The organism is Rhodococcus sp. NPDC059234 (assembly GCF_042754225.1).
GTDB lineage: Bacteria > Actinomycetota > Actinomycetes > Mycobacteriales > Mycobacteriaceae > Rhodococcus_G.
The window spans coordinates 1-43,550 of sequence record NZ_JBHZAH010000032.1 but is presented as its reverse complement, the minus strand read 5'-3'; the positions used below and the strand labels follow the sequence as shown (position 1 = coordinate 43,550).

Here is a 43,550-nt window from a genome sequence, read left to right as displayed (position 1 = left end):
GTATTGCGGAACGAATGCGGATCCGACCATCGCCAGTATCCCACACGTGCGCGACGGCCCGCGCCAACGGCGCACCGCAGCGGTGAAGCAGGCGCGGCCTCGGCCTCGGGCTGCAGGAACAGCGGCGCCTGGAACACGGGCGCCGTTTCGGCGACGGGAACGTGCGCCTGCGGCTCGTCGGCGCTGGTGAACAGCGTCTTCGCCGGCTCGACGGCAGGTGCCTCGACCGCGGGCGTCTCGACCGCAGGCGTCTCGACCGCCGGGGTCTCGGCGGTCGGGCCGGCGAGCGCCGCGTGCACGCGCTCGGCGAGGGCGCGGTCCACGCTCGACTGGGCACTGCGCAGCTCGGCGCCGAACTCGGCGACCTGGGCGAGCACCTGCTTGCTGGTCAGCCCCAGCATCTTGGCGAGTGCGTGTACCCGGATCTTCTCCGGGAACACGGGTGCCGCGTTCTCTGCGGCGGAATTCTGTGAAGTTTCGGGCGGCGCTTGATCGGCCACGTAAGTCTCCTCGGGCCCCCGGGCGCGTCCACCTTGGCTAACCGGGTGTGACGCGGCCACTCGAGAGCGCTGTTTGTGTGCTCGCACCGGGTAGGCGCGAGTGTGTATGGTCTCGCCCCGCGCGGTTGGAAGTGATCCGTTAGTTCACTGCCAACTCGTACGGCGCCTGGCTGGATGGCTGTATTACGTGGTCCGTGCGCCTGATCATCCAGCGTGCCTCGGGCGAGGGATTTCCTGCATGCCGCGACAGCGATGAGGGCATCGAACCGTGGTGTCATCCGGTCGGGTCCGCACCGAACCTGGGTATTGCGGAACGAATGCGGATCCGACCATCGCCAGTATCCCACACGTGCGCGACGGCCCGCGCCAACGGCGCACCGCAGCGGTGAAGTGGAGCGGCGGAAGTTCGGGTTACGACCGCCCCGGGCTCGCTAGCCGCGAACGAGGTGGGGGAACCACAGCGCGATCTCGCGCTCGGCGGACTCCACCGAGTCCGAGCCGTGCACGAGGTTCTGCTGCCCGTCCAGGGCGAGGTCGCCGCGGATGGTCCCGGGGGCGGCCTTCTCCACCGGGTCGGTGCCGCCGGCGATCTGCCGGAACGCCGCGATCGCGCGCGGGCCCTCGACGACCGCGGCGACCAGCGGACCGGAGGTGATGAACTCGAGGAGTCCGGGATAGAACGACCGCTCGGCGTGCTCGGCATAGTGCGCGCCGGCCACATCGACGTCGGCCGTGCGCATCTCCAACGCGGAAATGGACAGGCCCTTGCGTTCGACTCGCGCAAGAATGTCTCCGACGAATCTGCGGGCGACGCCGTCGGGCTTGATCAGTACAAGGGTGCGCTCAGTCACGGGGGAACAGCCTAAACGTTCAGTCTCGTTGCCCTGGAAGCAGACCCTGTTCGATCCGCTCCTGGATGTCGCGCCGGAGGTAGAGCATGTAGACCCAGACCGCCGCGAAGAGCAGTCCCAGTGCACCGATCACCGGGTGCACCAACCATCCGGCGATCATCGCGACCTGCAGCGCCAGGTCGAAACCGATGGCCCACGACCTGCCCTGGACGCCGCACCCCAGGATCATCAGGCCGCCCAGGACGAGGATGTATGCGACCGCGCCGCCGCTGATGCCGTCGCCAAGCTTCGCGACCGCGGGAATCGCGAGCAGCACGACGATCGCCTCGAGGATCAGGATGCCCGAGCAGACGCCGCGGAACCCCTTCCACGGGTCCGTCGCCGGGGGCTTGAAGCCACCGGACTCGGGGGCCGGTTGATCGGGAGTGCTCACGCGGGGTCCTTTCCGAACAGGGTGCGGGCGACGCCTGCGGTGACCACGGATCCGGTCACCACGACGCCTGCCCCGGAGACGGCTTCGCCGGGCTCGGCGACCTCCTCGGCGAGGCCGATGGCGGTCTCGAGCGCGTCGGGCAGCGTCGGCGCCACCACCACCCGCTCGTCGCCGAACCGCGCGACCGCCAGGTCGGCGAGCTGGTCGACGTCCATGCCGCGCGGGGACCCGTTGTGCGTCACCACGATCTCGTCGAGCACGGGCTCGAGGGCGGCCAGGATGCCGTCGACGTCCTTGTCACCCAGCACGGCGACGACGCCGACGAGCTTGCGAAAGTCGAACTCGGCTGCCAGCGCCGCGGCCAGTGCCCGGGCGCCGTCCGGATTGTGGGCGGCGTCGAGGAACACCGTCGGAGCACTGCGGACCCGTTCGAGCCGGCCGGGATTGGTCAGCGAGGCGAAGGCTTCGCGGACGGCGTCGATCTCGAGCTGGCGGTCCGCGCCTGCTCCGAAGAACGCCTCCACCGCGGCGAGCGCGAGCGAGGCGTTGCGGGCCTGGTGCTCGCCGTGCAGCGGCAGGAAGATGTCGCTGTACACGCCGCCGAGGCCCTGCAGTTCCAGTTGCTGTCCGCCGACCGCGATCTGGCGGCCCAGCACCCGGAACTCGGATCCCTCGCGGGCGACGGCGGCGTCCGCCTCCACCGCGCGACGCAGCAGCACCTCGCTCACCTCGGGGACCTGCTCGGCGAGGATCGCGACGGTGTCGCGGGGCACGAGGGACTCGGGGGCCTTCTTGATGATGCCCGCCTTCTCCTCGGCGATGCCCGCGAGGTCACCGCCGAGGAACTCGACGTGGTCGAGGCTGATCGGGGTGATCACCGCGACCTGCCCGTCGATCACATTCGTTGCGTCCCAACGCCCGCCGAGACCGACCTCGACGACCGCCACGTCCACCGGTGCCTCGGCGAAGGCTGCGAATGCCATCGCGGTGAGCACCTCGAACTTGCTCATCGCGGGACCACCGGCGGCCTCGGACTGGGCGTCGATCATCGCGATGTACGGTGCCAGCTCGTTGTAGGTGTCGACGTACAGCCGCGGGGAGATCGGCTTGCCGTCGATGCTGATCCGCTCGGTGGCCAGCTGCAGGTGCGGGCTGGTCGTGCGGCCGACCCGCCGGTGCAGCCGGGTCAGCAGCGCGTCGATCATCCGGGTGACCGAGGTCTTGCCGTTGGTTCCGGCCACGTGGATCGCGGGGTAGCTGTGCTGGGGCGAACCCAGCAGGTCCATCAGGGCCGCGATTCGCGTCAACGACGGCTCGATCTTCGTCTCCGGCCACCGCTTGTCGAGTTCGGCCTCGACCAGTGCGAGTTCGGCCAGGTCGACCGGCGACGGCTGCGACTCCGAGCTGGGCATGCTCACGCCTGCCCCATGTCCCTGAGCCGGGCGGTGATCCGCGCGACCTCCTCGGCCGCCAACGACTGGCGGGCGCGGATCTTGTCGACCACGTTGTCCGGAGCCTTCGCAAGGAAGGCCTCGTTCGACAACTTGGCGGCCGTTCCGGCGAGCTCCTTCTCCGCGGCCGCGAGGTCCTTCTCGAGCCGCTTGCGCTCGGCGACCAGGTCGACGGTGCCGGAGGTGTCGAGCTCGACCGTGACGGTGCCGCGGCTGAGGCGGATCTCCAGCGACGCGGTCGCGGCGAAGTCCTCGGCCGGGTCGGTCAGCTTGACCAGCGCGGCCACGGCGGCCTGCTTGCCGTCCAGGTCCGCCTCGGCGACGCCGGTCAACCGCGCGGACACCTTCTGCTTGTCGTTGAGCCCCTGGTCGCTGCGGAACCGGCGGATCTCGGTGACCAGGCGCTGCAGGTCGGCGATGCGCGCGGCGGCGACGGCGTCGGTGGCCTCGCCGGCTGCTGCCGGCCACTGGGCGATCACCACGGACTCGCCGCCGGTCAGCACCTTCCACAGCGTCTCGGTGACGAAGGGCATCACCGGGTGCAGCATCCGCAGCAGCGCGTCGAGGACGGTGCCGAGCACCGCCCGGGTGCCCTCGGCCTCCTCGCCCGCGAACTGCACCTTGGCCAGCTCGAGGTACCAGTCGCAGACCTCGTCCCAGGCGAAGTGGTACAGCGCCTCGCAGGCCTTGCCGAACTCGTAGCGGTCGAAGGCGGCGTCGACCTCGCCGCGCACCTGCTCGAGCCGGTCGAGGATCCAGCGGTCCGCGTCGGTGAGCTCGGCCCGGGCGGGCAGCGGGGCCGGGGCCGCACCGTTCATCAGGGCGAACTTGGTGGCGTTGAACAGCTTCGTGGCGAAGCTGCGCGAGGACTTGGCGTGGTCCTCGCCGACCGACAGGTCGCTGCCCGGGTTGGCGCCGCGGGCGAGGGTGAAGCGCAGCGCGTCGGCGCCGAACTCGCGCACCCAGTCCAGCGGGTCGATGCCGTTGCCCTTGGACTTCGACATCTTCTTGCCGAACTCGTCGCGCACCAGACCGTGCAGGAAGACGTCCTCGAACGGCACCTGCGGTCCGCCCTTGGCCCCGCCCCCGGTGATGGCCTCGTCCTCGGACACGAACGTGCCGAACATCATCATCCGCGCCACCCAGAAGAACAGGATGTCGTAGCCGGTGACGAGAACCGAAGTGGGATAGAACTTCTCGAGCTCAGGGGTCTTGTCCGGCCAGCCCATCGTGGAGAAGGGCCACAGGCCGGAGGAGAACCAGGTGTCGAGGACGTCGGGATCTTGCACCCAGCCCTCGGGCGCGGTCTCGTCCGGTCCGACACAACGGACCTCACCCTCGGGGCCGTACCAGATCGGGATGCGGTGGCCCCACCACAGCTGACGCGAGATGCACCAGTCGTGCATGTTGTCTACCCAGCCGAACCAGCGCGGCTCGAGGCTGGCCGGGTGAATCTTGGTGTCCCCGTTACGGACCGCGTCACCAGCGGCCTTCGCGAGCGTCTCGACCTTGACCCACCACTGCAGCGACAGCCGCGGCTCGATGGACTCGCCGCTGCGCTCGGAGTGCCCGACGCTGTGCAGGTACGGCCGCTTCTCGGCGACGACGCGGCCCTGCTCGGCGAGGGCCTCGCGCACCTTGACCCGGGCCTCGAAGCGGTCCATGCCGTCGAACTGCGTTCCGGTGTCGGCGATCTTGCCGGTCTTGTCCATGATGGTGGGCATCGGCAGGCTGTGCCGCAGGCCCATCTCGAAGTCGTTGGGGTCGTGCGCGGGGGTGATCTTCACCGCGCCGGTGCCGAACTCCGGGTCCACGTAGTCGTCGGCGACGATCGGGATCTGGCGCCCCGTGATCGGGTGCTCGAGTGTCGTGCCGACCAGGTGCTTGTACCGCTCGTCCTCGGGGTGCACCGCGACCGCGGTGTCGCCGAGCATGGTCTCGACACGAGTGGTCGCGACAATGACGTGCGGCTCGCTGTCGTCGAGCGAGCCGTAGCGCAGCGAGACCAGCTCGCCTTCGACGTCCTCGAACTTGACCTCGATGTCGGAGATCGCGGTCTGCAGCACCGGCGACCAGTTCACCAGGCGCTCGGCGCGGTAGATCAGGCCGGCGTCGTACATCCGCTTGAAGATGGTCTGCACGGCACGCGAGAGGCCCTCGTCCATCGTGAACCGGTCGCGGCTCCAGTCGACGCCGTCACCGAGGCTGCGCATCTGGGTGCCGATGGTGCCGCCGGACTCGCGCTTCCAGTCCCACACCCGGTCGATGAATGCCTCGCGTCCGAGGTCTTCCTTCTTCTTGCCGTCCGCGGCAAGCTGCTTCTCCACCACGTTCTGGGTGGCGATTCCCGCGTGGTCCATACCCGGCAGCCACAGCACCTCGTAGCCCTGCATCCGCTTGCGGCGGGAGAGCACGTCCATCAGGGTGTGGTCGAGCGCGTGGCCCATGTGCAGGCTGCCGGTCACGTTCGGCGGCGGCAGCACGATCGAGTAACCCGGCTTGTCGCTGGTGGGATCGGCCGTGAAGTAGCCGGCGTCCACCCAGCCCTCGTACAGCTCCTGCTCCACGGCGCTGGGGTCCCAGCTCTTCGGGAGGGCGTCGGCGGGGTTCTTGGGGTCTTGCGGCGCGGCACTGGTCACCGAAGTGATTCTAGAGAACGGGACCTACCGTGGCGCGCGCCACATAGCCCACAGCGTCGGTCCTCCCCCCGGAAGCACGATCTCGCGGGTCACCTCGAAGCCGAACCGCTGGTAGTAGGGCAGGTTGGCTTCCTTGCTGGACTCCAGGTACGCCGGTGCGCGCTCGGCGTCGCAGCGATCGAGCCGCGAAGCCAGCAACGCCTGCCCGTGACCGGCGCCGCGGGCGGACGGCAGCGTCCCGATGGTGCTGAGATACCAGTGCGGCTCCTCGGGGTGCACCTTCTCCACCGTCTCCGAGACCTGTGCACCGACCCGGATCCGGCCACCGAGGGCCCGGAGCAGTCCAGGGAGGGTGCGCACCTGGCTCACCGCCGACTGCCGCCAGTGTCCGGGCGGATCCCACAGCGTCGCCCCGACCATTTCCCCGGACGGTTCCTCGCAGACCTCCACCCCACCGAGTCCGAGGTGATGGTGGCGGGTCACGGTGTCGAACAATCGCGGCAGCCCCGCACGGCGGGCGCTCTCGTCCGGCCACATCCAGGTCATCACCGGATCGTCCGCGAACGCCTCGGCGAGCACGCGCGAGAGCGCGCGAATGTCGGTGCGGACGGCGGGTCGTACGACGGCGGCCATCAGCCGAGGCTACCGGCGTCCCCCGAAATTGGGTGGCGGCCCGAACGATTGCGACGGGAGACTCTGCCGGTGGAACTCTACGAGTACGCGAGCCTCGACGCGGTCGGACTGCGCGCGCTGATCCGGGCAGGCGAGGTGACCGTGACGGAGGTCGAGACGCTGGCACGACGGGCGCTCGCGGCGGCGGACGCAGACCTGAACGCATTGACGCTTCCGCCGTTCGACCCGGCTCTGACGAGCTCGCCGGACGGACCGCTGGCGGGGGTACCACTGGTCGTCAAGGACAGCGGGCCGTTCGCCCGCGGGGTTCCGTTCACGCTCGGCAGCCGCGCCCTCCGCGGCGCGGTCGCCGGCGTCGACCACGAGATGATGTCGCGGTTCCGCACCGCCGGGCTGGTGACGCTCGGGCAGAGCACCGCGCCGGAGTTCGGCCTCAGCTTCGCCACCGAGACGGCGCGGTACGGACCGACCCGGAACCCGTGGGCACTGGACCGCGGTGTCGGCGGCTCGAGCGGCGGGTCCGCGGCACTGGTGGCGGCCGGGGCGGTACCGCTCGCGCACGGTAACGACGGGGCCGGGTCGCTGCGGGTACCGGCCTCGTGTTGCGGGCTGGTCGGTCTCAAACCGAGCCGCGGCCGCACCCCGAGCGGCCCACTCGCCGGCGAGGTGGGATTCGGGCAGGTCTACGAGTTCGGCCTCACCAGGACCGTCCGCGACGCAGCGCACCTGCTGGACGCGGTGTCGGGACCGGTCGTCGGCGAGAAGTACGCCGCCGCTCCCCCGGCCCGCAAATATGCGGACGAGGTCGGTGCCGATCCGGGACGGCTGCGGATCGCGGTGGACACCGGGGCTCCGGTGCCGGTCGACCCGCAGGTCGCGGGCGTGGCGGTGGACGTGGGACGGGTGCTCGAGTGGATCGGGCACGACGTGACGGTGGGGGCCCCGGAGGTCGATCCCGCGGACGTCGTCGAGGCCTGCATGCTCACCGCCGTCTCCACCGGCGCCGCGATGCTGCGTGCTCCGCGCCGGCCCGATCCGAACCTGCTCGAGGCGGTCTCGCGCGCGGTGCTCGCGGAGACGGCGTCGTTCACCGCACTCGACGTCATGGCCGGGATCGACGCGCAGCATCGCGTCAGCAGCCCGATCGGCCGCTTCTTCACTCGGCACGACCTTCTCCTGACGCCCACCCTCGCGCAGCTCCCGCCGCCGCTCGGCGCGCTCGACTACGACAACCCCGAATACACGGTGCGGGACTGGCTGCGGCGAATCTTCGAACTCGGTCCGTTCACAGCGGCTTTCAACGTGTCCGGGCACCCCGCGATCAGCCTGCCGCTCGGGTTGAGCAGGGAGGGGCTGCCGATCGGGGTGCAGCTGGTCGCCGCACACGGTCGCGAGGACCTGTTGCTCCGGGTGGCGGCGCAGCTCGAGGAGGCGGCACCGTGGCGGGACCGGCAGCCGTCGGTGTTCGTGGCCTGACGCGGCGGGATAGGTTGTCCGCCATGACGACCGCGTGGCTGTTCCTGGTGGTGGCGATCGGCGCGGAGGTACTGGGCACGAGCCTGCTGCCGCGCACCGACGGGTTCCGGCGCACGGGACCGACGGTCGCGGTGCTCGGGCTGTACGGCGTGGCGCTGTACTGCCTGTCGCTTGCGTTGCGGGCCCTGGACGTCGGCGTCGCCTATGCGGTGTGGGCGGGCGTCGGCACCGCGGCGATCGCCGCGATCGGCATGCTGATCCTGCACGAGCCGCGGTCAGCGTCGAAGGTGCTCGGCATCGGCTTGGTCGTCGCCGGCGTGGTCGCACTCAACCTCGGCGGCCTGGGATGAGCGAGAGCCGCCGAGCCTGGGCATTTCTCGCGGTCGCGATCTCCTCCGAGATCCTCGCGACGGTGTTCCTCGGGGCCACCGAACAGTTCACCCGCCCGCTGGTCACGATCGCCGTGCTGTGCGGCTACGTGCTCTCGTTCACGTGCATGGCGCAGGCCCTGCGTGCGCTGCCGATCAGCCTGGCGTACGCACTGTGGTCGGGCATCGGGACAGCCGCGGTCGCGGTGATCGGCATCGTCTTCCTCGGCGAAGGGTTGTCCGTCGCGAAGGTCGCGGGACTGCTGCTCATCGTCGCCGGGGTGGTCGTACTGAATCTGCGGCAGGCGGAGCCGGCACCGGAACCCGAGCAAATGCCGGCCGCCGACTAGCTCTTACAGCCCGTGCCTGCGTGCGACCATCCGCTCGACGACCGCCCGCGGCACGAGCCGCCGCAGCGCGAACACGAACGGTGCATTGCTGCCCACCGCGTACAGCTGCTTCGGGCGGTCGGCGTCGATCGCCTTGACGACGGTCGCGGCGACCGTGTCCGCCGAGACGCCGGCGGCCTCGTTGGCGTCGAGCCTGGAGATCATCGTGCGGTACTCGTCGGTGTACGGCGAACCGTCGACGAGATAGTGCGTGCGCCGCAAGCCGATTCCGGTGCTGATCGAGCCCGGCTCCACCGTCGTCACACCGATGCCGTAGGGCGCCACCTCGCGCCGGGCGGCCGTCGCGAAGCCCTTGATCGCCGCCTTGGTCGCCACGTACGACGACCGGTAGGCCAGCGGGAAGCTGGCGAGCATGGAGCCGACCATCACCACCCGTCCGTAGCCGCGCGCCCGCATCCCGGGCAGCACCAACTGGGTCAGCCGCACCGCGCCGAAGACGTTGGTCTGGAACAGCCGCTCGATCGCCACCATGGGCAGCTCCTCGATCGGCCCGCTCTGACTCTCCCCCGCGTTGTTGACGAGCACGTCGACCTCGCCCGCCGCGGCCGCGCAGGCCTCGATGCTCGCGGAGTCGGTGAGGTCCAAGGCGAGGTACTCGACGCCCGGGATCCGGTCCGCGATGGTCGACGGATCGCGACCGGTTCCGTACACCCGCCAGCCGCGTTCCACCAGGGTCTTGGCCACGGCCGCACCGATGCCCGACGAGGCTCCGGTGACCAGCGCGGTGCGAGGGATGCTCACGATTGCAGTCCTTTGTTCGTGTCGGAACGCCCGTGCCGGATCCTGCCACGAGTCCGGCGCGTCGTGCCGCAGTGTCCGGCAGACTGTCGGGTACGAGGCATTACGGGACGGACGACAAGGAACGAGCCGATGAGCAGTCCCCTACCTCCCGCACTGCAGGCCTGGCGGCGCCGCGGCCTCCACCTCACCGTCGGCGCGAACCGCATCTTCGTCGCCGAGCTGGGATCCGGCAACGGGCCGCCGATCGTCGTCGTGCACGGGTTCCCGGGTTCGTCCCACGACTTCGCCGCGGTCGCGCAGCGCCTCGCGTCGTCACGGCGGGTGGTGCTGCTGGACCTGCTGGGATTCGGCTTCTCCGACAAGCCGCCGAAGGCGCGGTACTCGCTGTTCGAGCAGGCCGACCTGGTCGAGTCGACGTTGTCCCAGTTGGGGATCGAGAGTTGCGTGCTGCTCGCGCACGACATGGGCGACACGGTCATCGCCGAGCTGCTGCACCGTCACAACGACGGCGACCTCGGCTTCGTCCCCGAGCGAGTCTTCCTGACCAACGGTTCGATCTTCATCGACCTGGCCCATCTGACGGGTGGACAGCGCGCGATGCTGCGAATGCCGTCGAGGGCGCTGCCGGTGGATCCGCCGGACTGGCTGATCGCCCGCGCGCTCGAACGCAGCTTCGGTCCCCGTTCACCCGCGCCGGACGGCGCGATCGGCACCCTGGTGCGGATGATCCAGCACGACCGGGGCGGGCGGCTGCTTCCTCGGCAGAACCGCTACCTGCTCGAACGACGGAAACACCAGGCGCGATGGACCGCCGGACTCGTCGACTACACCGGTCACCTCACGCTGCTGTGGGGAGCGGACGATCCCATCGCCGTCGTCGACATGCCGGCCCGGTTGTCGGTGCTCCGCCCCCGGACAGAGGTGACAATTCTCCCGGACGTCGGCCATTGGCCGGCCCTCGAAGCACCGGAATTGGTCGCCGAACTCGTCAAGCGGGGCCTCGGTTAGCAACTAGGGTCAAGCCATGCGCGCAGTCGTGATCACCAAGCACGGAGAAGCAGACGTCCTTCAGGTCCAGGAGCGACCGTCCCCGCCACTGCCCGCCGACGGGGTACGCATCGCGGTCCGCGCGGCCGGGGTGAACTTCGCCGACGTGATGGCTCGGCTGGGCCTGTACGCCGACGCTCCCCCGCTGCCCAGCGTGGTGGGGTACGAGGTGTCCGGAGAGGTCGTCGAAACCGGACCGGAAACAACGGATTTCGCGGTCGGCGACCGGGTCTTCGCGGGTACCCGATTCGGCGGCTACGCCGAACAGGTCTGCGTGCGCCAGCGCGATGCGACCGCGCTGCCTGACTCCCTGAGCTACGAACAGGGCGCGGCGATTCCGGTGAACTACGCGACGGCCTGGGCCGGGCTGGTCGGTTACGGCAGCCTGCACGCCGGCGAGCGGGTCCTGATCCACGCGGCGGCGGGCGGCGTGGGAATCGCGGCGACGCAGATCGCCAAGCACTACGGCGCCGAGGTCTACGGCACCGCCTCGCCCGGAAAGCACGACGCCATACGCGGATTCGGCGTCGACGTGGCCATCGACTACCGACAGCGCGGCTGGGACCGGGACCTGCCGCCGATGGACCTCGTCATGGACGCGATCGGCGGCGCCTCCCACGCGCGCAGCTACTCGCTGCTGCGCCCGGGCGGGCGACTGGTGGCGTTCGGAGCCAGCTCGGTGGTCTCCGGCGACAAGCGCAATCTGTTCAAGGCCGCGCCGCAGGCCCTTCGGATGATCCGCGGATTCAATGCCATGAACATGATGACCGAGTCGAAAGCCGTGATCGGCCTGAACATGCTGCGGCTCTGGGACGATCGCGGCACCCTGCAACCGTGGATCACGCCGTTGCGGGCACTGATCGAGGAGTCCGTCGTGCGCCCGGTCGTCTCGGATGTCGTTCCGTTCGACCGGGCGCCCGAGGCACACCGGATCCTCACCGAGCGCCGCAACGTCGGCAAGGTGGTGCTGGTGCCCTGAGGCCGGGGCCTACTTGGTGAGCAGCGGCGTGATCCGCGGCGGGATCTTGTCGAGCGCGTACGGCAGCGACAGCACGGTGCTCCACGTCATGGCCTCGGCCGCCTCGTCCTCGAGGATGATCGTCCGACCCTCCTTGACCGAGCGCAGCTGCTGGTAGACGGGCGTCTTGTCCAGTTCGGCCCGCAGCTTGTCGCCGAAGCCGCCGCCGGCGTACCAGACCAACAGGTCGGCGTCGGCGAGCGAGAGCTGCTCGGTGCTGATCGGCGCGAAGTTGGTGGTGGTGATCTGCTGCGTGACAGTGGGGTTGACGAACCCCAGCTCGGTGAAGAACCTGACCTTCGGATCCTCCGGCCCGTAGACGCCGAACTGGCCGGGGCCCTTCAGCGCGCCGACGATCACCGTCTTGCCCTTGAACGCGGGGTTGGCCGCGGAGACGGAGGTGAACTTGTCCTGCACCGAGGTGACGAGCTCCTCGGCCTTGTCCGACTTGCCGAGCGCCTTGCCGACGATCCGGGTCTGGTCCTGCCACGGCACGCCGTAGTCGGCGAACTCCTTGGGCTGGGTCACCGTCGGCGCGAGCGCGCTGAGCTTGTCGTGCTGGCTCTGCGTCACGCCCGAGTAGGTACCGAGAATCAGGTCCGGGTTGGTGGCCGCGACCTTCTCGACGTCGATGCCGGTGTTCGCGGTTCCGACGATCGCCGGGTTCGCGCCGCCGAGCAGGTCGTGCGCCCACGGCCACGTCGCGTCGGGCTGGTTGCCGTACCAGTCGAACACTCCGACCGGGACCACACCGAGCGCGAGAATCGCGTCCTGGTCGTTGTACCCGACGCTCACCACCCGCTGCGGGTTCGCCCCGACCTGGGTCTGCCCGTACTTGTCGGTGAGCGTGGCGCCCGCCGATCCGGCCGAACCTCCGTCACCGCCGCTGCTGCAGGCCGCCGCCGCGAGCGCGAGCAGCGCACCGGACGTTCCGACCAGAAACCCACGACGCGTGATGCGACCTGCGCCTGCCATCGACTCTCCTCCACGATTCAACAAAAGCTAGGTAAGGCTAGCCGAAATCGTAGGCCATTCGGTGTGGTACGACTTTCGGCAGGTAGCAGACCAGTCCACTATGGACACATGACGCGTAAGGGACCGGACAGCGACATCGACGAATCCCGGCTCGAGGTCACCCACAGCAAGGACCACGCGGCGGGCGTGCCCGCGGTCCTGGTGTCCCTGCAACGGGCGGTCGAGCAGATGGGCACGATGCGCACCGCCAAGACGCTCACCCGGCTCAACCAGCGACACGGCTTCGACTGCCCGGGTTGCGCCTGGCCGGAGACGCCCGGTCACCGCAAGCCCGCCGAGTTCTGCGAGAACGGCGCCAAGGCCGTCGCCGAGGAGGCGACGCTGCGCACCGTCACCCCCGAGTTCTTCGCCGCCCACTCGGTCGCCGAACTCGCCGACCGGACCGACTACTGGCTCGGACAACAGGGCCGGCTGACCCACCCGATGGTGTTGCGCGAGGGCGCGACCCACTACTCGCCGATCGGCTGGGGCGAGGCGTACCGGCTGATCGCCGACGAACTCCGCTCGCTGACCACCCCGGACGAGGCCGTCTTCTACACCTCCGGCCGCACCAGCAACGAGACCGCGTTCCTGTACCAGTTGATGATCCGCAGCTTCGGTACCAACAACCTGCCGGACTGCTCGAACATGTGCCACGAGTCCTCCGGCAGCGCGTTGAGCGAGTCCATCGGCATCGGCAAGGGCTCGGTGACGGTGCCCGACCTCGAGTTCGCCGACCTGATCCTCATCGCCGGGCAGAATCCCGGCACGAACCACCCGAGGATGCTCTCGACGCTCGAGGCCGCGAAGGGCAACGGCGCCAAGATCATCGCGATCAACCCGCTCCCCGAGGCGGGCCTGCTCCGGTTCAAGGACCCGCAGAAGGTCGGCGGGGTGATCGGTCGCGGCGTCGACATTGCCGACGAGTTCCTGCAGATCCGTCTCGGCGGTGACATGGCACTGTTCCAGGGCCTCGGACGGCTGCTGTTCGAGGCGGACGACGCCGCCCCCGGCACCGTGGTCGACCGGGACTTCGTCGAACAGCACTGCGCGGGCTTCGACGACTACGAGCGCCAGGTCCGCGGCGTCGACCTCGACACCGTGCTCGAGGCCACCGGCCTGACCATGACCCAGTTGGTTGACACGGCCGCCGCGCTGGTCCGCTCCGAACGCACGATCGCCTGTTGGGCAATGGGACTGACCCAGCAGGCACACGGCGTGGCCACCATTCAGGAGATCACCAACCTCCTGCTGATGCGCGGGATGATGGGCAAGCCCGGCGCCGGGGTCTGCCCGGTGCGCGGGCACTCGAACGTGCAGGGCGACCGCACCATGGGCATCTGGGAGAAGATGCCCGATCATTTCCTCGACGCCCTCGACCGCGAGTTCTCCATCACCAGTCCCCGCACGCACGGCTGGGACACGGTCGACGCGATCCGCGGCATGCGCGACGGCAAGGCGAGGGTGTTCATGGCGATGGGCGGCAACTTCCTGCGGGCCACCCCGGACACCGAGGCCACCGAGGATGCGTTGCGGCGCTGTTCGCTGACCGTACAGGTGTCCACCAAGCTCAACCGGTCGCACGTGGTGACCGGGCGGACCGCCGTCATCCTGCCGACCCTCGGGCGTACCGACAAGGACGTCCAGGCGAGCGGGAAACAGCTTGTCTCCGTAGAGGACTCGATGTCGATGGTGCACCTGTCCCGCGGCAACCTGACCCCGGTCAGCGAGCACCTGCGCAGCGAGGTCGCGATCGTGTGCGACCTCGCCCAGGAATTGCTCGGCCGCGACCACTCGGTGCCCTGGGCCGCCTTCACAGCCGATTACGACCGGATCCGCGATTCGATCTCGCGGGTGGTACCCGGCTGCGAGAACTACAACGAACGGGTTCGCCAGCCGGACGGGTTCCAGCTGCCGCACCCGCCGCGCGACCGGCGCGAATTCCCCACCCACACCGGCAAGGCCAACTTCGCGGCGAACCCGCTGCAGTGGGTGCCCACTCCCCCCGGCAGGCTGATCCTGCAGACACTGCGCAGCCACGACCAGTACAACACCACGATCTACGGCCTCGACGATCGCTACCGCGGCGTCAAGGGCGGCCGCCGGGTGATCTTCGTGTCCGCCGCCGATCTTGCCGAGCAGGGCCTGACCGACGGCGCCGCGGTGGACATCGTCTCCGAGTGGACCGGCGCCGACGGCTCGCTCGAGGAACGCCGGGTCACCGACTTCCGGGTGGTCGAGTACGACACCCCGCGGGGCAATGCGGCCGCCTACTACCCTGAGACCAATCCGCTGGTCCCACTCGATCACGTTGCGGCGAAGTCGAACACGCCGGTCTCGAAGGCCGTCGTCGTGCGACTGGAGCCAGTCGGGAGCAACTGATGGGACGCGTCACCGCCCGTCGGTCGGTGCTGCGGATCGGCCAGACCGGGACCGTCCGCAGGCCGGACTCCCTCGCGGTCGAGGAACCACTGGAGATCCGGATGGGTGGTCGATCGCTGACCGTCACGATGCGCACCCCCGGCCACGACATCGACCTGGTGCACGGGTTCCTGCTCGGCGAGGGCATCATCGGGTCCGCGCACGACATCTCGGTGATCCGCTACTGCGACGGTGTCGACGACGAGGGCGCGAACACCTACAACGTCCTCGACGTCGCACTGGCGCCGGGCGTGGCGGATCCCGTGATCGCACAGCGCAACTTCCTGACCACCTCCGCCTGCGGGGTGTGCGGCAAGGCCTCCCTCGACGCCGTGCGGGTCCGCGCGCTGTACGAGCTGACCGACTCGCCGCTGACTGTCACGACGTCGGTGCTGGCCGAACTGCCCACCACCATGCGGGCACGGCAACGGGTGTTCGACTCCACCGGAGGCCTGCACGCCGCGGGTCTGTTCACCGCGGACGGCGCACTGTTGGCGCTGCGAGAGGACGTCGGCCGGCACAACGCGGTGGACAAGGTGCTCGGCTGGGCACTGACCGAGGGCCGGGTTCCGCTGTCCGAGTCGATCCTCGCCGTGAGTGGACGCGCCTCCTTCGAACTGGTCCAGAAGGCGGTCGTGGCAGGCGTCCCGATGCTGGCCGCCGTGTCCGCGCCGTCCTCGCTCGCCGTCGATCTCGCCGCGGAGTCCGGCCTGACCCTGGTCGGGTTCCTGCGTGGCGAGACCATGAACGTCTACGCCGGTGAGCAGCGCATCAAGCTGACGTAGCGGGTGCGGTGAGGTCCGTCGTCCGGCCGCGCCCGCCTCGACAGGCACATTGGGGCATCATGGTCGAATGGGGGTTTCTCGGGGTGCGTTCGCGCGTGCGACTGGCGCGGTGGCTGTTGCGACCACAGCAAGTCGCACGACTGGATTCATCCGGACTCTCGCACTGGCGGCTGTGCTCGGTGCAGCGGCGGTCGGCGATGCCTACAACGGCGCGAACAGTATGCCGAACATGGTGTACGAGCTTCTTCTCGGCGGCGTGATGAGCAGCGTCCTCATTCCGGTCCTGGCGCGTGCCCAGCTCCGTGGGCGGGCGTACTCGCGACTGTTCACGCAACGCCTGCTGCTGGCAACGGTTATCGCCGCGAGCGTGGTCACCGTGCTTGCTGTGGCGTGTGCACCGCTGATGGTGTCCACACTTGTCGCCGGCGGGGAGCAGTCGCAGTTGGCGACCGTGCTGGCGTATCTGTTGCTACCTGAGATCTTCTTCTACTCGGTCGCCGCGACCGTGACAGCGGTGTTGAACGTGCGCGACAGCTACACGCCAGCCGCGTGGGCGCCCGTGTTCAACAACGTGATCGTGATCGCAACGGTCGGGATCTTCGCGGTGATGCCAGGCCCGGTGACGTTGGTCCCGGCCTCTATGACCACCGCCCAGATCCTCGTACTCGGGCTCGGCACCACTTCGGGAATCGTGGGACAGGCAGCGTGGTCGGTCCGGGCGTTGCGTTGTACCGGATTTCGGTGGAGTTGGCGAGTTCGGCCGATCCCGTACACGTGGCGCCCGATTCGTGTGGGGACGAAGCTGCTCGGCTGGGTTGTCCTGTACGTCTTGATCAGCCAGGTCGGCGTCGCCGTCATTCTCCGAGTGGCCTTCAGCCACGGCGGGGTTTCGACCTACACCTATGCCGATCTGCTCTTCCAGGTGCCGTACGGCATCCTCGGGGTGTCCTTGCTGACCGTGCTGATGCCGCAGATCGCCCACGCAGCCGCCGTCGGAGACCACGATGCTCTCGTTGCCGACATGGGCCGCGCGGCCCGCTATTCGATGGTCGCTCTCGTCCCTGCCGCCGTCGCGATGACCCTTCTCGGACCGATGCTGACCACGGTGATGTTCATCGGTCGTGTCGATGTCGAATCAGCCCGCCTCATCGGGATCGCGCTAGCACTGTCAGCGTTCGGTCTTCCGCCGTTCGCTCTGGTGATGCTGCAACTACGAGTCTTCTACGCAGGCAACGACATGCGCACCCCGGCACTTGTCAACCTGGCCATGGTGGCCACGAAGATCAGTGTGATCGCACTGAGCGTGACGGCCTTGCCCGATACAGCAATTGCGGTGGCGCTGCCAGTCGCGAGTTCCCTTTCCTACCTCGTCGGCGCCATCGGTGGCCACCTGATCCTCCGCCACCGATACGGCCTACTCGGATTTCACTCAGTGCTCGAGACCTTCGCGCGGGCATTGTGGGCGTCGATAGTTGCCGGTGTGGTCTGCATCCTTGCGGTCGGGGTCACGCACCACCTGCTCGACAACCCCCGCGCGGCCGCTGCGGCGACGCTGACGGCCGTATTCGTTCTCGGAGCACCGACATTCCTCGTTGCATCCCAGAAGATCGGCATCCCGGAAGTCCGCAATGCCAAGGCACTTCTCAGTCGGTGAGCTGGTGCGCCCGCCGGCGGTTGATCGTCGGCTCACGGAGACTGCGCCGCTAGCCGCCTGCCCCACGAGGACGAGGACCTCTTCAGGTTCACGATCTCGCTCTTGACAGTTCATGCACCTCGCGCGGTCCCCGGCACGTCGGCCGAAACCGCCGTGGGGGCCGGCCCTGCAAGATAGACTCGAATGCATGTTCGATTCCGGGGTGGAGCTGAGAGACGGCGGGCCGAAGGTGGCCGTCGCCGAACCCGCCCTGGACGCCGACTCCGCACTCCTGTCGGAGATTGCCGGCAGCTGCCGAACCGAGAACCGGGCCGCGGCACGGAAGGTACTGGCGGCCGGTCGCTTGTGGGATGCGTGGATCGAGCGCGACGCGGAGCTGATGTCGGGGAAGATCACCGACTGTGGCAACGCGGCGATCGCGGAACTGGCCGTCCGCCTTGGGTGTTCGAAGACGGTGGCCGAGTCGTATGCGTCGCTGGGGATGGATCTGCGACTACGACTCCCGTTGACCATGGCCGCGTTCGAGGCCGGAGATCTCGATCTTCCTCGGGCACGTGCGATCTCGCGGGAGACGACGGGGCTGACCGACTCGACGACGGCCGCGCTCGAGCCTCAGATTCTCTCCTCTGCCCGACACCTCTCGCCCGGCCCGCTGGCGAGGGAGATAGAACGACTGGTCGCCGCGTGCAGCCCCGAGGAGGCGGCCGAGCAGCGTGCGGACGCGCAGAAGTTCGAACGCCGGGTCGTCAAGCGCCGCGGCCGAGGATGCGCGACCGTCGAGGTGACCGTCTCACCGGAAGAGGGCGAGGCGTTCATGCAGTTGGTGGCCGAGTTCGCCGGGACCGTCTGCCGCCACGACCGGCGCGGCGCGCAGGAGCGACTGGTCGACTCCGTCCTGGCGCTCGTCCACGGCGAGCCGTATCTGGAGTGCACGTGCGGTCGCCCCGACTGCGCGGCCGCAGGAGTCGACGCGCTGCCTGGTCGCCGAGCACCGCTCACCCAGATCACGATCGATCTGCCGACGCTGCTCGGGTTGTTGTCCGAGCCCGCCTACCTGCACGGCCACGGCCTCGTCGACCCGGCGTTGGCTCGCGAGTTGGCGGCCACCGGCACCTGGCAGGCGATGCTCACCGAGGCCCTCGAACTCGCGGAGGAGCTCGGTCTCGTCGAGCACGAAGTCGAGGACCAGGACCAGGACGACCCACGTTCCGACCCCGCCGACGTCCGCGCGACGAACGCCGACACTGCCGGTACCGATGCGGTGGACACCGACACGGCCGAGACCAGAACAGCGGACACCGATGCGGCTGATTCCGACGCTTCAGTAGCCGGCGCTACGAACACCGACCCGCCGCCGTCACAACCGCCGCGATTCTGTGTCCGCTCGTTCCTGGCTCGCGGCGGTCGACGCAAGGCCGGACCCGTCCCCAGCGCCCCGGGCAGAGCAGCGCCGCGACCGCAGCACTCGCCACCAACCAGTGTCGGCACGCTGGCCGATGCGATCCTCGCTGCCGTGCAGGCGAATCCCGCCCTCGCGCAGGGTGTGTTCCGGGACGGCCACGGCGGGCTGCTCGTGCCACCCTCCGGCGCACTCACCTACCGTCCCGACGCCGCCACCGCTGCACTGGTGCGCGCTCGGGACCAGCACTGCCGCTTCCCCGGATGCAACCGGCCCGCCGCACAATGCCAGCTCGACCACATCGTCGAGTACCTCGTCCGGAACCCACTGTCCGGTGGATGGACCATCGTCTCGAACCTGCAGTGCCTGTGCGCTTTCCACCATCAACTGAAGACGCTGGGACTGTGGAAGGTCGTCACTGTCGGCGGCCCGCACCTGGGCGGCCACACCCTGATGTGGACCTCGACCCTCGGCGCGAACGCGGTCACTCTCCCGGGCGGATCAGCAGGTGCCGCCGATCTCAGCGCTCTACGCCCGAGAATCACCGGCCGACGCGGAACCTCCACAACGACCGTCCCGGAAACGGATCCGGACCCGCCGCCGTTCTAAAAGTCACGCGAGGTCCGGAAACCGCTCGATCACCCGCTCGCATTCATCGGTCCCGGCTTCGTGGTGACCGGTGATCAGGACGTCGAAGCGCATGCCCGCATCGCTCAGTACATGCACGATCCGGTCGGCGAGCAGATTGTGGTCGCCCTCGCCCCGCAGCCCCGGCCTCGGTCGCGTAGATCTGAACCTCGTTCTCGACGATGTCGCCGTCGTGGAACGGGGCCGGTGGGTCGGGCTCGACATCCCACATCGGACCGATGAGAACGTCCCTCGCACCGACCGGTTCGAGGCCGGTGGCGACGCACTCGACCAGGCACAGCATCGGGTGTCCGCAGAGCGCGGCGAGCCGCGCGTTGCGGGCGAAGATGTCCAGCAGCAGGTTCGCGTTCCATCCGTCGAGGTCGAGGAGGGTGTCGAAGCCGGCGATCGCGAGGACCGTACCGGTGCCGTCCGGATCACTTCCGTACGCGAACTGAGCGACGTCACCGAGAACATCGTTGAAGGCGCTCGGGTTTCGCCCGTAGTACGCCGGGAAGGACATCGCCGCCGCGAGCGCGTCGTGCATGTCGCCGACACTGGTCCACCCGCTCGCGTCGATTCGATGCACGAGGTAGCCCAGATCGGCGAGTCGGTCGCAGGCAGAGCCGAGGTCGAAACGAGTCGGATACCGGAACACGCAACCGTTCTGGAGTAGCGCCAGTCGAACCGCTGTCGCTGGCCGTTGAACCGGGTTCGGTCGGTCGGGTCGAACAGCGATTCGCGCACCATCACCGCAGATTACGGGGCCCGCACCGCCCAATCGGCGATACGGGCCCCGGCGCGTGGCTCAATTGCCCCGCTTGATCCACTCCTCGAGGTGCGGCGACTCGGTGCCCAACGTGGTGCCGTCACCGTGTCCGGTGTGCACCCGGGTCTCGGCGGGCAGCGCGAACAGCTTGTCGCGGATCGAGCCGATGATCGTCGGGAAGTCCGAGTACGACCGCCCGGTCGCGCCCGGGCCGCCGGAGAACAGGGTGTCGCCGGTGAACAGCTCCCCCACCTCCGGCAGGTACAGGCAGGTCGAGCCCGGCGAGTGACCGGGCGTGGCGATTGCCTGGATGTCGGTGCCCGCCACCGTGATCCGCTGCCCGTCCACGAGGGTGCCGTGCGCGACGCCGGGATGGGTCATCTCCCACAGCACGTCGTCGGCCGGGTTCAGCAGGATCGGCGCGTCGAGCCGCTCGGACAGTTCCGGGGCAACGGTGACGTGGTCGTTGTGCCCGTGGGTGCACACGATCGCCACGACCTTCCGCCCGCCGACGGCATCGATGATCGGCTGCGCCGTGTGGGCGGCGTCCACGACGACGACCTCGTCGTCGTCACCGATCAGCCAGATGTTGTTGTCGACGTCCCAGGTGCCGCCGTCGAGGGCGAAGGTTCCCGACGTGACGACCCGGTCGACCCGGAATGCGCCACTCACAGCACGACCACCGAACGCAGCACCTCGCCGCGGTGCATCGACTCGAACGCCTCCTCGACCTGGTCGAGCGCGATGCGCTCGGTGACGAACTTCTCCAGCGGCAGCCGACCCTGCTGGTACAGGTCGACGAGCATCGGGAAGTCACGCTCGGGCAGGCAGTCGCCGTACCAGGACGACTTGAGCGAGCCGCCGCGCGAGAAGAAGTCGACCAGCGGCATCTCCAGCGTCATGTCCGGGGTGGGGACGCCGACGAGCACGACGGTGCCGGCCAGGTCGCGGGCGTAGAACGCCTGCTTCCAGGTCTCCGGCCGGCCCACCGCGTCGACCACGACGTCGGTGCCGAAGCCGTCGGTCAGCTCCTGCACCGCCTCGACGACGTCGTCGACCTCGGTTGCGTTGATCGTGTGGGTGGCTCCCAACTCCACGGCCCACTCGAGCTTCTTGGGGTCGCGGTCGATCGCGATGATCGTGCCCGCACCGGCCAGGCGCGAGCCCATGATCGCGGCATCGCCGACGCCGCCGCAGCCGATCACGGCCACCGAGTCACCGCGACCGACATTGCCGGTGTTCATCGCGGCGCCCATGCCGGCCATGACGCCGCAACCGAGCAGCCCGACGACGGCCGGGTCCGCGGTCGGGTCCACCTTGGTGCACTGACCCGCGTGCACCAGCGTCTTGTCGGCGAACGCGCCGATGCCCAGCGCCGGGGTCAGCTCGGTGCCGTCCTCGAGGGTCATCTTCTGGCTCGCGTTGTGGGTGTCGAAGCAGTACTGCGGGCGACCCCGCTTGCAGGCGCGACACTGGCCACACACGGCCCGCCAGTTCAGTACGACGAAGTCGCCTACCTCGACGGATTCGACTCCCTCGCCGACACTTTCGACGATCCCCGCCGCCTCGTGGCCGAGCAGGAAGGGGTACTCGTCGTTGATGCCGCCGTCGCGGTAGGTCAGGTCGGTGTGGCAGACGCCGCACGAAGCGATCGCGACGACGACCTCGCCCGGCCCGGGGTCTGGAATCGTGATCGGGACGATCTCCACCGGAGCGCCCTTCGCGCGTGCGATCACTCCTCGAACCTGCTGCGGCATGGCCTGGTCTCCTCACTTGTCGGCGACGCGGGTGCACACATTGCGATACCCGCATGTCGACCGTAGCCCCACGACGACCGGCAGCGACCTGACCGAAAGAACGGCTGCACCTGGCCGAAGTGTCAGGAGGCCGGCCGGACTCCCGCCTCGGCGGCAACGGCGGCCGCCTCGCCGCGGGTGCCGACCTCGAGTTTGCGCAGCACGGCCGCCACGTGGAACTTCACGGTGCTCTCGCTGACCTGCAGCCGCTCGGCGATCGCCCGGTTGCGGCGGCCGGCGACGAGGTGCTCGAGCACCTCGACCTCCCGCGGACCGAGCACCGACAGGGTGTGCCTGCTCTCCCCCGCCTCGGGCGCATCGAGCGGCAGCACCGCGGACAGTCGCGATCCCCAGCCGCGAGTCGACTCCGACTCGTACGTCCCGCCGAGGGTTTCGACCCGAGGACGCAGCTGCCTACCGAGCTCGGCCAGGTCCACGGCGCCACGACCGTCGTCTCGTATGTCGATCAGGAGGTTCGCGCCGTCACAGTCCCAGGCGACCCGCACGCGGCTCAGGTCCGGCTGGACCGCCAGACCCAGCACCGCACCCCGCACCACGGCCCGGGCGGCGTGCGCGACCTCGCCCGGCAACCCGCGTCCGCCGACCGGGGGCTCCACGAGCTCGACGTCGACGCCGCCTGGCACCAGTCCGCGCAACTCCCCGCGCAGTCGGGCGAACGCCGTGGTGACGGCCTCCTCGGCCATCTCCCGATGCTGGTCGACGGCCGAGCGCAACCCGATCAGCGCGGAGGTCGAGGATTCCCGCGCGGTGGCGCGCGCCCGGGTGTCGTCGAGGTCCGGCGAACGCAGCGTCGCGAGAATCGTCTCGAGTGTCGCGGCGTGCGCCTGCGTCAGTTCCGCGACGGTGCGGGCGCGTTCCGCGGACGCGGCCCGCGACTCCGCGAGGTAGGCGGGGCTGGCGTGCCGCACCTGCAGCTGGATGCCGAGCGCGACGACGGAGAACAACGCCGCGAGAAGTCCGTCGTCGACGTCGGCCTTGCCGCGCGGGACGACGACGAGCAGGGTGTCGGTGCGGTCGAGAATGGCGTGCACCGAGTGTTCGCGCCCACCGAGGGCGACAGAGGTGCGGCGGATGATCGACGAATCCTGCTGCGCCGGACCGATATCCGCACGCACCCGGTCGAGCTCGGCGACCGTGACACGATCCACGATCCGGGCGTCGCCGGCGACCTTGCGCGGCCGGCCCGTGCACTCGCGGGTGAAGATCACCAGCGCACTGTGCGGCACCAGCGGCGCCACCAGGGCGGAGAAGCGCCGTCCGATGTCCGGCAACGGGCCGACGAGGACCCCGCGCAGCCCGTCGAGGAGGGCCTGCTCACTGCCGCGGGTCGTACTGCTCACGCTCTGCACCCTATCGGCAGCAGGCTCTCAGCCGGCCCGGTGCACCGACTGCGGGGTGAGGTACGCATTGAGCCCCTCGACCCCGAACTCCACCCCGAGCCCGGAGTCCCCACGGCCGCCGAACGGGGCGCTGTGGTTGGAGGCGAAGGAGTTGATGCCGATCGACCCGGAGTCGACTCGGCGCGCCACCGCGATCGCCGCCTCGGTGTCGCTCCCGAACACGATGCCGCCCAGCCCGAACTCCGTGTCGTTGGCGAGCGCCACCGCCTCGTCGACGGTGTCGTAACGCGTGACGGTGACGACGGGCCCGAAGATCTCCTCACGGGCCACCCGCATGTCCGGGGTCACGTCCGCGAGCACGGTCGGCTCGACGAACCAGCCACGTTCGGTGTCGGCCCTCGCGCCGCCCGTCGTGACCCGCGCGCCCTCCGCTCGCGCCGATTCGAGGAATCCGAGCACGATCTCGTGCTGCGCCGCCGTCGCGGACGGACCGAACACGGTGTCCTCGTCGAACGGGTCGCCCTGCTTCGCCGCCGCGACGGTGCGGGTGACCATCTCGACCACCTCGTCGTAGCGCTGCGCCGGAGCGAGGATGCGGGTGGCGATGTAGCAGGTCTGGCCGGTGTTGCGCAGGCACGAGCGGATCAGCACGTTCGACATCGCGTCGAGATCGGCGTCCGGGAGCACGATCGCCGAGGACTTCCCGCCGAGTTCGAGGGTGACCGCGCGCAGCAGCTCGCCGCAGGCGGCCGCGATCCGCCGGCCGACCGCGGTGGATCCGGTGAACGCCACCTTGCGCACCTTCGGGTGCCGCACCAGCAGGTCGCCGGTCCGGCCCGCGCCCGTGACGAGGTTGACCACTCCGGCCGGAATCCCGGCGGCCACCGCCGCGTCGACGACGAGGCGGATCGACAACGGCGTGGTCTGTGCCGGCTTGATCACGACCGTGCAGCCGGCGATCAGGGCCGGTGCCAGCTTCGCCACGACCAGGTTGATCGGGAAGTTCCACGGCGCGATCAGCGCGCACACCCCGATCGGATCGCGATGGACCTCGGTCTCGCCAGGCCGGTTCGGATACGGACGCACGTCCGGGGTCTCGAGGTACGAGGCCAGCGACGCGAAGTAGCGCAGGATGCTCGCCGCGTTGGCCGCCGCACCCCCGGTCTCGGCGATCGGGCTGCCGTTCTCGCGGGTGTTGGTCCAGGACAACGGTTCCGCCCGCTTGTCGATCTCGTCGGCGAGCCGCAGCAGGTACTCCGCCCGCACCGACGGCGCGAGATCCGACCAGCCGGCGCCGCGGAACGCCCGGTCCGCGGCGTCGACTGCACGGTCCACGTCGTCCGCCGAGGCGTCGGGCACCGACGCCCACACCTCCTCGGTCGCCGGGTCGACGACGTCGATGCGCTCGTCGCTGATCGCGCGCACCCACTCCCCGTCGACGAAGAGGTCGTCGACGTGGGTGTAGGGCAGGTTCACCGAGTCGCGGGACACCGCAGCTCCCGTCACCGCAGCTCCCGTCACCGCAGCACCTCCGTCTTGAGCAGGGCCCGCGAACGGGCCAGGTCGGCGGTCGCGATCGCGACGGCGGCCTCGGTGGCGAGCTCGGGGACGATCTCGCTCTCGAGTCGATCGCAGTAGAGGGCGGGGGTCAGCCCGAACCACGACGACGCCAGGGCGATTCCCGTGGAGCCGAACCGCCACAACCGGTCCGCGTCCCGCACCAGCGAGTCCTCGAGCGACTTGGCGTCGGGGCGGGTGTCGTGGCCGTCGACGATCGCGCAGACTCGGTCGACGAAGTCGGCGTCGTACCCGAGGGGCGGCAGCACCTCCCGGGCGATCAGGCAGCCCTGTCGCTCGTGTTCGAAGCGGATCGCGGCCTTGCGCCAGTCACCACTGAATCCTTCGGAGATGATGCGTGATTCGTCGACGCGGCCCCAGCCCGTGTCGTGCAGCAGGATCGACACCCGCACCAGCAGGGCGTCCGCTTCCGGATGGACGGCGCACAGCCGTTCGGCGTAAGCCAGCGAGATCGGCAGGTGAATGTCGTTGCCGCGCATTCGGGTCTCGGGTATCACCGACTTCCAGATCGGGTCCAGGTCGGTGCCCGCCGCCGCGGACAACTCGATCGGCGAGGTGTCGACGGGGCAGGTGGTGGTGATGAGCATGGTGTACCTCGGTTCTCGTGGCCGGTGGCCGGCTGGGCCAGAGGCGGTCAGGCCGCGGTCGTGACGGCCTTCAATGCGGTGGCGGAGTCGGCGGCAAGATCGGCGGGAATGTTCCCGCGTCTGGCGAGCGCGTTCTTGACCGCCATGAAGTCGAGCGGGTGGTTCACGCAGTCCGCGGCGATGATCTGCCCGGACCGGTAGTAGAGGACGGAGAATTTCCCCTTGGCGTCGTCCCGCCGGACCACCGTGTGGTCGTATCCGGTCGAGAGCCCGGCGATCTGCAGCTTCAGGTCGGCCTGGTTCGACCAGAACCACGGAACTCCTGCGTACTCCGACCTCCGCCCGGTGAGCGAGTAGGCCGCAACCTTGGCGTGCTCGATCGCGTTGTTGACGCTTTCGATGCGGATCCGGTCGCCCTCCGGTGCGCCGGGGACCGGATTCGGCATGTTGGCGCAGTCCCCGACCGCGACGGTGACGCCGTCGGAGGCCAGCGCGTACTCGTCGACCCGGATTCCGTTGTCGCACAGCAGACCGAGCGACTGCGCCAGTTCGACATTGGGAATCACGCCGATGCCCACGAGCACGATCTGCGCCGTGATCACCCGACCGTCGGTCATCCGGACCCCGGTGGCGGCGCCGTCGGCACCCTCGACGGCGGCGATCCGCGCGTCCAGCTCGATGTCGAGACCACGCCTGCGGTGCGCGTCGAGGAAGAACTCGGAGGTCTCCGGGCCGACGGCACGCCCCACCAGCCGCGGTCCGGCCTCGAGCACGGTGACCCGCTTGCCCATCTTCAGTGCGCTCGCGGCAGCTTCGAGTCCGATGAACCCGCCGCCGATCACGACGACGTCGGTCGCACTCGGCATCAGCTCCTTCAGTGCCAGCGCGTCGTCGGCGTTCCGGAGGTACACGACCCCCGACAGCTCGCTGCCGTCGAGGTCGAGATGCCGGGCGCGTGCACCGACCGTCAGGGCCAGTCGGTCGAACGGGAAGCGGGCCCCCGATTCGGCCGTGGCGACGCCCGAGCCGTCCGGCTCCCTGTCGATCGTCGTGATCCGCTCGCCCTTGACGAGGGCGATCCGGTGTTCCTCCCAGTACTCTGCGGTCCGGAAGATCAGCGACTCCGAATCCACCGTCCCCTGCAGGAAGTCCTTGGACAGCGCCGGTCGCTGGTAGGGGCGGTGGTTCTCCTCGCCGAGCAGGGTGATCGGCGGCTCGTAGCCGAGGGCCCGCAGCGAACCCGCCAACTGCACACCCGCCTGACTGGCACCGACGATCAGCAGTCCGGTGTTCGGAATCTCCGTGGTGGCATTCATTTCTACCCTTGCGATTCCGGGGTGCTCACGTGCAGATCCGAGTCCGCGGTGAGCTTGATCTGGCAGGACAGCCGGGAGCAGTCCTCCCGGTCGATCGCGGTGCCGTAGAGCATCTCGTCCTCCATCTCGTCCATTGCGGACAGCCCGGCGAAGTCGTCCTCGCGGACGAAGACGTGGCAGGTGGCACAGGACAACGAACCACCGCACTCGGCGAGGATTCCCGGAATCCCGTTCCTCATCGCGAGCTCCATCACGGAATCGCCGACGTTGCCGTCGACCACGCGGGTGTCGCCGCCGTGATCGGTGAAGGTGACCTTGGGCATTGGTGTCTCACTCCTAGATGAACTGGCGTCCGCCGTCGACGACGACGGTCTGCCCGGTGATGTACTTGCTGTCGGGACCGGCGAGAAACAGTGCGGCACCGACGATGTCGTCGGGCCGGCTCGCCCGCTTCAGCGCACCCCTGTCGACGCCGTAGTTCTCGGCACCCTCGATCAGGCCGTAGCTGGCCTCGGTGAGGGTGAAGCCGGGGGCGATCGCGTTGACCGTGATCGCCCGACGACCCAGCTCCTTGGCCATCACCCGCGTCAGCGCCACCACCCCGCCCTTCGAGGCGACGTAATGCATCCACTGCTCCGACCCGCTGAGGACGGTCGCCGACGAGACGTTGACGACGGCCCCGCCCTCACGCAGACAGGGACTGCACGCTCGCGCACACATCCACGGGCCCTTGAGGTTCACCGCCATCACCCGGTCCCATTCGGCCGGGTCGATCTGCTCGAACGGACTGCGGGTCACCGCGGCGTAGATGGCGGCATTGTTGACGAGCACGTCGATGGTGCCGCCGCCGAACTCGGCGACGGCGGCCGCCATCTCGTCGGTCGACTCGACCGAGGTGACGTCGACGGTCACCGCGAGGGCGCTCGCACCCTGGTCGGCGACCAGGGCCGCCGTCTCCTTCGCGCCGGCGCCGTCGATGTCGGCGGCCGCCACCCGGTATCCCCGCTCGGCGAAGCCCAGGGCGAATGCCCGGCCCAGACCGCCTGCGGCGCCGGTGATCAGCACGGTCCTCGCCTCGTCGGCCATCACGACTCCAGGATCGTGACGACGCCGGTACCACCGTCGACGCGCAGCAGCTGACCGGTCTTGATCTGTGTCGACGCCGAGCCGGTACCGGTGACGGCGGGCAGGCCGTACTCGCGGCACACGATCGCGGCGTGGCTCATCATGCCGCCGATGTCGGTGACCGTCGCCTTGATCTTGCCGAAGATCGGGCCCCAGGACGGGGCGGTGATCGGCGCGACGAGGATCTCACCCTCCTGAACGTCGGACAGCTCGTCCGCGCTGGTCACCACGCGGGCAACACCTTCGACGACTCCGGGCGAGGCGGCCATGCCCCGCAACCCGTCCGAGGCGTCCTCGTCGTCGGCGAGCCACTGCTGCACCTGCTCGGTGGTGATGCCGTACAGCATGCTGGTGAACGGCTCGGTGATGAACTCCGGCGGCGTGTTCAGCGCCGGCTCGGGTCGCCGCGACCTCAGCGCGTCGACGATCCCGCGGCGACGCTCGATCTCCTTGGGCCAGTAGCTCGGACCGATCGGGGCCGCGCCCACGCCCCAGCCGGTGGCCAGGTCGAACAGCGCCTCGCGGACCTCGCCGCGGCTCAGGTACAGCAGGTCGTCGGGCTGCTCCCAGAAGCCCTCCTCGTGCATCATCCGCGACAGCTCGCGGACCTTGCGCCAGAACACCCCCATCGTCCAGTGCTCGATGTAGAAGTTGTGGTTCTCCACGTACGGGTATGCGGTGCGCGCCAGTCCGAGCTTTGCGTCGAACGTGTCCCGGGCCTCGTCACTGAGCAGGTCGCGGTACTCGGTGGCGATGCGGACCCGCTCCGCGGCGAGCTCCGCGACCGGCCGCATGATGTCCTGCCCGGCCAGCAGCCGGCGAATGTAGTCGGCGATGTAGGCGAGCGGGATGTCCTGGTGCTCGATCCAGTACTTGTCGTGACCGTAGAAGCCGTTGCCGACCGTGAAGTTGAACCACGGGTCCTGGGCCGCCCGGTAGGTGGCGAGCCACTTCTCGCCGTGCTCGGCCGCCCCGACCTTTCCGAGGGTGCCGTCGACGTCGTTCGGTTGGTCGAACAGGCCGTCCAGGCCCAGCTCGACGGCCATGGTCGCCAGCTTCTTCAGCTCGTCGTCGGGGCGGAACAGTTCCATGTCCACGCCCTGCACCATCGTCGCGATCGCCTGGTCCGGGATGTTCGGGAACACCTCCTTGCAGAACCCGAAGAAGTCGAGGTAGGCGATGTAGCCGAGGTTGAGGAACTCGAAGTGGTACTGCCAGTTCTGGTAGCACAGCTGGATCAGCCGGTCGAAGTTCTCCAGCAGCACCTCACTGCCGTCCTTCGCCTTGCCGGACGTGATGTCCGCCATCGGCACCATGTCGGGCAGCTTCGCGAACTCGAGCGCCGCCATCTCGTCGATGGTGGTCCGCACCTTCTTGTGCCACTCCTCGAGCAGGCGCTCCCAGTTCTGGTAGTAGTACGCCGCCCGCTCCTCGAAGTGCGGTACCCGAGAATCGAATTCCTCCTCGGGGGCCGGGATCGGCGACATGTACAGGTACCCCAGATGGATGCGGAACTCGATGCCGTTCGAGTTGGGGATGAGCAGGTGCCGAGTGTTGTACTGGCCCAGGCACTTGACGGCGAACTCGCCGCCGATGGTCTCGAACGGCTTGAACACCGTCGGCCAGTGCTGGCTGTCGCAGAACCAGAACTTCTTGTCCTCGGCCTCCTTCAGGCTGTCCTGGAAGACCATGTTGTACGGGTACAGCTCCTGCCACCCCTGCGCGCCGTCCGGCGTCTCGAGGTCGAAGGGACTGGGGAAGGACTTCATCGACATGGGATGTTCCTCGGGTTCAGTGGATTCGGTGAGGGTCAGCGGTTGGTGTGGGGGCGGGTCATGGACCTGGTGATGCCGGCCATGGTGAAACCGGTACGCGACTTCGCGGGAGCGTCCGTGGGCGCGGTCGTCGACCCGGCGGGCTTCGACGACCAGACCGTCTCCGGACGGGACTGCAGCAGCAGCAGGTTCTCGCCGTCGGGCAGGTCCGCGTCGAGGGCCCATTCGATGTCCTGCGGGCACCCGTAGTGCTTCTCAGCCCGCTTGGCGATCGTGGCCACCGCCCGCAGGTCGTCGTCGGACAGGCACCGGCAGGCACGGCGATCCGGCGCCACCTCGCGCTCGACCAGGCTGCGGGACTCGGCATCCGGAATCAGCTCGGCGTGTTTGGCGCCGACCGTCTCGGCCACCACGGTCAGCATCACCTTGTCCAGGACGACGTTGTCCGGGGTGACCAGGCCGGAGACCACCATCTCCCCCACACCGTAGGAGGCGTCGACGGCAATCTTCGATCGATCACCGCTGGTGGGGTCGAGGGTCATCGCCACGCCGGCGACCTTGGCGTTGACCATCTTCTGCACGGCCACCGCCATCGACAGGCCCTCGTCGGGGATGTTGTTCTTCAGGCGGTACGTGATGGCCCGGCTCGTGTACAGCGACGCCCAGCACCGGCGGATGTGCTCGGTGACCGACTCGAGGTCCGTCAGCCACAGGTAGGTGTCCTGCTGGCCGGCGAAGCTCGCGTCCGGCAGGTCCTCGGCGGTCGCGGACGAGCGAACCGCAACCGGAACCGGCTCGTCGAAACGCGCCTGCAGGTGCTCGTAGGCCTCGATCGTCAACCGCCGCAGTCGATCCGGGACCGGCTGCGAGGTTATGGCGTCGCGGATCCTGGCCGAGACGGCGTCCACCTGCGCGACGTCGTCCGGGTCGAGGTCCGAGAGCAGTCGCGCGATCCCGTCGGCGACACCGGACTCGGCGACGAAATCGTCGTAGAGCGCGGTGGTGACCGCGAACCCGGGCGGGACCGGCATGCCGGCCTGGGTCATCGACACCAGCGAGGCGCACTTGCCGCCGAGCAACTCGTGCCGCGGCGCGGTGTCGTCGTCGAAGAACTGGATGTACGGGCGCTCCTCCGGCCCACCCCACTGGACGGGCACCGCGGTCGGCACCCGGAACGACAGGTTGTCGCCGAAGGTGATCGCCTCGGGGTCCGCCAGCTCGAGGTCGGGGGCCAGCGCCAGCACCTGCTCCACCGCAATCCGGGCCTGCAGCTTGGCGAGCATGTTGCCCAGGCAGTAGTGGATGCCGAAGCCGAAAGCCAGGTGCTCACGGGCATTGGCGCGGGAGATGTCGAAGACCTCGGGGTCCTCGAACCGGGCGTCGTCGCGGTTCGCCGAACCCATCAGAAGCAGCAGGTTGGCGCCCGCGGGAATCGGAGCTCCTCCGACCGCTGTGTCCCGCAGCGCCTTCCGGCGCCATCCGACGATGGAGGGGCTGAACCGGAGCACCTCGTCGATGGCGGCGGGGATCCGCTTCGGCTCCGCCGCGAGCGCCTCCCACTGATCGCGGTGCGCGAGAAGCAGGCGCAGCGTGTTGGAGATCAGCGTCGTGGTGGTCTCGTGGCCGGCGAACAGCAGGCTGTAGCAGACCGACGCGATCTCGTGGTCACTGATCGGGTCGCCGTCCTGCTGGGCTCGCACCAGGTCCGCCACCAGGCTGTCGCCGCCGTGCGCGTGTGCCTCGGCAACCAGCCGCAGGCACTCCTGCCAGTACTCGACGAGATTGTGCGCGTGCGGGATCTGCTCCTCGTCGGACAGGTCGCCCCAGGTCATCGCGGCGCGGGAGTCGGACCAGCGCTTGAAGGTGTCCACCTTGCTCGTGTCCGCGCCGATCAGCGTCAGGATCGTCACGGTCGGCACCTCGTACGCGAGGTCGCGCAGCAGGTCGCCGCGTCGCTCCGGGCGCGCGAGCATCGTTCGCATCTGAGTGTCGACGTTGTCGCGGATGAACGGTTCGAGGGCCTTGTACCGGCGCGGGGTGAAGGCCTTCGACACCACCTTGCGGATCCTGGTGTGCTCCGGCGGAATCCGCGCGGACAGACCGGAGTAGGCGGTGAATCCGCCGTCCTCCATGATCTTTCGCGCCTGCGGACCGCGCTCTCGGACCGGCGCCTGGGCGTTCTCACTGCTGAAGGTCTCCCAGTCGTCGAAGACCGCCTTGACGTCCTCGTACCGGGTGACGATCCAGCAGTCGATCCGCTCGTCGAACATGACCGGTTCGTCCGCACGAAGCCTGCTGTATGCGGGGAACGGGTCGGTCATCGCGAACGGCTCGTAGCCGTGGTGGGCGACGGGGCAACCGACAGCGGGTTCGTGATCGGTCGGGGCAGACATGGGAACTCCTGGAATCGGATCGGATGGGACACGGATGGTGTCCGGGACGAGAGTCATTGCGCAACCTGCACTTCGAGTGCGCGGCGCTGCGGGGAGAGGTCGATCGAGGCGATCGCGGCGAGGGCTCGGGCCATGGCGCGAGCGGGCTCGGTGTGGAGGTGCTCGTGGGTCCGGGCACCGACCAGGCGTAGGGCCTGGTCGGGTCCCAGACCGAACCAGCGCTGCACCGTCGCCAGCCCGTGCGGGGTGAGCCGCCACAGCTTGTCGGCATCCTTGACGACGGCATCGCTGGGGCTGATCGCCTCGATGCGGCTGTCGTGTCCGTCGACGATGTCGACGACCTCGTCGACGACAGCCGGGTCGCGCCCGAGATCCTCGAGCACGGCACGTGCGATCCTGGCGCCCTCGATCTCGTGTACGCGAATCAGTTCCGGGTGCCGAGGCTGGGGCGCGATCGCTTCGAGCACCTGGTCCTCGGGCACTCGGGACCAGCCCGTGTCGTGCAGCAGTATCGCGGGGAGCACGACCTCGGCGCGCGCGCCGTCCACGAGCCCGACGAGCGCCGCGGCGATGCCGAACGAGTAGACGGTGTGGACGTCGTTGTCGCGCACGTGCAGGTGCGCCGCCGCACGGTCCCAGACGGCCTGCTCGGCCGGCGCCATCGCGATCAGGCCTGGCACCTGTGCGGGTACGAATTCCGACACATCACGGTCGAGCAATCCGAACCCGGGGCCCCGCCCCGCCGTTGTGGTGGTGATCTCCATGCACGCCTCCTTGTGATGGTCACCACTGTTGCGTGAGGAGGGGCGCTCACAAAGCTATTGCTTCCGTTCAACGGAAGGGCCGAGCCAAAAACTGCGAATGGCCTGTTCAACGGGCTGCGGGAGGCCGCGGAAGAGCTTCTCGATACGGGTCACCGTGCCACGCATCGACGGAAGGAATCGTGAGGTCTCGGCGAACCGTGCGCTCGGCAAGACGAGTCCCAGTGCCGCGACGACGTCACCCTGAGGGGCATGGACCGGCACCGCAACCGAACACAGACCCAGCGCGATCTCCTCCTGAGTCCGGGCACAGCCGAGCTCGCGTACGGACTCGAGTTCGCGCGCGAGCCTGCGCGCATCGGTGATCGTGTGTCGCGACCGCCGCTCGAGCGCTTGGGAAAGGTAGGCCTGCTGGAACCATTCGTCCTCATACGCGAGCAGGACCTTGCCGACGGCGGTGGGGTGCAGCGGCAGCCGACCGCCGACCCGCGCGATCCGCGGCACCCGACGACTGCCGTAGATCCGGTCGACGAAGATGACCTCGGTGCCACGCCGGACCGCGAAGTGGACGGTCTCGTGCGTCAGGTCGAACAGGTCCTGGAGCGGCGGGTGGACGATGTCGCGTAGCCGATGACCGGCGTTCTGGCCGATCTCCCACAGGCGGATGCCCACCTGGTAGCGCCCGTCCGGTCCCCGTTGCAACGCGCCCCACTGCTCGAGCTCGGCGACGAGACGATGCACCGTGCTCAGCGGCAGGCCTGCGGCGGTGGCGATGTCGGTCAGGTGCAGCGGCTCGGGGGCGGACTCGAAGGTCTCGAGAATCGCGAGGACGCGGGACGTCGTGGTCCGCCCTGGCTCCCGGGGTTGTCCGGCCATCGGCACCCTCTCTCCTGTCGGCGGATCTCCATCGTCACTCGAGGTCCGCCGCGCCGGTAACCCTCGCCGGCCGCGCTCGACGGATCAGGCCGCGGGGACCTCGACGCGCACGGGAGCAGCCGTCTTCGCCAGCACCTCGTCCGCCGTGACGCCGGGTGCCGTCTCGACCAGTCGCAGACCGTCGTCGGTCACGTCCAGTACGGCGAGGTCGGTGATGATGCGCTGCACGCATCGCTCACCGGTGAGCGGCAGCGAGCACTCGGCGACGATCTTCGGTTCGCCCGCCTTGTTGCAGTGGTCGGTGAGCACGATAACCCGCTTGGCACCGTGCACCAGGTCCATCGCGCCGCCCATGCCCTTGACCATCGCACCGGGGATCATCCAGTTCGCGAGGTCGCCCGCCTGACTGACCTGCATGGCACCGAGCACCGCGACGTCGACCTGTCCGCCGCGGATCATTCCGAAGGACTGCGCCGAGTCGAAGAAGGACCCGCCCGGCAGGACGGTGATCGTCTCCTTGCCTGCGTTGATCAGGTCAGCGTCGACCTCGTCCTCGGTCGGGTACGGCCCGACCCCGAGCACGCCGTTCTCCGAGTGCAGAACGACGGTGACGCCGTCGGCGATGAAGTTCGGGATCAGCGTCGGCATGCCGATGCCGAGGTTGACGTACTGGCCGTCCTCGAGTTCCTGCGCGGCGCGGGCCGCCATCTCGTCGCGGGTCCAGCTCATGAGCGCACCGTCCTCTTCTCGATCTGCTTGTCCCCCACCACGGGAACGTGCACCACGCGCTGGACGTGGATGCCGGGGGTGTGCACCTCGTCCGGATCGATCTCGCCCGGCTCGACGAGGTGCTCGACCTCGGCGATGGTGATCCGGCCCGCGGTGGCCGCGGGAGGGTTGAAATTGCGCCCGCTCTTGCGGAACACGAGATTGCCGTGCCGGTCACCCTTCCACGCGTGCACGAGCGCGTAGTCGGTCACGATGGCGCGTTCCATCACGTAGGTGACGCCGTCGAACTCGCGGGTCTCCTTGGGCGGACTGGCGATTGCGACACCGCCACTTCCGTCGTACTTGCGCGGCAGGCCCCCGGTGGCGACCTGGGTGCCGACGCCCGCCGGGGTGAAGAAGGCGGGGATGCCCGCGCCGCCGGCCCGCATCCGCTCGGCCAGCGATCCCTGCGGCGTCAGTTCCACCTCGAGCTCACCGGCCAGGTACTGCCGGGCGAATTCCTTGTTCTGCCCCACGTAGGAGCTGACGGTGCGCCGGATGCGGTGTTCGGCGAGCAGGATGCCGAGGCCGAAGCCGTCGGTGCCGAGGTTGTTGGTGACGGTCTCTAGGTCCGTCGCGCCCTGCTCGAGCAGGGCGGCGATGAGCGCCTCGGGCACCCCGACGAGCCCGAACCCGCCGACCGCGAGGGAGGCACCGTTCGGAATGTCGGCGACCGCTTGGGCTGCTGTGGCAATGACTTTGTCCATCACGGTCACCACGATAGCGCGGAGCGTACGTAATGTGAACATCCATCCGTATAGCGAACATTTTCGGCCCCGGCCATTGCCCGCGACGCCGAGCGGTCCTATGCTTGTTCGCATAGCGACTTCATGTCCACATCACGAACACCCGTGACGTGTGAGTTCACGCCGAGAACAGAAGGTCCGAGCATGCTGCACCTGCCACCGCGGTATCGCGGGATCGAGAACGGCGAGGAAGCCCCACTCGATTTCGCCGACTACCGGACAACGTCCCTGCGCCACCCCAAGCAGCCACTGACGCTGCTCCCCCAGCGCCTGACCGAACTCACCGGGCCGGTCCTCGGCGAGGAACGGGTGACCGCGGCGGACGCCGACCTGACCCTCGCGAACGGCGGTGAGGCGGGCGGCCAGCGCATCGTCGTGCACGGCCAGGTCCTCGACAGCGACCGCAGGCCTGTGCCGAACACCCTCGTCGAGGTCTGGCAGGCCAACGCCGCCGGACGGTACCGGCACCAGGGCGACCAGTGGCCGGCCCCGCTGGACCCGTTCTTCAACGGCGTCGGCCGCGTCATGACCGACCGGCTCGGTCACTACTCGTTCACCACGGTCAAGCCGGGCGCGTACCCGTGGGGCAACCACCACAACGCGTGGCGCCCCGCGCACATTCACTTCTCGCTGTTCGGCCAGGCGTTCACCCAGCGACTGGTCACCCAGATGTACTTCCCGGACGACCCGATGTTCTTCCAGGACCCGATCTACAACTCGGTGCCCGACGGCGCGCGCCAGCGGATGGTGAGCGTGTTCGACTACGAGGCCACCACCGACAACTGGGCACTCGGCTTCCGGTTCGACATCGTTCTTCGCGGCAGCGAGGCCACCCCGTTCGAGGAGGACGACCACGATGACTGAGCTCGCACCGCGCTACCCGGTGGTCCCGGGCGACTTCACCACCGTGAAGTTCGGGCCGACCCCGTCCCAGACCGTCGGGCCCTACCTGCACATCGGCCTGCCCTGGCCGGACGGCGCCGACGTCGTGCCCGCAGGCACCGAGGGCGCCATCGTGGTGTCCTTCACCGTCTACGACGGCAACCGCGAGCCGATCGCCGACGCCCTGGTCGAGACCTGGCAGGCCGACGCGGAGGGCCGCTTCGACCACCCCGCCGATCCGCGCGGGACGCAGGGCTGCACCTTCCGCGGGTTCGGCAGGGCGCCTGCGGACGACACCGGCACCGCGCGCGTCACCACCGTCAAGCCGGGCGCCCTGCCCGCCGAGGACGGCCTCACCGAGGCGCCACACCTGAACGTCTCGGTGTTCGCGCGCGGCATGCTCAATCGCGCCGTGACCAGGCTGTACTTCCCCGACGAGGACGCCGCGAACGCCGCCGACCCGGTACTGTCGTCCCTACCGGAAGCCCAGCGCGCCAAGCTCGTTGCGGCCGCGACCGCCGACGGCTACCACCTCGACATCGTGGTGCAGGACGCCGATCCGAATGGCGCCGAGACGCCGTTCTTCTACCTCTAGGAGGGGCTCGTGGCCCGCGGTGAGCTCTTCGATCCGGTGTTCGGCGGTCATGCGCTCGGGGCCGAACTGTCCGACCGGGCCTGGATCTCGGCGATGCTCGAGGTCGAGGCGGGCCTGGCCCGCGCGGTCGCGGCCACGGGACGGATCTCCGGCGCGGACGCCGCGGAGATCACCGCGGCCGCGGGCCGGCTCGCCGAGCGTCTCGATCCGGCCGTGCTCGGGGCCGAGGGGGTCGGCGGGGGCAATCCGGTCATCCCTCTGGTTGCCCGTCTGCGCGCCGAGTGCTCCGGTGCCGGGGTGCCCGCGGCCGCGGTGCACACCGGTGCGACCAGCCAGGACGTGATCGACACCGCGTTGATGCTGCTGGCCCGGCGGTCCGGTGCACTGGTGGTCGGCGATCTCGCCGCCGCCGCGGATGCAGCGGCGGCGCTGGCCGCGGCGCACCGTGACACCCCGATGGCCGCACGCACTCTCGGGCAGCAGGCGCTGCCCACCACCTTCGGTGCGCTCGCCGCCGGGTGGTGCGCCGGGCTCGACCGCGCCGCGCAGACGCTGGCGGCGGTGCTCGGGTCACTGCCGGTCCAGTTCGGCGGGGCCGCGGGCACACTCGCCGCGCTGCACCCGAACGGATTCGACGTCGCCGACGCGCTCGCAGCCGAGCTGGGCCTGGCCCGGCAGGGCGTGCCGTGGCACACCGACCGGGTCCGGATCGGCGAGCTGGCGTCCGCGCTCGGCGTCGCGGCGGGCGCGGTCGCCAAGCCCGCCACCGACGTGGTGTCGATGGCCGCGACCGAACTCGGCGAGGTCGCCGAGGACGCACCCGGAGGGTCGTCGGCGATGCCGCACAAGCGAAATCCCGTCGCGGCCGTGACGGCCCGCGCCGCCGCGTGTCGGGTACCCGGACTGGTCGCGACCGTCCTGGGCAACATGGACCACGAGTTCGCACGGGCCGCGGGCGCCTGGCACGCCGAATGGGAGACGGTCACCGATCTGCTCCGGCTAACCGGCGGCGCGGCGCATCGGCTCGCGGACTGCCTTGATGGGCTGCACGTCGACGCCGCTGCGATGCGCCGCAACCTCGACGCCACCGGGGGGATGCTCCTCGCCGAGCGGGTCACCGGGGCGCTGGCCGGGTACACCGACTCTGCCCGCGCATTCGTCACCGCCGCGTGCGCTGCGGGTAGGCCGCTCGACGCCGATCCGGAGGTCACGCAATACCTCGATCCGGCCACGGTACGCGAACTTCTCGACCCCGCAGGCTATCTCGGCCACGCCGGCGACCTCGTGGACCGCGTGCTGGCCGGACGCGACACTCGTTCGATCAAGGAGAACACCCCGTGACTGTCGCCCTCGCTCACTCCGTCACCGGCCCCGGGCCGGGTGCGCCGACGATCGCGCTGCTCGGTTCGCTCGGTTCCGACCGCTCGATGTGGGGCCCGCAGTTGCGCGCCCTCTCGGCCGACTTCAACGTCCTCGCTGTCGATCTGCGCGGGCACGGCGAGTCCCCCGTTCCGGCAGGTCCGTACACGATCAGCGACCTGGGCGGCGACGTGTTGGCGCTACTGGACACGATGCAACTGCCGGCCGTGCACCTCGTCGGGCTCTCCCTCGGCGGCGCAGTGGCCCAGTGGATCGCCGCGCATGCGCCGACCCGCGTGCACACACTGACCCTGTTGTGCACCTCCGCCAAGTTCGGCGAACCACAGGGCTGGCTCGACCGCGCCGCCGCGGTCCGCTCGGCGGGCACCGGGTCGATCGCCGACGCCGTCGTCGGGCGCTGGTACACAAGCGAACTCGCCGACCGGGACCCCGACCTGATCATGGGATCGCTGGCGATGGTCGACGCGACCGCCGACGAGGGATACGCGGCCTGCTGCGAGGCACTGTCGGGTTGGGACGGCCGCGCAGACCTCGCGCGCATCGCCGCGCCGACCCTGGTGATCGCGGGCGAACAGGACCCGTCGACCACTCCCGCGGACCTCGGATACATCGCCGAGGGCATCGCCAATTCGACTCTGTACGTGCTCGATCCGGCCGCCCACCTCGCCAGTGTCGAGCAGGCGGGCCGGGTCACCTCGCTGATCGCCGCGCACGCGGCCGGTCCCGCGCAGCGCACCGAGAGCTACCAGGCGGGCATGCGAGTGCGCCGCAGCGTGCTCGGCGACGCCCATGTCGACCGCGCCATCGCGGGCACAACCGAGTTCACCGAGCCCTTCCAGGACTTCATCACCCGCACCGCGTGGGGTGACATCTGGAGCAGGCCCGGCCTGGACCACCACACCCGCAGGTTGTTGACCCTCGCGATCCTCACCGCGGTCGGAAACGAGGACGAGCTCGACATGCACATCCGCGCTGCCCTGCGGGACGGCATGGTCCCGGCGGAACTGGTCGAGGTCTTCCTGCACACCGCCGTCTATGCGGGCGTGCCGAACAGCAACCGCGCCTTCGCGCTGGGCAAGAATGCACTCGCGGAAGGTGTCGGATCGACCGGCACCGTCGGCGGCGACGCCGCCTCCGCGGACACCGAGGAGCAATCCGGCCCATGACCGAACCGTCACCCGACTACGTGCAGTCCCTGGCCAGGGGGCTGTCCGTCATCCGTGCGTTCGACGCCGAACGTCCTCGACAGACGCTGAGCGAGGTCGCCAAGTCCACGGACCTGACCCGGGCCACCGCCCGGCGGTTCCTGCTGACCCTGGTCGAGCTCGGCTACGTGCGCACCGACGGGTCGGTCTTCTGGCTGACCCCCCGGGTGCTCGAACTCGGCTACAGCTACCTCTCTGCACTGACCCTGCCGGAAGTGGCCGGCCCGCACCTGGAGTCACTCGCCAAGCGCGTGCACGAGTCGGCCTCGGTGTCGATCCTCGACGCCGGGGACGTCGTCTACGTGGCACGCGTCCCGGTCAGCCGGATCATGACCGTCGCGATCACCATCGGCACCAGGTTCCCTGCCTTCGCCACCTCGATGGGCCGCGTTCTGCTGGCCGGGCTGCCCGAGCCGGAGTTCGAGGAGTACCTCTCGCACGTTAGCCTCACCCCGCTGACCGGCCGAACCATCTCGACGCCCGACGCGCTGCGCCAGGAGATCGAGCGGGTGCGCGTCGACGGGTTCTGCATCGTCGACCAGGAACTCGAGGAGGGACTGCGCTCGCTCGCCGCCCCCATTCGCGACCACACCGGCGCGGTCGTCGCCGCCGCCAACATCTCCACCCAGGCCGCCCGCTACTCCGCGGCGGCCGTCCGCAAGGAACTGCTGCCCGAGCTCCTGAGCACCGTCGAGACCATCGGCCTCGACCTCGTGCGCATGCAGTCGCAACCGTAGAAACCCGAGGAATCAACCATGCTCGACGCCGTCATCTGTGAACCCCTGCGCACCCCCGTCGGCCGATTCGGCGGGGTGTTCGCCGGCATCGCGCCCGAATCCCTTGCCGCGACGGTGATCACCGAACTCGTCACCCGCACCGGGATCGACGGCGGGCAGATCGACGACGTCATCCTCGGTCAGGCCTCCCCCGGCGGCGACGCACCGGCGATCGGTCGCGTCGCAGCCCTCGATGCCGGGCTCGGCGTCGACGTCCCGGGTCTGCAGGTCGACCGGCGATGCGGGTCGGGCCTGCAGGCGATCATCCAGGCGTGCATGCAGGTCTCCACCGGCGGCAGCGAGCTGATCCTGGCCGGTGGTGTGGAATCGATGAGCCAGGCGGAGTTCTACGCGACCGGGATGCGCTGGGGCGTCACAGGCGAGGGCGTCGCCCTGATGGACCGCCTCGCTCGTGCCCGAGTCACCGCCGGTGGCAAGAACTTTCCCGTTCCCGGCGGGATGATCGAGACCGCGGAGAACCTGCGGGCCGAGTTCTCGATCAGCCGGGCGGACCAGGACGCGCTCGCCGTGCAGTCGCACCAGCGCGCCGTCGCGGCGCAGACCTCCGGCCGGTTTGCCGAGGAGATCGTGGGGGTCGCTGTCCCGCAGCGTAGGTCGGACCCGGTCGTGGTGACCACGGATGAGCACCCGCGGCCCGACGCCAGCCTGGAGTCGCTGGCGAAGCTGCGGCCGATCCGGTCCGCCGTCGACGCCGAGTCCACCGTCACCGCCGGGAATGCGAGTGGCCAGAACGACGGCGCGGCGATCTGCATCGTCACCACCGCGGCCAAGGCGCGCGAGCTCGGTCTGCGACCGATGGCCCGGATGGCGAGCTGGGCGGTCGCGGGCGTTGCGCCGCGGACGATGGGAATCGGACCGGTCCCCGCGACCGAGAAGGCCCTGGGCCGAGCGGGACTCACGCTCGCCGACATGGGCGTGATCGAGCTGAACGAGGCCTTTGCCGCACAGGCACTGGCCGTGCTGCGGAGCTGGGGTCTCGAGGCCGACGACCCACGGGTGAACCCGAACGGCTCCGGCATCTCGCTCGGGCACCCGGTCGGCGCAACCGGTGCGCGCATCCTGGCGACCCTGCTGCGCGAGATGGATCGCCGCGAGTCGCGCTTCGGCCTCGAGACCATGTGCATCGGCGGCGGCCAGGGCCTGGCCGCCGTCTTCGAGCGACTGGGCTGAGACCCGCGGATTAGAGTTGCGCCATGCCGCCCAAGCGCCGACGCAACAGCGACCTCACCCGGGAGAACATCCTCGAGGTCGCGACGACGGAGTTCGCCGACAAGGGCTACGCGGGCGCGCGCGTGGACCTGATCGCCGAGCGCACCGACACCACCAAACGGATGATCTACTACTACTTCAACGACAAGGAGGGGCTGTACCAGGCGGTCCTCGAGCGTTCCTACGGGGAGATCCGCGAGCAGGAGAGCCGGCTGAACCTCGAAGGCCTCGACCCGGTCGCCGCCGTCCGAGCGCTTGCCGAACTGACCTTCGACCACCACGAGAAGCATCCGGACTTCATCCGCCTGGTCGCGAACGAGAACATGCTCCGCGGTGAGCACGTACGCAGGTCCGAGTCACTCGACGGCCTCGGCGAACCCGCCGCCGACCTGGTCTCGCGGATCCTCGCCGACGGCCAGCGGCAGGGACTGTTCCGCACCGACGTAGACGCCCTCGACATCCACATGATCCTGAGCAGTTACGCCGGTTTCCGGGTCTCGCACCGGTTCACCTGGGATGCCCTGTTCGGGCAGGATCTGGTCGCGCCCGAGTTGCGGGACCATCAGCGAAAGATGCTGGGTGACATGGTCATTGCCTTCCTGCGAGACAAGGACTGACCTTCCCGGCGAACGAGGAAGGCCCCCACTCGGTCGAGTGGGGGCCTTCCTTTTTGTCCGTCTACGCCGACTTGTCGCGACGCTCGCGTTCCGGCTTGCGCGGGACGATGGTCGGCAGCACGTTGTCGTTGACCGTCTCCGCCGTGACCACGACCTTGGCGACGTCGTCGCGGCTCGGGATGTCGTACATCACCGGCAGCAGGACCTCTTCCATGATCGCGCGCAGACCGCGGGCGCCGGTGCCACGCAGGATCGCCTGGTCCGCGACCGCCTCGAGCGCGTCGGCGGTGAACTCGAGTTCCACACCGTCCATGTCGAACAGGCGGGTGTACTGCTTGACCAGTGCGTTCTTCGGCTCGGACAGGATCTGGACCAGCGATTCCTTGTCCAGGTTGGTCACCGACGCGACGACGGGCAGGCGGCCGATGAACTCGGGGATCAGGCCGAACTTGATCAGGTCCTCGGGCATCACCTCGGCGAAGCGATCCTGCGCATCGATCTCCGCCTTGGAGCGCACCTCGGCACCGAAGCCGATACCCCGCTTGCCGACGCGGTCCGAGACGATCTTCTCGAGCCCGGCGAATGCGCCCGCCACGATGAAGAGCACGTTCGTCGTGTCGATCTGGATGAACTCCTGGTGCGGGTGCTTGCGACCACCCTGCGGCGGCACACTCGCCTGGGTGCCCTCGAGGATCTTCAGCAGCGCCTGCTGGACGCCCTCGCCGGACACGTCGCGGGTGATGGACGGGTTCTCGGACTTGCGGGCGATCTTGTCGACCTCGTCGATGTAGATGATGCCCGTCTCGGCGCGCTTGACGTCGTAGTCGGCGGCCTGGATCAACTTGAGCAGGATGTTCTCGACGTCCTCGCCGACGTAGCCGGCCTCGGTCAGCGCGGTGGCGTCGGCGATCGCGAACGGCACGTTGAGCATCTTCGCCAGCGTCTGCGCCAGGTAGGTCTTGCCACACCCGGTCGGGCCGAGCATGAGGATGTTGGACTTGGCCAGCTCGACGCTCTCGCCGCGGACGTCGTGTCCCTTGTTACCGGCCTGGATCTTCTTGTAGTGGTTGTAGACCGCCACCGCGAGCGTCCGCTTGGCGGCGTCCTGGCCGATCACGTAGTTCTCGAGGAAGTCCCGGATCTCCGCGGGCTTGGGCAGCTCGTCGAGCTTGACCTCGCTGGACTCCGCGAGCTCCTCCTCGATGATCTCGTTGCACAGGTCGATGCACTCGTCGCAGATGTAGACCCCAGGGCCCGCAATGAGCTTCTTCACCTGCTTCTGGCTCTTACCGCAGAAAGAGCACTTCAGCAGGTCTCCGCCGTCACCGATGCGTGCCATCTCGTCAGGTCCCTACTTCCTTCTCAGCTGCACTTGCGTCGGGTGCCGATGTCCCCGCGGGCGTCCGGGTTCGCAACGAACCTCGACCACCGCGGGCGAAAGCCCCTGATGTGACCGTACCCGTTGTCTCGGAAGCCGGTCGACTTGTTGACGGTGTTTCGCGCGGCCGAATACGACCGCGTGCGCCCGGACCCGCGAGGGTCCGGGC

At 69.2% G+C, this 43,550-nt stretch carries 40 protein-coding genes and 1 pseudogene; 16 read left to right on the top strand and 25 right to left on the bottom strand.

Going from position 1 to position 43,550, the window contains the following annotated elements; genetic code table 11:
- The 6 genes from ACFXGJ_RS09890 to ACFXGJ_RS09865 all read right to left on the bottom strand — a co-directional run.
- Nucleotides 1-500 (bottom strand): translation initiation factor IF-2 N-terminal domain-containing protein (locus ACFXGJ_RS09890; RefSeq protein WP_378618313.1); only part of this gene is annotated, 500 nt, incomplete at its 3' end.
- 431 nt (nucleotides 501-931) lie between these two features.
- Nucleotides 932-1,351: a nucleoside-diphosphate kinase gene (gene ndk / locus ACFXGJ_RS09885; protein ID WP_378618311.1), complete on the bottom strand. Its 420-nt coding sequence runs from the start codon at nucleotides 1,349-1,351 to the stop codon at nucleotides 932-934.
- Nucleotides 1,352-1,370: 19 nt separating this feature from the next.
- Nucleotides 1,371-1,784 carry a DUF4233 domain-containing protein gene (locus tag ACFXGJ_RS09880; RefSeq protein ID WP_378618308.1) on the bottom strand — a complete coding sequence of 138 codons (414 nt, stop codon included), beginning with the start codon at nucleotides 1,782-1,784 and terminating at the stop codon, nucleotides 1,371-1,373.
- The gene (locus ACFXGJ_RS09875; RefSeq protein WP_378618325.1) at nucleotides 1,781-3,196 is read right to left on the bottom strand and encodes a bifunctional folylpolyglutamate synthase/dihydrofolate synthase; all 1,416 of its coding nucleotides are present in this window, start codon (nucleotides 3,194-3,196) and stop codon (nucleotides 1,781-1,783) included. The genes ACFXGJ_RS09880 and ACFXGJ_RS09875 overlap by 4 nt, the downstream gene beginning before the upstream one ends.
- A 2-nt stretch (nucleotides 3,197-3,198) precedes the next feature.
- Nucleotides 3,199-5,874, bottom strand: a complete 2,676-nt coding sequence (locus ACFXGJ_RS09870) for a valine--tRNA ligase (RefSeq protein ID WP_378618306.1) — start codon at nucleotides 5,872-5,874, stop codon at nucleotides 3,199-3,201.
- 24 nt (nucleotides 5,875-5,898) lie between these two features.
- On the bottom strand, nucleotides 5,899-6,507 hold the full coding sequence (locus ACFXGJ_RS09865; protein ID WP_378618303.1) for a GNAT family N-acetyltransferase: 609 nt from the start codon (nucleotides 6,505-6,507) through the stop codon (nucleotides 5,899-5,901).
- Nucleotides 6,508-6,576: 69 nt separating this feature from the next.
- Here ACFXGJ_RS09865 and ACFXGJ_RS09860 point away from each other — a divergent pair, with 69 nt between their 5' ends.
- The 3 genes from ACFXGJ_RS09860 to ACFXGJ_RS09850 are packed head-to-tail and all read left to right on the top strand — an operon-like array spanning nucleotide 6,577 to nucleotide 8,701.
- On the top strand, nucleotides 6,577-7,983 hold the full coding sequence (locus ACFXGJ_RS09860) for an amidase (RefSeq protein ID WP_378618300.1): 1,407 nt from the start codon (nucleotides 6,577-6,579) through the stop codon (nucleotides 7,981-7,983).
- 23 nt (nucleotides 7,984-8,006) lie between these two features.
- Entirely contained in the window at nucleotides 8,007-8,333 is a 327-nt protein-coding gene (locus ACFXGJ_RS09855) for a DMT family transporter (RefSeq protein ID WP_378618298.1), read from the top strand.
- Nucleotides 8,330-8,701, top strand: a complete 372-nt coding sequence (locus tag ACFXGJ_RS09850; RefSeq protein ID WP_378618295.1) for a DMT family transporter — start codon at nucleotides 8,330-8,332, stop codon at nucleotides 8,699-8,701. The genes ACFXGJ_RS09855 and ACFXGJ_RS09850 overlap by 4 nt, the downstream gene beginning before the upstream one ends.
- Before the next feature lie 3 nt (nucleotides 8,702-8,704).
- Here ACFXGJ_RS09850 and ACFXGJ_RS09845 read toward each other — a convergent pair whose 3' ends face one another.
- On the bottom strand, nucleotides 8,705-9,496 hold the full coding sequence (locus ACFXGJ_RS09845) for an SDR family oxidoreductase (protein WP_378618323.1): 792 nt from the start codon (nucleotides 9,494-9,496) through the stop codon (nucleotides 8,705-8,707).
- Nucleotides 9,497-9,631: 135 nt separating this feature from the next.
- Between ACFXGJ_RS09845 and ACFXGJ_RS09840 the strand changes: the two genes are divergently transcribed.
- Complete coding sequence (locus ACFXGJ_RS09840) at nucleotides 9,632-10,510, top strand: alpha/beta fold hydrolase (protein ID WP_378618292.1); 879 nt, start codon at nucleotides 9,632-9,634, stop codon at nucleotides 10,508-10,510.
- 16 nt (nucleotides 10,511-10,526) lie between these two features.
- Nucleotides 10,527-11,528 (top strand): zinc-binding dehydrogenase, encoded by a 1,002-nt coding sequence (locus tag ACFXGJ_RS09835; RefSeq protein WP_378618289.1) that lies wholly within the window; start codon nucleotides 10,527-10,529, stop codon nucleotides 11,526-11,528.
- A 9-nt stretch (nucleotides 11,529-11,537) separates the two neighbouring features.
- On the opposite strand, the gene ACFXGJ_RS09830 is transcribed toward ACFXGJ_RS09835, so the two are convergent.
- Entirely contained in the window at nucleotides 11,538-12,542 is a 1,005-nt protein-coding gene (locus ACFXGJ_RS09830; protein ID WP_378618287.1) for an iron-siderophore ABC transporter substrate-binding protein, read from the bottom strand.
- A 108-nt stretch (nucleotides 12,543-12,650) separates the two neighbouring features.
- Between ACFXGJ_RS09830 and ACFXGJ_RS09825 the strand changes: the two genes are divergently transcribed.
- The 4 genes from ACFXGJ_RS09825 to ACFXGJ_RS09810 all read left to right on the top strand — a co-directional run bounded on the left by ACFXGJ_RS09825 (nucleotide 12,651) and on the right by ACFXGJ_RS09810 (nucleotide 19,449).
- A complete protein-coding gene (locus ACFXGJ_RS09825) occupies nucleotides 12,651-14,963 on the top strand; it encodes an FdhF/YdeP family oxidoreductase (protein WP_378618286.1) in 2,313 nt (770 codons plus the stop codon).
- Nucleotides 14,963-15,787: a formate dehydrogenase accessory sulfurtransferase FdhD gene (gene fdhD / locus ACFXGJ_RS09820; RefSeq protein WP_378618283.1), complete on the top strand. Its 825-nt coding sequence runs from the start codon at nucleotides 14,963-14,965 to the stop codon at nucleotides 15,785-15,787. The genes ACFXGJ_RS09825 and fdhD overlap by 1 nt, the downstream gene beginning before the upstream one ends.
- 67 nt (nucleotides 15,788-15,854) lie before the next feature.
- Nucleotides 15,855-17,441 carry a murein biosynthesis integral membrane protein MurJ gene (murJ, locus tag ACFXGJ_RS09815; RefSeq protein WP_378618280.1) on the top strand — a complete coding sequence of 529 codons (1,587 nt, stop codon included), beginning with the start codon at nucleotides 15,855-15,857 and terminating at the stop codon, nucleotides 17,439-17,441.
- Nucleotides 17,442-17,628: 187 nt separating this feature from the next.
- Nucleotides 17,629-19,449: a DUF222 domain-containing protein gene (locus ACFXGJ_RS09810; protein ID WP_378618278.1), complete on the top strand. Its 1,821-nt coding sequence runs from the start codon at nucleotides 17,629-17,631 to the stop codon at nucleotides 19,447-19,449.
- A gap of 43 nt (nucleotides 19,450-19,492) precedes the next feature.
- Here ACFXGJ_RS09810 and ACFXGJ_RS09805 read toward each other — a convergent pair whose 3' ends face one another.
- The 16 genes and pseudogenes from ACFXGJ_RS09805 to ACFXGJ_RS09730 form a co-directional block, all read right to left on the bottom strand.
- Nucleotides 19,493-19,990, bottom strand: coding sequence for a barstar family protein (locus ACFXGJ_RS09805; RefSeq protein ID WP_378618321.1), 498 nt, complete (start codon nucleotides 19,988-19,990; stop codon nucleotides 19,493-19,495).
- Nucleotides 19,991-20,275: 285 nt separating this feature from the next.
- Nucleotides 20,276-20,908 carry an MBL fold metallo-hydrolase gene (locus tag ACFXGJ_RS09800; RefSeq protein WP_378618275.1) on the bottom strand — a complete coding sequence of 211 codons (633 nt, stop codon included), beginning with the start codon at nucleotides 20,906-20,908 and terminating at the stop codon, nucleotides 20,276-20,278.
- Nucleotides 20,905-21,993, bottom strand: a complete 1,089-nt coding sequence (locus ACFXGJ_RS09795) for an S-(hydroxymethyl)mycothiol dehydrogenase (RefSeq protein WP_378618272.1) — start codon at nucleotides 21,991-21,993, stop codon at nucleotides 20,905-20,907. The genes ACFXGJ_RS09800 and ACFXGJ_RS09795 overlap by 4 nt, the downstream gene beginning before the upstream one ends.
- Before the next feature lie 122 nt (nucleotides 21,994-22,115).
- Entirely contained in the window at nucleotides 22,116-23,393 is a 1,278-nt protein-coding gene (locus tag ACFXGJ_RS09790) for a LuxR C-terminal-related transcriptional regulator (protein ID WP_378618269.1), read from the bottom strand.
- A gap of 27 nt (nucleotides 23,394-23,420) precedes the next feature.
- Nucleotides 23,421-24,914: an aldehyde dehydrogenase family protein gene (locus ACFXGJ_RS09785; protein ID WP_378618267.1), complete on the bottom strand. Its 1,494-nt coding sequence runs from the start codon at nucleotides 24,912-24,914 to the stop codon at nucleotides 23,421-23,423.
- Nucleotides 24,911-25,558, bottom strand: a complete 648-nt coding sequence (locus ACFXGJ_RS09780; protein WP_378618265.1) for an HD domain-containing protein — start codon at nucleotides 25,556-25,558, stop codon at nucleotides 24,911-24,913. The genes ACFXGJ_RS09785 and ACFXGJ_RS09780 overlap by 4 nt, the downstream gene beginning before the upstream one ends.
- A 47-nt stretch (nucleotides 25,559-25,605) precedes the next feature.
- Nucleotides 25,606-26,874 (bottom strand): NAD(P)/FAD-dependent oxidoreductase, encoded by a 1,269-nt coding sequence (locus tag ACFXGJ_RS09775; RefSeq protein ID WP_378618262.1) that lies wholly within the window; start codon nucleotides 26,872-26,874, stop codon nucleotides 25,606-25,608.
- Nucleotides 26,875-26,876: 2 nt separating this feature from the next.
- The gene (locus ACFXGJ_RS09770) at nucleotides 26,877-27,197 is read right to left on the bottom strand and encodes a 2Fe-2S iron-sulfur cluster-binding protein (RefSeq protein WP_378618259.1); all 321 of its coding nucleotides are present in this window, start codon (nucleotides 27,195-27,197) and stop codon (nucleotides 26,877-26,879) included.
- A 13-nt stretch (nucleotides 27,198-27,210) separates the two neighbouring features.
- A complete protein-coding gene (locus ACFXGJ_RS09765) occupies nucleotides 27,211-27,960 on the bottom strand; it encodes an SDR family NAD(P)-dependent oxidoreductase (protein WP_378618319.1) in 750 nt (249 codons plus the stop codon).
- Entirely contained in the window at nucleotides 27,960-29,774 is a 1,815-nt protein-coding gene (locus tag ACFXGJ_RS09760) for a PEP-utilizing enzyme (RefSeq protein ID WP_378618257.1), read from the bottom strand. Before ACFXGJ_RS09760 ends, ACFXGJ_RS09765 begins: the two co-directional genes overlap by 1 nt.
- A gap of 35 nt (nucleotides 29,775-29,809) precedes the next feature.
- Entirely contained in the window at nucleotides 29,810-30,931 is a 1,122-nt protein-coding gene (locus ACFXGJ_RS09755; protein ID WP_378618317.1) for a PEP/pyruvate-binding domain-containing protein, read from the bottom strand.
- Nucleotides 30,917-32,167, bottom strand: a pseudogene (locus ACFXGJ_RS09750) (cytochrome P450); the annotation flags it as partial. The gene ACFXGJ_RS09755 and the pseudogene ACFXGJ_RS09750, both read right to left, overlap by 15 nt.
- Nucleotides 32,168-32,220: 53 nt before the next feature.
- Nucleotides 32,221-32,931: an HD domain-containing protein gene (locus ACFXGJ_RS09745; RefSeq protein ID WP_378618254.1), complete on the bottom strand. Its 711-nt coding sequence runs from the start codon at nucleotides 32,929-32,931 to the stop codon at nucleotides 32,221-32,223.
- Nucleotides 32,932-32,985: 54 nt separating this feature from the next.
- Nucleotides 32,986-33,804, bottom strand: coding sequence for an IclR family transcriptional regulator (locus ACFXGJ_RS09740; protein ID WP_378618252.1), 819 nt, complete (start codon nucleotides 33,802-33,804; stop codon nucleotides 32,986-32,988).
- 84 nt (nucleotides 33,805-33,888) lie between these two features.
- The gene (locus ACFXGJ_RS09735) at nucleotides 33,889-34,533 is read right to left on the bottom strand and encodes a CoA transferase subunit B (RefSeq protein WP_378618249.1); all 645 of its coding nucleotides are present in this window, start codon (nucleotides 34,531-34,533) and stop codon (nucleotides 33,889-33,891) included.
- Nucleotides 34,530-35,279 (bottom strand): CoA transferase subunit A, encoded by a 750-nt coding sequence (locus ACFXGJ_RS09730; protein WP_378618315.1) that lies wholly within the window; start codon nucleotides 35,277-35,279, stop codon nucleotides 34,530-34,532. The genes ACFXGJ_RS09735 and ACFXGJ_RS09730 overlap by 4 nt, the downstream gene beginning before the upstream one ends.
- A 183-nt stretch (nucleotides 35,280-35,462) precedes the next feature.
- On the opposite strand from ACFXGJ_RS09730, the gene pcaH reads away from it, so the two are divergent.
- Genes pcaH through ACFXGJ_RS09695 form a run of 7 tightly spaced genes read left to right on the top strand, consistent with a single transcriptional unit; the run spans nucleotide 35,463 to nucleotide 42,003 of the window.
- Nucleotides 35,463-36,182: a protocatechuate 3,4-dioxygenase subunit beta gene (pcaH, locus tag ACFXGJ_RS09725; protein WP_378618247.1), complete on the top strand. Its 720-nt coding sequence runs from the start codon at nucleotides 35,463-35,465 to the stop codon at nucleotides 36,180-36,182.
- Complete coding sequence (gene pcaG, locus ACFXGJ_RS09720; protein ID WP_378618245.1) at nucleotides 36,175-36,795, top strand: protocatechuate 3,4-dioxygenase subunit alpha; 621 nt, start codon at nucleotides 36,175-36,177, stop codon at nucleotides 36,793-36,795. The genes pcaH and pcaG overlap by 8 nt, the downstream gene beginning before the upstream one ends.
- 9 nt (nucleotides 36,796-36,804) lie before the next feature.
- Nucleotides 36,805-38,136, top strand: coding sequence for a 3-carboxy-cis,cis-muconate cycloisomerase (gene pcaB / locus ACFXGJ_RS09715; protein ID WP_378618243.1), 1,332 nt, complete (start codon nucleotides 36,805-36,807; stop codon nucleotides 38,134-38,136).
- On the top strand, nucleotides 38,133-39,341 hold the full coding sequence (gene pcaD, locus ACFXGJ_RS09710) for a 3-oxoadipate enol-lactonase (protein ID WP_378618240.1): 1,209 nt from the start codon (nucleotides 38,133-38,135) through the stop codon (nucleotides 39,339-39,341). The genes pcaB and pcaD overlap by 4 nt, the downstream gene beginning before the upstream one ends.
- The gene (locus tag ACFXGJ_RS09705) at nucleotides 39,338-40,117 is read left to right on the top strand and encodes an IclR family transcriptional regulator (RefSeq protein ID WP_378618237.1); all 780 of its coding nucleotides are present in this window, start codon (nucleotides 39,338-39,340) and stop codon (nucleotides 40,115-40,117) included. Before pcaD ends, ACFXGJ_RS09705 begins: the two co-directional genes overlap by 4 nt.
- An 18-nt stretch (nucleotides 40,118-40,135) precedes the next feature.
- A complete protein-coding gene (locus ACFXGJ_RS09700; protein ID WP_378618235.1) occupies nucleotides 40,136-41,347 on the top strand; it encodes an acetyl-CoA C-acetyltransferase in 1,212 nt (403 codons plus the stop codon).
- Between the two features lie 23 nt (nucleotides 41,348-41,370).
- Nucleotides 41,371-42,003, top strand: a complete 633-nt coding sequence (locus ACFXGJ_RS09695) for a TetR/AcrR family transcriptional regulator (protein WP_378618232.1) — start codon at nucleotides 41,371-41,373, stop codon at nucleotides 42,001-42,003.
- A gap of 61 nt (nucleotides 42,004-42,064) precedes the next feature.
- Here ACFXGJ_RS09695 and clpX read toward each other — a convergent pair whose 3' ends face one another.
- Nucleotides 42,065-43,342, bottom strand: a complete 1,278-nt coding sequence (clpX, locus tag ACFXGJ_RS09690; RefSeq protein WP_378424036.1) for an ATP-dependent Clp protease ATP-binding subunit ClpX — start codon at nucleotides 43,340-43,342, stop codon at nucleotides 42,065-42,067.
- Nucleotides 43,343-43,550 lie beyond the last annotated feature (208 nt).

What these genes read in the sequence shown, in the direction of transcription:
- ACFXGJ_RS09700 (WP_378618235.1), top strand. Translation starts at nt 40,136, where the DNA reads ATGCTCGACGCCGTCATCTGTGAACCCCTGCGCACCCCCGTCGGCCGA.
- ACFXGJ_RS09865 (WP_378618303.1), bottom strand. Translation starts at nt 6,507, where the DNA reads ATGGCCGCCGTCGTACGACCCGCCGTCCGCACCGACATTCGCGCGCTC.
- ACFXGJ_RS09775 (WP_378618262.1), bottom strand. Translation starts at nt 26,874, where the DNA reads ATGAATGCCACCACGGAGATTCCGAACACCGGACTGCTGATCGTCGGT.
- ACFXGJ_RS09805 (WP_378618321.1), bottom strand. Translation starts at nt 19,990, where the DNA reads ATGTCCTTCCCGGCGTACTACGGGCGAAACCCGAGCGCCTTCAACGAT.
- ACFXGJ_RS09855 (WP_378618298.1), top strand. Translation starts at nt 8,007, where the DNA reads ATGACGACCGCGTGGCTGTTCCTGGTGGTGGCGATCGGCGCGGAGGTA.
- fdhD (WP_378618283.1), top strand. Translation starts at nt 14,963, where the DNA reads ATGGGACGCGTCACCGCCCGTCGGTCGGTGCTGCGGATCGGCCAGACC.
- ACFXGJ_RS09780 (WP_378618265.1), bottom strand. Translation starts at nt 25,558, where the DNA reads ATGCTCATCACCACCACCTGCCCCGTCGACACCTCGCCGATCGAGTTG.
- ACFXGJ_RS09840 (WP_378618292.1), top strand. Translation starts at nt 9,632, where the DNA reads ATGAGCAGTCCCCTACCTCCCGCACTGCAGGCCTGGCGGCGCCGCGGC.
- ACFXGJ_RS09735 (WP_378618249.1), bottom strand. Translation starts at nt 34,533, where the DNA reads ATGAGCTGGACCCGCGACGAGATGGCGGCCCGCGCCGCGCAGGAACTC.
- ACFXGJ_RS09705 (WP_378618237.1), top strand. Translation starts at nt 39,338, where the DNA reads ATGACCGAACCGTCACCCGACTACGTGCAGTCCCTGGCCAGGGGGCTG.
- ACFXGJ_RS09745 (WP_378618254.1), bottom strand. Translation starts at nt 32,931, where the DNA reads ATGGAGATCACCACCACAACGGCGGGGCGGGGCCCCGGGTTCGGATTG.
- pcaH (WP_378618247.1), top strand. Translation starts at nt 35,463, where the DNA reads ATGCTGCACCTGCCACCGCGGTATCGCGGGATCGAGAACGGCGAGGAA.
- ACFXGJ_RS09850 (WP_378618295.1), top strand. Translation starts at nt 8,330, where the DNA reads ATGAGCGAGAGCCGCCGAGCCTGGGCATTTCTCGCGGTCGCGATCTCC.
- ACFXGJ_RS09760 (WP_378618257.1), bottom strand. Translation starts at nt 29,774, where the DNA reads ATGTCGATGAAGTCCTTCCCCAGTCCCTTCGACCTCGAGACGCCGGAC.
- ACFXGJ_RS09830 (WP_378618287.1), bottom strand. Translation starts at nt 12,542, where the DNA reads ATGGCAGGCGCAGGTCGCATCACGCGTCGTGGGTTTCTGGTCGGAACG.
- ACFXGJ_RS09835 (WP_378618289.1), top strand. Translation starts at nt 10,527, where the DNA reads ATGCGCGCAGTCGTGATCACCAAGCACGGAGAAGCAGACGTCCTTCAG.
- ACFXGJ_RS09695 (WP_378618232.1), top strand. Translation starts at nt 41,371, where the DNA reads ATGCCGCCCAAGCGCCGACGCAACAGCGACCTCACCCGGGAGAACATC.
- ACFXGJ_RS09765 (WP_378618319.1), bottom strand. Translation starts at nt 27,960, where the DNA reads ATGGCCGACGAGGCGAGGACCGTGCTGATCACCGGCGCCGCAGGCGGT.
- ACFXGJ_RS09875 (WP_378618325.1), bottom strand. Translation starts at nt 3,196, where the DNA reads ATGCCCAGCTCGGAGTCGCAGCCGTCGCCGGTCGACCTGGCCGAACTC.
- ACFXGJ_RS09740 (WP_378618252.1), bottom strand. Translation starts at nt 33,804, where the DNA reads ATGGCCGGACAACCCCGGGAGCCAGGGCGGACCACGACGTCCCGCGTC.
- ACFXGJ_RS09810 (WP_378618278.1), top strand. Translation starts at nt 17,629, where the DNA reads ATGTTCGATTCCGGGGTGGAGCTGAGAGACGGCGGGCCGAAGGTGGCC.
- clpX (WP_378424036.1), bottom strand. Translation starts at nt 43,342, where the DNA reads ATGGCACGCATCGGTGACGGCGGAGACCTGCTGAAGTGCTCTTTCTGC.
- ACFXGJ_RS09825 (WP_378618286.1), top strand. Translation starts at nt 12,651, where the DNA reads ATGACGCGTAAGGGACCGGACAGCGACATCGACGAATCCCGGCTCGAG.
- ACFXGJ_RS09770 (WP_378618259.1), bottom strand. Translation starts at nt 27,197, where the DNA reads ATGCCCAAGGTCACCTTCACCGATCACGGCGGCGACACCCGCGTGGTC.
- ACFXGJ_RS09730 (WP_378618315.1), bottom strand. Translation starts at nt 35,279, where the DNA reads ATGGACAAAGTCATTGCCACAGCAGCCCAAGCGGTCGCCGACATTCCG.
- murJ (WP_378618280.1), top strand. Translation starts at nt 15,855, where the DNA reads ATGGGGGTTTCTCGGGGTGCGTTCGCGCGTGCGACTGGCGCGGTGGCT.
- pcaG (WP_378618245.1), top strand. Translation starts at nt 36,175, where the DNA reads ATGACTGAGCTCGCACCGCGCTACCCGGTGGTCCCGGGCGACTTCACC.
- ACFXGJ_RS09795 (WP_378618272.1), bottom strand. Translation starts at nt 21,993, where the DNA reads ATGCCGCAGCAGGTTCGAGGAGTGATCGCACGCGCGAAGGGCGCTCCG.